The organism is Streptomyces sp. NPDC005402, assembly GCF_040606575.1.
Classification (GTDB): domain Bacteria; phylum Actinomycetota; class Actinomycetes; order Streptomycetales; family Streptomycetaceae; genus Streptomyces.
This window is the reverse complement of record NZ_JBEXFB010000014.1, coordinates 170,179-226,450: the sequence shown is the minus strand read 5'-3', so window position 1 is coordinate 226,450 and position 56,272 is coordinate 170,179. Positions and strand designations below refer to the sequence as shown.

Sequence of the window (56,272 nt, the reverse complement as noted above, 5' to 3'; positions counted from 1 at the left end):
CTGAACCGGGCGCCCCGATTGCCTACGCCATGCCGGAGCAGGTCGCCGAGGCGATCGTCCGGCTGGAGGAACGCAACCTCCAGGCGGACGAACAGCTCGCGGTCTCCCAGCACAGGATGATCGCGCTGCAAGAGGAGATCGTGGGGACGCAGAGGGAGATCCTGGAGACGCAGCGGGCCGCCCTCACCGCCCAGCAGACCATGGCCCTGGCCATGGAACGCATCGCGGACCGGCTCGACTCCCTGGTCCTCGAACGCCCGGCCCCCACCGTCGACTTGTCCACGCCACCGACGACGGAGTCCGTGCTGGCCGACTGGCGCCGTCGGTTGTCCGTGACGGAGGACGTCTGGACCGTGGCCGTCGTCATCGCGCCGGTTCTCGTCGAGGAGGGTGAGCTCCGGCGGCCGCTCGAATCGATCGCGGCTCGGACGGGACTGTCCGTGCACCGCGTCAACGAATGCCTGCGGCTGTTGCGCAAGCACGCCTGCATCCGCTCCCAGGGTGCGTCGGAGGACGGGGCTCCGGTATACGTGCTCAACCTGTCCTGACCCGACCCGGTGAATGGCTGAAGGGACGGCCGCAACGCAAACTTGCGGCCGTCCCTTCAGTGCTGAACAACTTGTCCGCTGCTCGCGGGTCACGCCCAGGTGATGAGTTTCTTCGGCTGTTCCAGGATCGCCGCCACGTCGGCCAGGACCTTGGAACCCAGCTCACCGTCGATCAGGCGGTGGTCGAAGCTGAGGGCCAGGGTGGTGACCTGGCGGGGCTTGACCTTGCCCTTGTGGACCCAGGGCTGGAGCTTGATCGCGCCGACGGCGAGGATCGCGGACTCGCCGGGCGGCAGGATGGGGGTGCCGGTGTCGACGCCGAAGACGCCGACGTTGGTGATGGTCACCGTGCCGCCCTGCATGGCGGCCGGCGAGGTGCGGCCCTCCTTCGCCGTGGCCACCAGCTCGCCCAGTGCCTCGGCCAGTTGCGGGAGCGTCTTCGCGTCGGCGTCCTTGATGTTCGGGACGATCAGGCCGCGCGGGGTGGCCGCCGCGATGCCCAGGTTGACGTAGTGCTTGAGGACGATCTCCTGGTTGGCCTCGTCCCAGGACGCGTTGACGCCCGGGTTGCGCTTGATCGCGACGAGGAGGGCCTTGGCGATCAGCAGGAGGGGGTTGACCCGCAGCCCCGCGAAGTCCTTGTCCTGCTTGAGCTCCTCGACGAGCTTCAGGGTGCGGGTCACGTCGACCGTCACGAACTCGGTGACATGCGGGGCGGTGAACGCCGAGCCGACCATCGCCTGGGCGGTGGCCTTGCGGACGCCCTTGACGGGGACACGGGTCTCACGGACCGCGTCGTAGGAGGCGGCGGGTGCCGCCGGGACTGCCGGGGCCTGGGTCACCGGGGCCTGCGTGACCGGGACCGGCGCCTCGGTCGGGGTGGCCGCCGCGTGCACGTCCTCGCGGGTGATGATGCCGTCCGGGCCGGAGGGGATCACCGTGGTCAGGTCGACGCCCAGGTCCTTGGCCAGCTTGCGTACCGGGGGCTTGGCCAGTGGACGGGACCGCTCGGCAGCGGCCGCCGGCGCGGTGGGGGCCGGGCCATGGCCGTTGAGTTCGGTCTGGATCGTCACCGAGGCCTGCTGGAGCGGCAGTTCGGGGCCCTTGCGGGGGCGGCGCTTGGTCGAGGAGACGGCCACGCCGTAGCCGACCAGGACCGGCTGACGGCCCTCCGGCTTCTTCTCAGGGGCGGCGTCGGCCACAGCGGTCCCGGACGCCTCGGCCGGTGTCTCCGCAGCCGCGGGCGCTCCGCCCGCCACGTCGATCGCGATGATCGACGTGCCGACGTCGACCGTGGTGCCCTCGGGGAAGTGCAGGTCGCGTACCACCCCGTCGTAGGGGATGGGCAGTTCGACGGCCGCCTTGGCCGTCTCCACCTCGCACACCACCTGCCCGTCGGTGACCGTGTCGCCGGGCTGGACATACCACTTGAGGATCTCCGCCTCGGTCAGGCCCTCGCCCACGTCCGGCATCTTGAACTCGCGTACGGACGCATCCGTCATCGTCGTCACGGCCTCTCCTCAGTACGCCAGCGAGCGGTCGACGGCGTCCAGTACCCGGTCCAGACCCGGCAGGTACTCGTCCTCCAGACGCGCCGGCGGATAGGGGGCGTGGTAGCCGCCCACCCGCAGCACCGGCGCCTCCAGGTGGTAGAAACACCGCTCGGTGATCCGGGCGGCGATCTCCGCGCCGGAGCCGAAGAACACCGGCGCCTCGTGCACCACCACCAGGCGGCGGGTCTTCTCCACCGAGGTCTGGATCGCGTCGAAGTCCAGCGGCGAGATGGACCGCAGGTCGAGAACCTCCAGCGACCTGCCCTCCTCGGCGGCCGCGTCAGCGACCTCCTGGCACAGCTTGACCATCGGACCGTAGGCGACCAGCGTCAGATCACTGCCCTCGCGGACCGTGCGCGCCTTGTGCAGCGGGCCGGGGATGGCTTCGGTGTCGACCTCACCCTTGTCCCAGTAGCGCCGCTTGGGCTCGAAGAAGATCACCGGGTCGTCGCTCTGGATGGCCTGCTGCATCATCCAGTACGCGTCCGACGGGTTCGACGGCGAGACCACCTTCAAGCCCGCCACATGCGCGAACAGCGACTCCGGGGACTCGGAGTGGTGCTCGACCGCGCCGATGCCGCCGCCGTAGGGGATCCGCACCACGACGGGCATCTTGACCTTGCCCAGTGAGCGGGCGTGCATCTTCGCCAGCTGGGTGACGATCTGGTCGTAGGCCGGGAACACGAACCCGTCGAACTGGATCTCCACCACCGGCCGGTAGCCGCGCAGCGCCAGGCCGATCGCGGTGCCCACGATGCCGGACTCCGCGAGCGGGGTGTCGACGACGCGGCTCTCGCCGAAGTCCTTCTGCAGGCCGTCGGTGACCCGGAAGACGCCGCCGAGCTTGCCGACGTCCTCGCCCATGACCAGGACCTTGGGGTCGGTGTCCAGGGCCCGCCGCAGCGACTCGTTGATCGCCTTGGCCAGCGCCATGTTCTTGCTTGTCACACTCTCCGCCGCCATGATCAGGCCCCTTCCCCATCCGCGAACGACGCCTGGTAGGCGGCGAAACCGGCCCGCTCCTCATCGACCAGCGCATGCCCGTCCGCATACGCGTGGTCGAACATCGCGAAGCGGTCCGGGTCCGGCATCGCACGGACCGCCTCACGCACTCGCCTGCCCAACGCCTCGGACTCGGTCTCCAGTTCCGCGAAGAATCCCTCGTCCGCGTGGTTTGAGGCCTCCAGGTACCGGCGCAGGCGCAGGATCGGGTCCTTCGCCTCCCACGCCTCGCGCTCCTCGTCGGCCCGGTACTTGCTCGGGTCGTCGGAGGTGGTGTGGGCGCCCATCCGGTAGGTGTACGCCTCGACGAGCGTCGGCCCCTCTCCCGCGCGGGCCCGCTCCAGCGCCCACTTGGTGACGGCCAGCGACGCGAGCACGTCGTTGCCGTCGACCCGTACGCCGGGGAAACCGAAGCCCTGCGCGCGCTGGTAGAGCGGTACGCGGGTCTGCTTCTCGGTCGGCTCGGAGATCGCCCACTGGTTGTTCTGGCAGAAGAACACCACCGGGGCGTTGTAGACCGCGGAGAAGGTGAACGATTCGGCCACGTCGCCCTGGCTGGAGGCACCGTCGCCGAAGTAGGCGATGACCGCGGAGTCGGCGCCGTCCTTGGCGATGCCCATCGCGTAGCCCGTGGCGTGCAGCGTCTGGGAGCCGATGACGATCGTGTAGAGGTGGAAGTTGTTGCCGTTCGGGTCCCAGCCGCCGTTGTTCACCCCGCGGAACATGCCGAGCAGGTTGGTCGGGTCGACCCCGCGGCACCAGGCCACGCCGTGCTCGCGGTAGGTGGGGAACACGTAGTCGTCGTCGCGCAGTGCCCGTCCCGATCCGATCTGGGCGGCCTCCTGGCCGAGCAGCGAGGCCCACAGGCCCAGTTCGCCCTGGCGCTGGAGGGAGGTGGCCTCGGCGTCGAAGCGGCGGGTGAGCACCATGTCGCGGTAGAGGCCGCGGAGCTCTTCGGGGGTGATGTCGGCGACGTACTTGTCGTACTCGGCGTTCTTGACGCGCTTGCCCTCGGGCGTCAGCAGCTGAACCAGTTCGGGCTTGGTGCTCGGGGACTTCCTCGTCCCGGCGCTGCGTCGCGGCTTGCGCGCGGCAGTGCTCTCCACGGTCACGTGTGCTCCTCCGTCGGTCCGGCCCCCGGGGTTGCCGGGTGTACCAGTGCGGCTCACCTGTTGCCGACACCCGTGCACGGGGTGGGTGCCACTCGGCCGGAACAGGCGTGACAGGTGCCCCGGCGAGCGCCCTGCAAGAATCACGTTACCCAGTGCTCCACATTTCTGTGAAACCCCCTTTGACCTGCGATTTTGCTTGGATTTCCAAGTAAATCGGAAAAGGGCCGAAGGGGTGCTGGTCACAGCCTTGCAGGAGGCCGGAGCAACGGCACGTTATCCCGTCCACCCAGGTCACCGGAAGACTTTCCGTGTTTGACTTGTGGATTGCACGAAAAAGGAGAAATCGGTTTTTCCCCTCGCCGACGCGTACGGCCGTCGGCGCGCCGGCGGCCGCGCGTCGCCGAGATCGAGCGCTTCGGAGACGTCCGTGACCGAAGGAGACCGATCGGGACTCACTGTGTCAGTCTGTGACTGCCCGTGACAACGCCCAGCTCACGGCCCTTGCTCGTGCCCTAGCATCTGGCGCGTGCCGCGCTCTCCCGTACCACCCCTCATGCCTCACGCGCCCCCACTGGGCGCCCTCCTCCGCCACTACGCCGCCGGGTCCGCCCTAGCCTGCGATCCCGTCGACCAAGGCCTCCTCAATCGCGGCTACCGGCTCCGCACGACCCGCGGCCGCTACTTCCTCAAGCACCACTTCGACCCCGAGACGGCCACCCCTGAGGCGATCGCCCGCCAGCATCGCGCCACCCAGCGCCTGGCCGCCCTCGGCGTTCCGGTCGCCCCGCCCTTCCCCGCCCACGACGGCCGCACGGTCGCGGTCGTCGGCGGCCACGCCTATGCCCTCCACCCCTGGATCGAGGGCCGCCACCGCCACGGCGCCCAGCTCACCGCCGAGCAGTGCGGCCGGCTCGGGGCGCTGCTGGGCGTGGTGCACGCGAGCCTGGAGCGGGTGATGCCGGTGCAGGGCTGCGAGCGGACCGAAAAGGGTGCGCGGGCAGGCGGGGGCGCACGCACCGACGCAAGCGCCCCGGACACCGCCCCGGACACGCCGGACCGTGGCGCCGCACCAACGCACCACACCCCGGCGCGAGCCGGCAGCGCCCGTTCGGGAAAGCCGCACGCCGGTCACCCGGCCGCCAGGAACGCCGGGACCGCGACCCCTGACGCGGACCCCGTCGACGCGGGTGCCGACCCCGCCACCACCTTCGCCCTCATCGACGACCTCCTCGCGCGCGTGCGCCGGCACCGGCCCGCCGACTCCTTCGACGAGCTGGCCCGGCACCGGCTCCTGGAGCGGCGTGCCCTGCTCGAACTGCACGTGGGACGGCGGCCTCCGCACGGCGGACCGGTGGGCTGGGTGCACGGGGACTTCCACCCCTTCAACCTGCTCTACCGGGGCGACGCCCCCGCCGCGATCGTCGACTGGGACCGGCTCGGTGTGAAGCCCCGCGCCGAGGAGGCCGTACGCGCCGCCGCGATCTTCTTCGTACGGCCCACGGGGACGCTCGACCTGCCGAAGGTGCGGGCCTACGCGCGCGCGTACCGGCGTACGGCGAAAGCCACGCCCTCGGAACTCGCGGCGGCCGTGCACCGCGTGTGGTGGGAGCGTCTCAACGATTTCTGGATGCTGCGCTGGCACTACGAGCGCGGCGACACCCGCGCGGACCCCCAGTTCCCGGCGGCCTCCGCGCTGGTGGTGTGGTGGACGCGGGAGTACGACGCGGTGTGCGACGCGTTCGTGGGCTGACGCGGGGCCCCGGAAACGGCACGCGCGCGTGGCCCCGGGGACGGGCGCCACGCGCGCGTGAAGCGCCGAGGTCGATCAGGAGTCGCCGCCGTCGCCGCCACCCGCGCCTTCGACGAGGCCGCCGCCGGTCGGGTCCGCCGAGTCCGTGGGCTCCGCCGAGTCCGTGGGCTCCGGCGAGTCGGACGGCTCGGTCGCCGTCTCGGACGGCTGCGTGGCCGAGGGCGAAGGCGTGTAGGAGGGCGTGTACGACGGCGTATAGGACGGCGTGTAGCCGGAGTCGCCCGAGGTGCCGCTGTCGTCCGTGGACGTGTCGGTCTCCTCGCTCGTCGTGTCGTCGCTCGGCGTCTCGCTGGGCGTCTTGTCGTCGGTGGTCTTCGAGGTGGTCGGCGACACGGAGCTGCCGGTGCCGCCACCGCTCCCGCCACCGCCGCCGCCGTTGAGTGCCAGGGCGACGCCCGCCGCGACGGCGATCACCGCGAGGACGGCGAGGATCCACAGCTTGCCGCGGCCGCTGCCCCGGTTGCCGTGGTTCTCGAAGCCGCCGTCGTCCCCGCCGCCGTAACCGGAGGGCAGGATCTGCTGCGGGATCTGGGTGGTGCCGGAGGGGGCGCCGGAGTGCGGCAGCACGCTGGTGCTCGCGAAGCCCGCGGCGGCCGCGCCGCGGCCGTCGTGCGCCGTGACCGGGCCGGTGTTCCAGGTGCCGGTGTGACCGCCCTGGTCGTACAGCATCTGCAGGCCGTACTGGACGAGCCCGCGCATCTCCTCGGCCGTCTGGAAGCGGTCGTCCGGCTCCTTGGCGAGCGAGCGCATGACCAGGCCGTCGAGCTCCGGCGGGACGGCGTCGGAGACCTGCGACGGAGGCGTCGGGATGTCCTGGACGTGCTGGTAGACGACGGACAGCGGGGTCTCGCCGGTGAACGGCGGCCGCAGCGCGAGGAGTTCGTAGAGGAGACAGCCCGTGGCGTACAGGTCGGAGCGGTGGTCGACGGCCTTGCCGAGGGCCTGCTCCGGGGAGAGGTACTGCGGGGTGCCCATGACCATGCCGGTCTGCGTCATCGTCGTGGACGCGCCGTGCAGGGCGCGGGCGATGCCGAAGTCCATCACCTTGACCGCGCCGTTGTGCGTGATGATCACGTTGGCGGGCTTGATGTCGCGGTGCACGATGCCGTGCTGGTGCGAGTAGGCGAGCGCCTCCAGGACACCGGAGACGATGATCAGGGCCTGCTCGGGCCCCGGCGCCTCGGCGTTGAGCAGCAGATCCCGGATCGTCCGTCCCTCGACGATCTCCATGACGATGTACGGCACCGACTGGCCGCCCACGAAGTCCTCGCCGGAGTCGTACACGGCGACGATCGCGTGGTGGTTGAGGCCGGCCACGGACTGGGCCTCGCGCGTGAAGCGGGCCTTGGAGGTCGGGTCCTCGGCGAGGTCGGCCCGGAGCAGCTTGACCGCCACGGTGCGGCCGAGCCGTACGTCCTCGGCCGCGAACACCTCGGCCATACCGCCCCGGCCGAGTCTGCGGGTCAGCCGATATCGGCCGTCCCCCACCAGTCCGCCGTTACCCCACAGCTCCGGCGCATCTGACATTCCGCCGCCAGTCGCCTCGGGGTCGGACGGGCCCTGAGCGCGCTGCTGCTGTGCCATCGGTCCTCGCCGTCGTTTCTGCCCGCGGTGCGCGCGGTGTTGTTACGGTCTCCGTCGGCCACGCTACAGCCTTCACGCAAGCCGCCGGTCCGGGATGAGCCCGGGGACCGGCCCGAGACGGACCGGCCATCAAACCTGTACTGCGTCTCGGCGTGCAAATCCTGTGTACCGGCGGTGCGGCGCCTGTAACGTCCGCGCGACCTTTCTTTCGCGTACGGTCACGGAACGGGCACCGCGTCCGACGGGCCGGCGCGGCAGGACTCCGTGGCCAAACTCACGAAGAGAACCCGAACGAGCGTTTCCCCCAGGTGACATGGCGCAGGTGGCACGGCACAGGCGACATGAAGGGCCCGGCAGCCTCGGCCGCCGGGCCCTTCTCGGTCGGGGAGTTACAGGTACGGTCCGCCCGTGCGACCGCCCGCGCGCGGGTCGCCGCCCTCCTCGTGACCGCCGACGCCCGGCGGGAGCGCGCGGCGCATCTGTTCCAGCTGGGCCCGCGCGGCCATCTGCTGGGCGAACAGGGTGGTCTGGATCCCGTGGAAGAGACCCTCCAGCCAGCCCACCAACTGGGCCTGCGCGATCCGCAGTTCCGCGTCGCTCGGGGTCGCGTCCTCGTTGAAGGGCAGGGAGAGCCGCTCCAGCTCCTCCACGAGCTCGGGGGCGAGCCCGTCCTCCAGCTCCTTCACCGAGCTGTGGTGGATCTCCTTGAGCCGGGCCCGGCTGGCCTCGTCGAGGGGAGCCGCGCGCACCTCTTCGAGCAGCTGCTTGATCATGCTGCCGATCCGCATGACCTTCGCGGGCTGCTCGACCATCTCCGTGACCGGGACCTCGCGGGAGTCGTCGTCACCCCCGCCGCCCAGTGCCATCCCGTCCTGGCCCACGACCAGGATCTGAGGGCTTTCCGGCGAACCTTCGTTCCTCGGCATCTCCATGCCGCCATTCTCTCGCACCCGTACACCTCACCACTGAGGTGCCCCCACTGTGGGCTGATCCACCGTCCCCGGAGCGGATCGCCTCCATCGCTTCACCCGTAATGCCGGTTTCGTCCCGCAATGCCAACCTTGTCCCGTGACTCCCTGGCTACGCGCGACGGTACTGGCGATCCTGGTGGGCGCGAGCGCGGCCACCCTGCCGCAGGCCGGCCGGGCATACGGCGCCGAGCCGCCGCCGCACCTCGCGGCAAGCGCGCCCGACCGACGGGCGGCACACGCCGTGCCCCCTGCTGGACCACTGCGCGGGACGGCGGGCACGCCGGCCTCCGCCACCCGGTCGCCGGGCTCGGTACCGGCCCACGAGACGCTGCCGGAGGCCGCACGGCCGTACCCCACCGGGCTCCCGCCGCACACCGCCCCGGGCAGGTCGGCCTCCCCCTCCCGCACCCTGTCGGGCCCTGTGCCGACTCGCGGTCCGCGGCACCCCGCCGCCCGGTCCGCCGTCCCCTCGGGGCCCTCGCGCGGTCACGGCCCGGAGCGCGCCTCACCCTCGGCCTCCCTCGCGCCCTCCCCCTCGGCCGCCACCCCCTCCCGTGCCGGAAGCCGCGCGGGTGAGGGGCGGGAGCGGCCGGGGCGGCGGGAGGACCCGGTGGCGGAGGACGCGGACAGCGACGGTACGGACTCCGGCGGGACCGACTCCGGTGACGATGACTTCACCGCCGTGCCGGAGCCGCCCCCGCAGAGCGCCGCGGCGCGACCGTCACACGTCGCGGCGCGGCCCGTGGCCGGGTCCAAGGTGTTCATCCTGCCGCTCGGCACCGGACTGGTGCTGGTCGGACTCGGGCTCGGACTCGGCCTGTTCGCGCTCCGGCTGCGCCGCGGGTAGGGCCCGTACCCGAACGCCTACTGCGTGACCAGCAGGACCTTGCCGATGTGGCCGCTCTCCTCGACGACCCGGTGCGCGGCGGCCGCGTCGCTCATCGGGAGCTCGCGGTCGACGACCGGACGGATGTGCCCGGCGTCCAGCAGGGGCCACACATGCTCGCGTACGGCCGCCACGATCGCCGTCTTCTCGGCCGGCGGCCGCGCCCGCAGCGAGGTCGCGCTGATCGCGGCCCGCTTGCCCAGCAGCGTGGCGATGTTGAGCTCGCCCTTGACGCCGCCCTGCATGCCGATGATCGCGAGCCGTCCGTTGACGGCCAGGGCGTTGACGTTGCGGTCGAGGTACTTCGCGCCCATGTTGTCGAGGATGACGTCGGCGCCCGCCCCCTCGGTGGCCTTCCTGACCTCCTCGACGAAGTCCTGTTCCCGGTAGTTGATCAGGACGTCCGCGCCGAGCTCGGCGCAGCGGTCCAGCTTCTCCGGCGTGCCCGCGGTCACCGCGACCTTGGCGCCGACGGCCTTGGCGAGCTGGATGGCCATCGTGCCGATGCCGCTGGAGCCCCCGTGCACCAGCAGGGTCTCGCCGGGGCGCAGGTGGGCGACCATGAAGACGTTCGACCAGACCGTGCAGACCACCTCGGGCAGCGCGGCCGCCCGCGTCAGATCGACGCCCTTGGGCACGGGCAGCAGCTGCCCGGCCGGCACTGCGACCTTCTCGGCGTATCCGCCGCCCGCGAGCAGCGCGCAGACCTCGTCGCCGACGGACCAGCCGGAGACCCCGGGGCCGATCGCCGCGATCCGCCCGGAGCACTCCAGGCCGGGGTAGGGGGAGGCGCCGGGCGGGGGGTTGTAGAAGCCCTGCCGTTGCAGGATGTCGGCGCGGTTGACGGCCCCGGCCACCACCTCGACCAGTACCTCGCCCTCGCCGGCCACGGCATCCGGCACCTCGCTCCAGACCAGCGCCTCGGGTCCACCGGGTTCGGGAATCGTGATCGCATACATGGGCCCGACGCTACTCCCCGCCCCGGAACCCCAGGTGGCGCCCGGTCCCGAAAAATCTTCGTGCACGACCGATGAATTCGCGCGACGGCAAAGGTCTCCCCATGCGTAGCCCAAGCACGCGGAAGGAACCCCGCCCATGAGCGAGCACACGTCCTCCCTGGCGATCGAGACCGCGGGCCTCGTGAAGACGTTCGGCGACACCAGGGCCGTCGACGGGGTCGACCTCGCCGTACCGGCCGGCACGGTCTACGGCCTCCTCGGCCCCAACGGCGCCGGCAAGACCACCACGGTGAGGATGCTCGCCACCCTCCTGCGCCCCGACGCCGGCGAGGCGCACGTCTTCGGCCACGACGTCGTCCGCGAGGCCGACGAGGTCCGCGGCCGGGTCAGCCTCACCGGCCAGTACGCCTCCGTCGACGAGGACCTCACCGGCGCCGAGAACCTGATCCTGCTGGGCCGTCTCCTCGGCCACCACAAGAAGGCGGCACGCGAGCGCGCCGGGCAGCTCCTGGAGGCATTCGGTCTCGCGGAGGCGGCCGCAAAGCAGGTCAAGCACTACTCCGGCGGCATGCGGCGCCGTATCGACATCGCCGCGTCCATCCTCAACACACCCGAACTGCTCTTCCTCGACGAGCCCACCACCGGCCTCGACCCGCGCAGCCGCAACCAGGTCTGGGACATCGTGCGCGCGGTCGTCGCCCAGGGCACCACCGTGCTGCTGACCACGCAGTATCTGGACGAGGCCGACCAGCTGGCCGCCCGCATCGCCGTCATCGACCACGGCCGGGTGATCGCCGAGGGCACCAAGGGCGAGCTGAAGGCCTCCGTGGGCGCCGGCACCGTACATCTGCGCCTGCGGGACGGCGGGCAGCGGCCCGAGGCGGCGGAGATCCTACGACGGTCCCTGGACGCGCGGGTGCAGCTGGAACCGGACTCGGTGGCGCTGACGGCCCGGCTCGCTTCGGCGGCCGGCGACACGGCCGCCGAACAGGCCTCCCGCGCCCTGGCGGAACTGGCCCGCACCGGCATCACGGTCGACAACTTCTCGCTCGGCCAGCCCAGCCTGGACGAGGTGTTCCTCGCCCTCACCGGACACGACACGCACGACGACCGCGACCACCGCGACTCCCACGACTCCGGCGACTCCGGCGACTCCGGCGACTCCGGCGACTCCGGCGACTCCGGCGACTCCGGCGACTCCGGCGACGACAAGGACGAGGTGGCGGCATGAGCACCACGACACAGACCGAGGCCCAGGACCTCGCCCCCGTCAGCGCCGAGTCGCTGGCCGCGCTTTTGGTCGCCGGGGAGCGGCCGCCGCGCCCGAGCGCGCTGTCGGCCTCGCTGACCTTCGGCTGGCGGGCGATCCTCAAGATCAAGCACGTGCCGGAGCAGCTCTTCGACGTCACCGCGTTCCCGATCATGATGGTGCTGATGTACACGTACCTGTTCGGGGGCGCCCTGGCCGGGTCCCCGGAGGAGTACATCCAGTTCCTGCTGCCGGGCATCCTGGTGATGTCGGTCGTGATGATCACGATGTACACCGGCGTCTCGGTCAACACCGACATCGCGAAGGGCGTCTTCGACCGCTTCCGCTCGCTGCCCATCTGGCGGCCGTCGACGATGGTCGGTTATCTGCTCGGCGACGCCCTGCGCTACACCATCGCGTCCGTCGTGATGCTCACCGTCGGCGTGATCCTCGGCTACCGCCCGGACGGCGGGGTCGTGGGAGTGGTCGCCGGGATCGCGCTGCTGGTCGTCTTCTCGTTCGCGTTCTCGTGGATCTGGACGATGTTCGGACTGCTGCTGCGGACCGAGAAGTCGGTGATGGGCGTCAGCATGATGGTGATCTTCCCGCTGACCTTCCTGTCCAACGTCTTCGTCGACCCGAGGACCATGCCGGGCTGGCTCCAGGCCTTCGTCAACAACAGCCCGATCACCCATCTGTCCTCGGCCGTGCGCGAGCTGATGGCAGGCGACTGGCCCGTCGACGAGATCGCCTGGTCGCTGGGGTGGGCCGGCCTGTTCGTCGCGGTCTTCGGACCGGTCACCATGCGGCTCTACAACCGCAAGTGATCACGTCGAAGGCATCGGGGGCAGCGGGCGGGCGTCGGGTGCCACCTGGCTGCCCGGCGACGCCCGCACGATCGTGATCAGCCGGTCCGTCAGCTCCAGCGTCCCGACGGCCGGATCGTCGTATCCGAGCACCCGGTGCCCGCGCAGCACGCTCACCACCAGGTCGTCCGTCTCCCGCGGCTTCCTGCCCACCTCGGCCTTTATGACGGGCCTTTCGATAATGTCGAGCCCGCTGCCCTGCTGGATGAGGTCCTCCATCACCATGCCGGCGGCGGGGCTCAGCACCGACAGACCGAGCAGCCGGCCGGCCGCGCTGGCGCTGGTGATGACCGCGTCCGCGCCGGACTGCTTGAGCAGTGGCGCGTTCTCCTCCTCGCGCACCGCGGCCACGATCTTGGCGGCCTTGTTGAGCTGCCGGGCCGTCAGCGTCACCAGGACGGCGGTGTCGTCGCGCTGGGTGGCGATGATGATCTTCCGGGCCCTGTGCACCTCGGCCCGCTTCAGCACCTCGCTGCGCGTGGCGTCCCCGATGACCCCCGCAAAGCCCTCGGCGGTCGCGGCGTCGATCACCTTGCTGCTGGGGTCGACCACGACGACCTGCTCCTTCTTCAGACCCGTCGCACACACGGTCTGGATCGCCGAACGGCCCTTGGTACCGAAGCCGACGACGACGGTGTGGTCGCGCAAGGTGGACCTCCAGCGGTTGAGTCGCCACTCCTCGCGGGTGCGCTCGGTGAGGACCTCCAGCGTGGTGCCGACCAGGATGATCAGAAACAGCACACGCAGGGGCGTGATGACGAAGATGTTGGTGAGCCGGGCGGCATCACTGACCGGGGTGATGTCGCCGTACCCGGTGGTGGAGAGGGTGACGGTCGCGTAGTACCAGGCGTCGAGGAAGTCGACGGACTGGTCCGAGTTGTCGTTGTAGCCCTCACGGTCGACGTAGACGATCAGCGCGGTCGCCGTGAGGACCAGCAGGGCCATCAGCACCCGCTTGGCGACCTGGCGGAAGGGGTGCTCCACGATCTTGCGCGGGAGCTTCACCTTGTGGGTCACGAGATGCTCGTCCGCCTGGCGGGCGATCGCGTCATGGCCCGGAAGTTTCACGTGAAACACACCCCGATTCCGGCGGACGCCCAGGGCAGATCGAGCAGTTCGGCCTCCTGCCCCGGCCGGGCGCCCCCGGGCGGTACGACGGCGAGGGCATCGGCGGCAGCGATCCCCCGCAGCATGGCCGGGCCGTTGTAGTGCAGCGGGACCGCGCTGTCACCGCGCAGGACGACCGGGACGAGCCGGGTGTCGTACGGGTGACCGTGGGCCTCGTTGCTCAGGGGCAGTGTGTACGGCTCCGGGGCCGGCCGGGCGGCCAGGGTGCGCAGCAGCGGTTCGGCGAGCGTGAGCAAGCCGGAGACGGCGGCGAGGGGGTTGCCCGGCAGGCCGACGAGGTGCTGGTTCTCCTTGGTGCGGGCCAGCAGCATGGGGTGGCCGGGCCTCACCTTGACCCCGTCGACCAGGAGTTCGGCGCCGATGCGGGCCAGGATCGGGTGGACGTGGTCGACAGGTCCTGCCGCGGTGCCGCCCGTCGTGACGATCACGTCGGCATCGGAGCCGGAGACCGCCTTGCGCAGGGCCTCGGCGGAGTCACCGAGCCGGCGTACGGCGGTGACCTCGGCGCCGAGCGCGCGCAGCCAGGGCGGAAGCATCGGCCCGAGCGCGTCCCGGATCAGGCCGTCCCGAGGAGTCCCCTCGGTGAGCAACTCGTCGCCGAGGACGAGGACTTCGACGCGGGGGCGGGGGACAGCGGTGAGGGTGTCGTATCCGGCGGCCGCGGCGAGGCCGAGGACGGCCGGGGTCACGAGGGTGCCGGGCGGCAGGAGCTGGTCACCGCTGCGGCACTCCTGTCCGCGCGGGCGGATGTCCTGGCCGTGCACGACCTCCCGGGTGGCGTGCAGCCGGCCCTTCTCGTCGGTCTGCCCGTGCTCGCTGCGCAGGACGGCGGTGGCGTCCGGGGGAACGCGCGCGCCGGTGGCGATTCGGGCCGCCTCCCCGTCGGTGAGGGGCGCGGACTCGGCGTGCCCGGCCAGCACACCCTCGTCCCGTACGACCCAGGGGCCAGGCCCCGCGACCGCCCAGCCGTCCATGGCCGAGGTGTCGAAGGAGGGGAGGTCGGTGAGGGCGTCGAGAGGGACGGCCAGGGTGAGGCCGAGGGCGTCCTCAAGTCGTACGGAGACGGGGGCGCGGCGGGCGCTGCGGGTGACCGCGCGGGCGGCCCGGGCGGCGGTGGCGCGGGCCTCCGGCCAGGGGGTCGCCCGGTGGTGTGCGTCCGGCCTGGCTGCCGGGCCGGAGCCCTGGGCCGGGGACGCCGGGGTGCGATGACCCCCGGTGGGCGCGCTGCCGTTGTCTTCTCTCACCAGGGCCAGCGAATCCTCGACGTCGAGATCGTCGGCGTCTTCGACGGGGCCGGTGGGGTCGCCGGTGCGCACGGACCGGGCCGTCATCCGGCGTCCGGGCGGGTGCCGGAGGTCCCGTCGGGCGCGGCCGTGGAGTCCCCGTCGGCCTCCTCCGCCCAGCGCACGGCCAGGGCAGCGGCCTTGCGGGACGCCTCGGCGACCGCCTCGGGGCCGCCGCCCGCCTGCGCGGCGGCATAGCCGACGAGGAAGGTGGTCAGCGGTGCCGCCGGCCTGGCCACGCCGTGCGCGGCGTCACGGGCCAGGTCGAGCAGCACGCCGGTGTCGACGTCGAGGTCGATACCCAGCTCGTCCTTGACTGCGGAAATCCATTCATCCAACACGTGCCCATGCTCCCTGATGCGTGCCCTGGCGGAGGCGATGTCGTCCCAGGTGTCGCAGTCGAAGGACGCGACGGGGCCGGGGACGCGGGTGAGGTCGAGGACGGCGGTCAGTCGGCGCAGCGGAAGGCCGGTGAGAGCGCCGTGCTCCTTGGTGAGTGCGGCGAGTTCAATGCGCAGCGAGGGCGTGCGGTACGCCGCCACGAGCGGCTGGTCGCGGCCGTCGGCGTCGGTGAGCAGCACGCCGTCGGCGCCGCCCGTGCGCAGGACGGTCACCAGCAGTCGCGCGGTGCTCTCCTGGAGGAAGGGCAGGTCGGCGGAGAGCACCAGGACATGCCGCGCCGTGATGTGCCGCAGACCGGCGTCCAGGGCGGCCAGCGGGCCACCGCCGGGCGGGTCCTCGCGGGCCCAGGTCACCGGCCGGGCAGTGGGGCGGGGGTCGGCGACGACGACGGTGGTGCCCGCGTCGGCGCAGGCGGCGAGGACCCGGTCGAGCAGCGCACGTCCGCCCACCCGCACGCCCGGCTTGTCCGCGCCGCCGAGCCGCCGGGCGGCGCCCCCCGCGAGCACGACCACGTCGTACAGGGGGTCGGCGCCCGGGACACGCGAGGGCTCGTACGAGGTCACCCCCTGAGTATGCGTGCCCCAGCGATCACAGGGAACGTGCGGCGCCGCCGGGATCGATCGTGGGGTGCGGGTGCCGACGGGCGATCGTGGTGTGCGGTGTCGACGGGCGATCTCGGTGTGCGGGTGCGGCGCCGCGGCCGTGGTGTGCCGGTGCGGCGCCGCGATCGCCGTGTGCGGGTGGTGCGCCGCGATCGCCGTGTGCGGGTGGTGCGGTCACAGGGTGCGCAGGAGGACCGCCGGCTGTTCCACGCAGTCCGCCACATACCGCAGGAAGCCGCCCGCGGTTCCGCCGTCGCACACCCGGTGGTCGAAGGTGAGCGAGAGCTGGACGACCTGGCGCACCGCCAGCTCACCCTCGTGCACCCATGGCTTGGGAATGATGCGGCCGACGCCGAGCATGGCCGCCTCGGGGTGGTTGATGATCGGCGTGGAGCCGTCGACCCCGAACACGCCGTAGTTGTTCAACGTGAAGGTGCCGCCCGTGAGTTCGGCGGGGGTGAGGGTGCCGGTGCGGGCCGCCTCGGTCAGCCGGGTGAACTCCGCGGACAGCGACTCGGCGTCCCGCGCGTGCGCGTCCTTCACGACCGGGACGACCAGTCCCCGCTCGGTCTGCGCGGCGAACCCCAGATGCACGGCGTCCAGCTGCACGATCTCCCTGGCCGCCGTGTCCACGGTGGAGTTGAGCTCGGGGAAGCGGGCGAGGGCGGCGGTGCAGATCCGGGCGAGCAGCGCGAGCAGGGAGATCTTGGTTCCGCCGGCCGCGTTCATCGCGGCACGCGCGCGCATGAGTTCCGTCGCGTCGGCGTCCACCCAGCAGGTGGCGTCGGGAATCTCGCTCCGGCTGCGGGACAGCTTGTCGGCGACCGCGCCCCGGACGCCCTTGAGGGGGATACGAGTTCCTGTGGCGGGTGTCGCCGGCGATGCCGGGACTGCCGGCGGGGTTTCCGGAGTGAGCTCAGGTGCCGGTGCCGGTGCCGGTGCCGGTGCCGGTGCCGGGCGCGCGGGTGAGGCGGCGGCACGCAGGGCGTACTCGACGTCGGCCCGCAGGATCAGTCCGTCGGGGCCGGAGCCGGTGAGTTCCCTGAGGTCGAGGCCGTTCTCGCGGGCGAGGCGGCGGACCAGCGGGGAGATCACGGGAACGGGCCCCTCGACCACCTCGGCAGGTGCCGACCGGCCGTTGACCGGCACCGGAACCTGCTGCTCCCGCCGCACCCTGCGCCTGCGCGCGGGTGCCTCCGAGGTGCCGTACCCGACAAGGACGTTCCCCGAGCCCTCGGTGTGCGCTTCGGGGTCGGAGGCCGGCGCCCCCACCGCCACCGTGATGAGCGGTGAGCCCACCGGCAGTTCACTGCCCTCCTCACCGAAGCGGGCCGTGACGACACCGGCGTAGGGGCAGGGGACGTCGACCATCGCCTTGGCCGTCTCGACCTCGACGACCGGCTGGTCGACCGCGACCACGTCGCCGACCTCCACCAGCCAGCGGACGATCTCCGCCTCGGTCAGGCCCTCGCCGAGATCCGGCAGCCTGAACTCCAGCACCTGCGCCATCAGCTCTCCGCCTCCCACTGAAGACGCCCGACGGCGTCCAGGATCCGGTCCACGCCGGGCAGGTGATGACGCTCCAGCATCGGCGGCGGATACGGGATGTCGAACCCGGCCACGCGCAGCACCGGCGCCTCCAGATGGTGGAAGCAGCGCTCCGTGACCCGGGCCGCGATCTCCCCGCCCGGTCCGCCGAACCCGCCCGACTCGTGCACGACGACCGCACGTCCGGTCCGCCGTACCGAGGCGGAGACCGTGTCGTCGTCGAACGGCACCAGTGAGCGCAGGTCGACGACTTCGAGGTCCCACCCCTCCTCCCGCGCGGCCTCGGCGGCTTCGAGGCACACGGGTACGGACGGCCCGTACGTGATGAGTGTGGCGCTCCGGCCGGGGCGCCGCACCACCGCGCGGCCTATCGGTTCAACGGTCTGCGGATCGTCCGGGTTCCAGGAGTCCTTCGACCAGTACAGCCGCTTGGGCTCCAGGACGACCACGGGGTCGTCGGACGCGATGGCGGCGCGCAGCAGTCCGTAGGCGTCGGCGACGGTCGCGGGCGTGATGACATGGAGCCCCGGAGTCGCCATGTAGTAGGCCTCGGAGGAGTCGCTGTGGTGCTCGACGCCGCCGATGCCGCCGCCGTAGGGGACACGGATGGTGATCGGGAGCGGCATCGCCCCGCGCGTGCGGTTGCGCATCTTCGCCACATGGCTGATCAGCTGTTCGAACGCCGGGTAGGCGAAGGCGTCGAACTGCATCTCCACGACCGGCCGCAGTCCGTACATCGCCATGCCGACGGCCGTGCCGAGGATGCCCGCCTCGGCGAGCGGGGTGTCCGTGCAGCGGTCCTCGCCGAACTCCTTGGCCAGTCCGTCGGTGATCCGGAAGACACCGCCGAGGGTGCCGACGTCCTCGCCCATGACGTGCACGGTGGGGTCGGCCGCCATCGCGTCGCGCAGCGCGCGCGTGAGGGCCTGCGCCATGGTGGCCGGCTTGAGGGCGACGGTGGTCATCGGTGCGTACCCCCGTGAGAGTCGTGCTCGGCTTCGAGCTCGGCGCGCAACTGGGCCTGCTGCTCGCGCAGTTGCGGGGTGGGCTCGGCGTAGACGTGGGCGAACAGGTCCATGGGGTCGAGGACCGGGTCCTGGTTCATGCGCTCGCGCAGGGAGGCGGCGAACTCCTCGGCGTCCTGGCGTACGGCCTCGATGCCGGCCTCGTCGATCAGGCCGCGCTCGGTCAGTTCGTGCTCCAGGAGGGCGATCGGGTCGTGTCCGCGCCAGGTCTCGACCTCGGCGTCGCCGCGGTAACGGGTCGCGTCGTCGGCGTTGGTGTGAGCGTCCACGCGGTAGGTGATCGCCTCCACCAGCGTGGGGCCGCCGCCCGCGCGAGCGTGGCGTACGGCGGCGCTGAGGACCTCGTGCACGGCGGCCGCGTCGTTGCCGTCGACCAGACGCCCGGGTATGCCGTAGCCGACGGCCTTGTGGGCCAGCGAGGGGGCCGCGGTCTGCTTGGCGAGCGGGACGGAGATCGCGAAGCCGTTGTTCTGGACCAGGAAGACGACCGGGGCCTGCCAGACGGCGGCGAAGTTCAGTGCTTCGTGGAAGTCGCCCTCGCTGGTGCCGCCGTCGCCGACCATGGCGAGGGCGACCACGTCGTCGCCCTTGAGACGGGCGGCGTGCGCGAGGCCGACGGCGTGCGGGAGCTGGGTGGCGAGGGGGGTGCACAGGGGGGCCACGCGGTGCTCGCGCGGGTCGTAGCCGGTGTGCCAGTCACCGCGCAGGAGGGTCAGCGCCTGGACGGGGTCCAGGCCGCGGGCGACGGCGGCGAGGGTGTCGCGGTAGCTGGGGAAGAGCCAGTCGCGGTCCTGGAGGGCCAGGGCGGCGGCGACCTCGCAGGCCTCCTGGCCGGTGCTGGAGGGGTACACGGCGAGGCGGCCCTGCTTGGTGAGGGCGGTGGCCTGCGTGTTGTAACGCCGGCCGCGCACCAGCTCGGCGTACAGCCGGCGCAGCAGGGCCGGGTCGGCCTGCGCGGCCGCTTCGGTGCCGAGGACGCGATGGGGTTCCGCGTCGGGCAGCAGGGGCGCGGGGTCCGTGCGGGGCTGCCAGGCGGGCGGCGGCGACGGCCGATACGCGCCACGCTGCTCCATGACCGTCATGACGGCACCTCCTCGTGGGAGCGGCTGGTGGCGCACCACGGATGTGAGGCGCCTCACCTACCGATTGTTCGGTCGTCGGCACATTTTGGCTACCGGCCCCCTCAGGCTGTGGACAAACGGTTCTCCACAGCCTCCAATGAACGCAGGACGTCCATGGCAGGGAGGCGGGGGGACATGGCACCTGAACAAATGGCCGAAGGCTCGGAGGGCGGCGCCCCCCTTCCACCCCCGCGTCCGCTCGACGCCGTCGATCAGGACATCCTCCAGATGCTCCAGGCGGACGGCCGCGCGTCGATAAGGTCGGTCGCCGAACGGGTGCACGTCTCGCGCGCCAACGCCTACGCGCGCATCAACCGTCTCGTCGAGGACGGCGTCATCCGTGGCTTCGGCGCCCGTGTCAACCACGAGCGCGCGGGCCAGGGCACCTCGGCGTACATCACCCTGAAGATCGTCCAGAACTCGTGGCGCACGGTCCGCGAACAGCTCAGACAGCTGCCCGGGGCTTCGCACATCGCGCTGGTGGGCGGTGATTTCGACGTGCTGCTTCTTGTGCACACCCCGGACAACAGATCCCTGCGCGAACTGGTCCTCACCCGCCTGCAGGCCATCCCGGAGGTCCTCAGCACGCGCACCCTCCTGGTCTTCGAGGAGGAGGACCTGGAGCCGCAGGGCTGAGTTCAGGACGCCTTGCGCAGGCCCCCGAAAATCAACTGGGCCACCGCGTCCGCCACTTCGCGTTCGTTCATGCCCCGGCCGTCCGGGCGGTACCACTCCACGATGGAGTTGATCATTCCGAAGACCAGGCGGGTCGCGAGGCGGACCTCCACGTCACCGCGTACGTCACCGTCCGCGGCCGCCGCCTTCAGGAGCTCGGCGACCCGGTGGTCGAAGTCGCGGCGGCGCTCCAGGGCCCACCGCTCGGTGTCCGTGTTGCCCCGCACCCGCAGCAGCAGGGTCACGTACGGCAGCTCGGCGATCAGCACCTCCACCATGCGCCGCACGACGTACTCCAGGCGGCCGGAGGCACGCCCCACGCGCGCGTGCTCCTCGTCGAGGATCCCGAAAAGGCCGTCCAGGGCCCGGCTGACGGCCCTGCGCAGGAGCTCCTCCTTGCCGGACACATGGTGGTAGATCGACGACTTGGAGATGCCCGCCGCCTTGGAGAGGTGCTCCATGGACGTGCCGTCGTAGCCGCGCTCGTTGAAGACCTGGACGGCGACGGACAGCAGCGTCTCCGGGGTGTACGTGTCGCGCTTGGCGGTCGTCATGAGGTGCTGCCCTCCCGCTTGTCGGAGGCGTACGCGTGCCGGTACAGCGCGAGCGAGGGCGCGTACCGGCCGGACGGGTCGCGCAGGTGCAGGTCGTCGAGGAGGGCGTAGGCCCAGTTGCGGCCGAGCCTGCGGCTCCACTCGAAGGGGCCGAGCGGGTAGTTCACCCCGAGCCGCATCGCGGTGTCGATGTCCTCCTTGGTGGCCACGCCCTTGGCGACGGCGTCGTGCGCCAGGTCGACGATCCGGGCGACCGTACGGGCGACGATCATGCCGGGCACGTCCCCGATGACGCTGACGTCCTTGCCGAGCGCCTGGAAGAGCCCGACGGCCTCGCCGAGCGTCTGCTGCGAGATGTCCTGGGAGGCGGACAGCGCGATGCGCGTGGCCCTGCGGTAGTCGAGCGCGAGGTCGAAGTACACGACGTCCCGGAACTCCACCGAGGTCTGCCCGTCGGCGAGCGCGAGCTGCCCGCCGCTCGGCAGGACCAGACGGGTGCCGTGGTCCTCCTCGTCGTCACGGACCTGGATGCCCGCCTCGCGGATCAGCGCGAGCAGTTCGGACGCGGGGCCCAGATCGCCCTCGGCGACGACGTACGCGGGCGGCTGGGCCCGCTCCGCGGTGTGCGGCTCGTCGCGCTCGGCGCCCTCGGTGTAGTCGTACCAGCCCTGCCCGCTCTTGCGGCCGAGCCGGCCCGACTCGACCAGGCGCTGCTGGGCCAGCGAGGGTGTGAAGCGCACGTCCTGGAAGAAGGCGCGCCACACGGAGTGCGTCACGGACTCGTTCACGTCCTGGCCGATCAGGTCGGTCAGTTCGAACGCGCCCATCTTGAATCCGCCGCACTCGCGCAGGACCGCGTCGATGGTGGCGGGCTCGGCGCCCTGGGCCTCGTAGACCGCGAACGCCTCGGCGTAGAAGGGCCGCGCGATGCGGTTGACGATGAAGCCCGGGGTGTCGGCGCAGGCGACCGGCGCCTTGCCCCACGCGCGTGCCGTCTCGTACGCGCGCGTGGCCGACGAGACGTCGGTGGCGAACCCGGAGACGACCTCGACCAGCGGCAGCAGCGGCGCGGGGTTGAAGAAGTGCAGACCCACGAAGCGCCCCGGGTGGCGCAGGGCACCGGCGATGGCGGTCACCGACAGGGAGGAGGTGTTGGTGGCGAGCAGACAGTCCTCGCCGACGACGTCCTCCAGCTCCCTGAAGAGCTGCTGCTTGACGTCCAGCCGCTCCAGGACGGCCTCGACGACCAGGGTGCAGTCCGCTAGGTCGGTGAGGTGCTCGGCGGCCACGAGGCGGGCGCGCGCGGCGTCCCGGTCGGCGGCCGTGAGCCGGTCCTTCTCGACGAGCCGGTCCAGCCGGGCGCCGATCGCGTCGGCGGCCTCCCGGGCACGGCCGGGGGCGGCGTCGTAGAGCCGCACGAGGTGCCCGGCGACCAGCGCGACCTGGGCGATGCCCTGGCCCATGGTGCCGGTGCCGACGACGGCAACGGGGCTGCTGAGGTCGAGTCCTGTCATGTGCGCGATCCTCCCGCACGGGGTTTTCCACAGATGCGGCGGACCCCCTTGTCCCGACCGATCGTTCGGTTACTCTAACTCTGACCGACTGTTCCTGCCCATATTTCTGCCCAGGTCATGAGCTCGACGAAGAGTTCGAAAGACGAGGAGTTGGTCCCGCATGGCCGCCGAACTTTCCGCCCACCAGCTGATCGCCGCGCACCGGCCCACCCTCGACCAGGCGCTCGAAGCGATCCGCACCCGCGCGTACTGGTCCCCGCACCCGGAGCACCCCAAGGCCTACGGCGAGCACGGCAGCCTGGACATGGCGGCCGGCAAGGCCGCCTTCGACGCCCTCCTGGGCACCCGCCTCGACCTCGGCCAGCCCGGCACGGACGGCTTCGTGGGCGGCGAGGTCTCGCCGTACGGCATCGAGCTGGGCGTCGAGTACCCGCACGCGGACGTGGACGTGCTGCTGCCCGCGATGAAGGCGGGCCAGAAGGCGTGGCGGGACGCGGGCGCGGAGATCCGCGCGGTGGTCTGTCTGGAGATCCTCAAGCGGATCAGCGACCGCACCCACGAGTTCGCGCACGCGGTCATGCACACCAGCGGCCAGGCGTTCATGATGGCGTTCCAGGCGGGCGGCCCGCACGCGCAGGACCGCGGCCTGGAGGCGGTGGCGTACGCGTACGTGGAGCAGGTCCGCACCCCCGACACCGCGGAGTGGACCAAGCCGCAGGGCAAGCGCGACCCGCTCGCGCTCACCAAGCAGTTCACGCCGGTCCCGCGCGGGATCGGCCTGGTCATCGGCTGCAACACCTTCCCGACGTGGAACGGCTATCCGGGCCTGTTCGCCTCCCTGGCCACCGGCAACGCGGTCCTGGTGAAGCCGCACCCGCGCGCGGTGCTGCCGCTGGCGCTCACGGTCCAGGTGGCGCGGGGCGTCCTGGGCGAGGCCGGCTTCGACCCGAACCTGGTGGCGCTCGCCGCCGAGCGCCCCGGTGAGGGCATCGCGAAGACGCTGGCCACGCGCCCCGAGATCCGGATCATCGACTACACCGGCTCGACGGAGTTCGGCGACTGGCTGGAGGCGAACGCCCGCCAGGCGCAGGTCTACACGGAGAAGGCCGGCGTCAACTCGGTGCTCGTGGAGTCGGCCGGCGACTACAAGGGGATGCTCTCCAACCTGGCCTTCTCCCTGTCCCTGTACAGCGGCCAGATGTGCACGACCCCGCAGAACCTGCTGATCCCCCGGGACGGCATCCGCACCGACGAGGGCCCCAAGACCTTCGACGAGGTGGTCTCCGACATCGCCCGCGCGGTCGACGGCCTCCTCGGTGACGACGCACGCGCGAACGCGCTGCTGGGCGCGATCGTCAACCCGGACGTGAAGGCGCGTCTGGAGGCCGCGGCGGGGCTGGGTGAAGTCGCCCTGGCCTCGCGGGAGATCGCCAATGCGGAGTTCCCGGGCGCGGTCGTGCGCACACCCGTCGTCGTCAAGCTGGACGGCGCCAAGCCGGACGACGAGGCCGCCTACATGAGTGAGTGCTTCGGGCCCGTGTCCTTCGCCGTCGCGGTCGACTCGGCGGCCGACGCGGTGGAGCTGCTGCGCCGCACGATCCGCGAGAAGGGCGCGATGACGGTCGGCGCGTACACCACCGACGAGGAGGTCGAGCAGGCCGTCCAGGAGGTCTGTCTGGAGGAGGCGGCACAGTTGTCGCTGAACCTCGTCGGCGGGGTGTACGTCAACCAGACGGCCGCGTTCTCCGACTTCCACGGCTCGGGGGGCAACCCGGCGGCCAACTCCGCGCTGTGCGACGGGGCGTTCGTCGCCAACCGGTTCCGGGTGGTCGAGGTGCGCCGGGAGGCCTAGGAGCCGCCGAGACTCCAGTGGTAGAGGGTCATCGCCACACTGGTCGCCAGGTTGTAGCTGGAGACCTGGGGGCGCATCGGAAGAGCGACCAGGTGGTCGGCACGCGCGCGCAGCTCGGGCGACAGCCCGCTGCGCTCCGAGCCGAAGGCCAGGACGGCGTCGTCCGGGAGCTTCACGCCCCGGATGTCGTCGCCCTCCGGGTCCAGGGCGAACACCGGGCCGGGCGGCAGCTCGGCGACCGTCAGGCGCTCCACCGCGGTCGCGAAGTGCAGGCCCGCCCCACCGCGGACGACGGTCGGATGCCAGGGGTCGAGCGTGCCCGTGGTGACCACACCGGTCGCCCCGAAACCCGCCGCCAGCCGGATCACGGCCCCGGCGTTGCCGAGGTTGCGCGGATTGTCGAGGACCACCACGGGGGCGGTACGGGGTGTCTGCGCCAGCTTCTCGAGATGGGCGGCCCGGGACGGCCGTACGGCCAGGGCCGCGACCGCCGTGGGATGCGGACGCGGCACGAGGGACGCGTACGCCGACTCCGGGACCTGTGCCAGCAGCGCGTCCAGGGTGTCGCGTACATCCGGCGCCAGCTCTTCGGCCAGGGCGAGCGCGGCGCCCCGGTCGACGGCGACCGCCACCGGGATTTCCGCCCCGAAGCGCACGGCGTGCTTGAGGGCGTGGAAGCCGTCGAGCAGCACGGAGGTGTCGGCGAGCCGGTGCCACAGGCTCACAGGATCGGGACCGGTCATGCGGGGAAGCCTACGTGGCGGTGATCGGGGTTCTCGGGGTCGCCGGGGTCGGGGGTGCCGGGGCCGGAGTTACCAGGACCAGGGTGGGGGTCACCGGGGCCGGCGAGGCTGCCGGGGCCGGGGTGCTCGGTCATCGCGGGCCCCGGCACCTTCGGCGCGCCTGTCCGGGGACCGCGTTCCCCCTCGAAGTCATGTCGTCCTGAGGGATTGCGTTCCCCGGACAGCCCCGCGCCCAGGCCGCCCCCGCCTCGCAACCGTGTCCACAGCCGTCCACGCGCGCGTGCGGACATCTCGCCGAGTCGCCGGAGGAACGACGTCGGCAGGAAGACCGAGTCGGCGGCGATCATCGCCAGCGAGAAGAACGGCAGTCCGAGGACGACCGCGATCACCGCGTGCTCGGTGATCATCGCGGCCAGCAGGACGTTCTTGACCCGCCGGTTGAACAGCGTGAACGGGAAGGCCACCTGCACGGCGACCGTCCCGTACGTCACCAGCATCACCATCACGCCGTTCGCCGACAGCAGGTCGGCCAGGGCGGGCCACGGCGAGAAGGACTCCAGGTGGAGGGGGTAGTAGACGGCGGTGCCGTCCTGCCAGCGGGATCCCTGGATCTTGTACCAGCCCGCCGTCGCGTAGATGAGACAGGCCTCGGCCATGATCACGAGCAGGGCGCCGTTGTGGACGATGTCGGCGACGACGTCGAGCATGATCCGCGACTGCCCGGACCGGGTGAACCGCCCGACCGCCCACCACAGCGCCTGCGCCAGCCACAGGGACCACAGGAGCGCCGGGACGAACGGGTCGCCGTTCAGCCTGTCCAGGAAGGCCGCCGACACCAGCACCAGCCCGAGGACACCCCACAGGGCCGGGCCGACGCGGTCCACGACGTGCTCTCCACGCGCGTGTGCCTCCCGCGTGCGCCGGGCCCGCCGCTCGTCCAGCGACCAGACCTGGCCGCAGCGCGTGAAGACGAGGTAGACGCACATCAGATGCAGGACGTTGTCGCCGCCGTCGCCCATGAAGATGCTGCGGTTCTGGAGCGAGAGCACGCCGACCATGAACAGCACGGACATCGCGCGGGTGCGCCAGCCGAGCAGCAGCAGCAGGCTCGACACAGCGGCGAGCACATAGACCGTCTCGAACCAGAACTGACCGTCCGACCACAGCAGGGCCGTGAACGCGCCGTTGATCGAGATCAGCTGGTCGGCGAGGTTCCAGCTCCACGGACCGTCCGGGCCGTACAACTCCTGGCGGTGCGGGAACTCGCGCAGCAGGAACAGCAGCCAGGTCGCGCTGAAACCGATACGGATCATCGCGGTCTGGTAGGGGCCGAGGGCGGCCCCGGTGACGCGGGCGATGCCGGTGGACACCGCCAGGGCGAATCGGTTCACCGGGCGCTCCCCTCGGTGTCGTCCGCCGTGACGGCCCACCAGGGCAGCTCGCGGTAGGCCGGCTGCACCGACACCCTCTCCTCGCTCCACTCGGGCGGGGGCACGTTGGAGGTCCTGGAACGGACCTGGACGCTCACGAGGACGTCGCCCCGCGCGGTCGCGTGGTCGCGCTCCAGACGCAGCACCACGATGCGGCGGAGATAGGTCTCGGACAGAGTGCCGCGCACGCCGACCGGGCGGTTGTCGGCGTCGTGCGTGGCGACGAAGAGGTCCCAGGAGCGGCGCAGCTCGTTCTGCTGCGTGTGGCTGGGCAGCGGATTGCCGTCGATGGCCCGGCCGTCCTGGGCGGACAGGTCGTACCAGCCCGTCGTACGGCTGCCACCGTCGGCGGTCCGTATCCGGGCCCGGACCTGCACCGCGATGTTCTGCTGGAGGGGGTTCGGCGCGAAGAGCTTCCAGTTCTGCTCGAACTCCGGGTAGACCCAGTCGTCGACCGCCCTGCCGTGCTGCTTGGTCATCGTGTTCGGCGGCGCGACGTGCAGGAACACCATCCCGATGTGCACACAGACGGCGACGGCCACGACGGCGAGCGCCAGGGCGACCCCGATCTGATAGCGGAGGGAGAGGGCGGCCACGCCGGTACGGGGGCCGGGATCGTGATGGGGAGCGGGATCGCGGTGGGGGGCGGTGCCGGGGGACGGGGCGGCCGGGCGTATCGCGGCGAGGTCGGCGGGGCGGGTATCGGTGGGGCGGGTGCGAGCGGCCTCGGCGTTCGCGTCGTGCGGGGCCGACCGCGCGTCGGCGGGCTCACGATCCGGCGCGGGGTCCGCCGCTTCCCGCGCCTCGGTGGACGCGTCCGGCTCACCTGGACGTCGCGGACCCTCCGGACCGCCGGGACCATCGGGCCCCTCCGGCCCCTCCGGCCGCTCCGGCTCAGGGGCACCGCCCGGCTCGCTCGCGGCGCCCGGTCCTCGCCGGGCGTCCGAGCCTCCGTCGTACGCGTCCATTCCGCCCCGTTCCCGATTCCGGTCCGTCCACCGCCACCCGGCGGAGGGGGCGGCGGCGCCCGGTGTCGGCGCCCGCACCCGCCTCGCCGCGGTGGCTCGCACGGCACGGTACTCAGGCCCGGCCGCCGCGCACAGCCCCTGCCGACCGGCCCCGCCGTGGCCGTTCTCACTCCGGTCCGGGTTTTCCACAGGCTGTCCGTGGGTTTTCCACAGCGGTTGACACCTTACGGCGCCCGGCACACCATGGAATCGCACGAACCGAACGATCGGTCGGGAGCAGGTTCCGGCGGAGCCCAGGTCGAGGGGGCCTCATGGCGACAGCAGCCGCGCATCAGATGGCGAGCACACAGGCGTACGGCGCTCAGGGCGCCGTCGGCGAGACCACCGCGTACCAGAGCGTCTTCGACGCCGCGGTGGCCGCCGACGAGCGGATCGAGCCGCGCGACTGGATGCCCGACGCCTACCGCGCGACCCTGGTCCGCCAGATCGCGCAGCACGCCCACTCCGAGATCATCGGCATGCAGCCGGAGGCGAACTGGATCACGCGCGCGCCCTCCCTGCGCCGCAAGGCCATCCTGATGGCCAAGGTCCAGGACGAGGCGGGGCACGGCCTCTACCTGTACAGCGCCGCGGAAACCCTCGGCACCGGCCGCGACGAGCTCCTCGACAAGCTCCACTCCGGCCGCCAGAAGTACTCCTCGATCTTCAACTACCCGACCCTGACCTGGGCGGACGTCGGCGCGATCGGATGGCTGGTGGACGGCGCCGCGATCACCAACCAGGTCCCGCTGTGCCGCTGCTCCTACGGTCCGTACGCGCGCGCGATGGTCCGTATCTGCAAGGAGGAGTCCTTCCACCAGCGCCAGGGCTACGAACTGCTGCTGGCCCTGAGCAACGGCACACCCGAGCAGCACGCGATGGCCCAGGACGCGGTGGACCGCTGGTGGTGGCCGTCCCTGATGATGTTCGGCCCGCCCGACGACGAGTCCGCGCACTCCGCGCAGTCGATGGCCTGGAAGATCAAGCGCCATTCCAACGACGAGCTGCGCCAGCGTTTCGTCGACATCTGCGTCCCCCAGGCCGAGTCCCTGGGCCTCACGCTCCCCGACCCGGACCTGCGGTGGAACGAGGAGCGGGGGCACCACGACTTCGGCCCGATCGACTGGACGGAGTTCCGGGAGGTCCTGAAGGGCAACGGCCCGTGCAACGAACAGCGCATCACCCAGCGCCGACGGGCGCACGACGAGGGCGCCTGGGTGCGGGAGGCGGCCGCGGCCTACGCGGCGAAGCACACGGCGGCACAGCACACCGGCGAGACAGGAGCGACGCGCGCATGACGAACACCGACTGGCCCCTGTGGGAGGTCTTCGTGCGCTCGCGCCGCGGCCTCTCCCACACCCACGCCGGCAGCCTGCACGCCCCGGACGCCGAGCTCGCCCTGCGCAACGCCCGCGACCTGTACACCCGGCGCGGCGAGGGCGTCTCCATCTGGGTCGTGCCCTCGTCCGCGATCACGGCCTCCTCGCCCGACGAGAAGGACCCGTTCTTCGAACCGGCCGCCGACAAGCCGTACCGGCACCCGACCTTCTACGAGATCCCGGAGGGGGTGAAGCACCTGTGACCGCGCCCGAGGCAACGGCTGCTCACGCGCCCGCCCCGATTCCCACGGCGGCCGCCCTGGCCCTGGGCGACGACGCCCTGGTGCTCTCGCACCGGCTCGGCGAGTGGGCGGGCCACGCCCCCGTCCTGGAGGAGGAGGTCGCCCTCGCCAACATCGCCCTCGACCTGCTCGGCCAGGCCCGGCTGCTGCTGTCCATGGCCGGCGACGAGGACGAACTGGCGTACCTGCGCGATGAGCGCGCCTTCCGCAACCTCCAGCTGGTGGAGCAGCCCAACGGCGACTTCGCCCACACCATCGTCCGCCAGCTCTACTTCTCCACCTACCAGCACCTGCTCTACGCCGAACTGGCAGCGGGCGGCGGCCCGTTCGCCCCGCTGGCCGCCAAAGCCGTCAAGGAGGTCGCCTACCACCGCGACCACGCCGAGCAGTGGACCCTGCGGCTCGGCGACGGCACCGAGGAGAGCCGCACCCGGACGCTGCGGGCGTGCGAGGCGCTGTGGCGGTTCACCGGCGAGATGTTCCAGCCGGTGGAGGGAGTCGATGTCGACCGGGAGCGCATGGAGACCGCCTGGCTCGCGTCCGTGGGGGACGTCCTGCGCCGGGCCACCCTGAGCGTCCCCGAAGGAGCGCGCACGGGCGCGTGGGCCGCCGGGGCGGGACGGCAGGGCCTGCACACCGAGTCCTTCGGGCGGATGCTCGCCGAGATGCAGCACCTGCACCGCAGTCACCCGGGGGCGTCATGGTGACGCTCACCCCGCTGGAGACCGAGCTGTTCGCGCTCGCCGGTTCGGTGCCCGACCCCGAACTGCCCGTGCTCACCCTGCGCGAGCTGGGCGTGCTGCGCGCGGTTCATGTCCGGGACGCGGACTCCGTCGAGGTCGAACTGACGCCCACGTACACCGGCTGCCCGGCGATCGAGGCTATGTCCGTGGACATAGAGCGGGTGCTGCACGAACACGGCGTGCAGGAGGTCACTGTCCGCACCGTGCTCGCGCCCGCCTGGTCGACCGACGACATCACGGCCGAAGGGCGCCGCAAACTGCGGGAGTTCGGCATAGCGCCACCCCGAGCCGTGGCGGCATCCGGGCCGGTCGCGGTCGGTCTCGGGCCGACGCGGACACTCGACGCCCCGGTCGAAGCCGTCCGCTGCCCGCACTGCGGTTCCGCGGACACCGAACTGCTCAGCCGGTTCTCCTCCACCGCCTGCAAGGCGCTGCGACGGTGCCTGGACTGCCGTGAACCGTTCGACCACTTCAAGGAGTTGTGATGGCCCGCTTCCACCCGCTCCCGGTGGCCGCGGTCGACCGGCCCACCGACGACTCCGTGGCCCTGACCCTCACCGTGCCGCCAGAGCTGCGCGAGGAGTTCCGGCACGCCGCGGGCCAGCATCTCGCCCTGCGCCGCACGGCCGACGGCAAGGAGATTCGCCGGACCTACTCGATCTGCTCCCCGGCACCCGACGGAGAGGGACCACGCGAGCTGCGGGTCGGGGTGCGGCTGGTGGAGGGCGGCGCCTTCTCGACCTACGCGCTCAAGGAGATCAACGTCGGTGACGAGCTGGAGGTGATGACGCCGGCGGGCCGGTTCACCCTCGACCCGGCGCCCGGTCTGTACGCGGCGATCGTCGGCGGTAGTGGCATCACCCCGGTGCTGTCGATCGTGGCCACGCTGCTGGCGCGCGAGCCTGCGGCCCGGTTCTGTCTGATCCGCAGCGACCGTACCTCCGCCTCGACGATGTTCCTGGAGGAGGTCGCCGACCTGAAGGACCGCCATCCCGAGCGGTTCCAGCTGGTCACGGTGCTCTCCCGGGAGGAGCAGCAGGCGGGGCTGCCGTCCGGGCGGCTCGACCGGGAGCGGCTGACCGGGCTGCTGCCGGCGCTGCTGCCGGTGGACCGGGTGGCGGGATGGTTCCTGTGCGGACCGTTCGGACTGGTGCAGGGTGCGGAGAAGGCCTTGCGGGAGCTGGGGGTCGCCCGTACCCGGATCCACGAGGAGATCTTCCATGTGGACGCGGCGGCCCCCGCTCCGAAGGTCCCCGCGCCCGCGCACAGCACGGTGACCGCCCGGCTCGACGGACGCGGCGGCAGCTGGCCCGTCCAGGACGGGGAGTCGCTGCTGGAGACGGTGCTGCGCAACCGATCCGACGCGCCCTACGCCTGCAAGGGCGGGGTGTGCGGGACCTGCCGGGCCTTCCTGGTCTCCGGCGAGGTGCGCATGGACCGCAACTTCGCGCTGGAGCCGGAGGAGACGCAGGCGGGCTATGTGCTGGCGTGCCAGTCGCATCCGGTGACGGAGAAGGTGGAGCTGGACTTCGACAGGTAGGCCGGCAGGAGCCCGTTCCCTTCTTCTAGAACCTGTTCTATCTTGACGGACCGTCAGATCAGCTGAGCCGAGCTGCCGACCCGTCGGAAGGACAGAAACCGTGGACTTCACCTTCAGCGAGGAGCAGCAGGCGGCGGCGGAAGCGGCGCGGGGGGTGTTCGCCGACGTCGCGCCGGACGCGGTGCCCTCTCCTGCGCTGACCACGGGTGCCGTGGCCGACGAGTTCGACCGCGCGCTGTGGGCCAGGCTCGCCGACGCGGACCTGCTGAGCCTGCTGCTGGCGCAGGAGTACGGCGGGGCCGGCCTGGACGCGGTCGCGCTGTGCCTGGTGCTGCGTGAGTCGGCGAAGGTGCTGGCGCGGGTGCCACTGCTGGAGAGCAGCGCGGCCATGGCGGCGGTACAGGCTTACGCCGGGCCGGAGTTGAAGGGCGATCTGCTGGAGCGGGCCGGGCGCGGGGAGGTCGTGCTGACCGTCGCCGCGAGCGGCCGCACCGGGCACGACCCCGCCGAACTCGCCGTCACCGCACGGCAGGAGGAGGGGGAGGGTGCCGACTGGATCCTGGACGGGGTGCAGACCGCGGTGCCGTGGGCGTACGACGCGGACTTCGTCGTCGTACCGGCGCACACGGCCGCGGGCCGGACCGTCCTCGCGCTGGTGGCCCGGGTCCGTGACGGGGTCGCGCTCGGCGAGCAGTTCTCCACCAGCGGGGAGCGGTTGGGCGAGCTGCGGCTGGAGTCGGTGCGCATCGCCGCGCGGGACGTGATCGACGTCGAGGGGGCGTGGGAGTGGCTGCGGGACCTGCTGACCACGGGAACCTGTGCGCTGGCGCTCGGGCTGGGTGAGCGGGTGCTGCGGATGAGCAGTGAATACACCAGCAAGCGGGAGCAGTTCGGGTTCCCGGTCGCCACCTTCCAGGCCGTCGCCGTGCAGGCCGCCGACCGTTATATCGACCTGCGCGCGATGGAGGTCACGCTGTGGCAGGCGGCGTGGCGGACCGCCACGGGAGCGCGGGGAGCGCTGCCGGTCGCGGGGGATGTCGCCGTGGCGAAGATCTGGGCATCGGAGGGGGTACGGCGGGTGGTGCAGACGGCACAGCATCTGCACGGCGGGTTCGGCGCCGACATCGACTACCCCCTGCACCGGTACCACGCGTGGGCCAAGCATCTGGAGCTGTCGCTCGGTCCGGCGGCGGCGCACGAGGAGGCGTTGGGGGATCTGCTGGCGGCGCATCCCCTGGGGTGAGGCGAAACCGCGGGGCCCTTGATCGGCGACTGAGAGGGTGACGGAACCGCGCCACCAGAAGGAGGCTGAGCATGATGGTGCTCGCCCTGTCCGGCATCCTCGTGCTCACCGTCGGGGGATGTGTCTGCGTCTGGTGGGCGGCCCGGGGCGGCCCGCGCTGGACGCGCGCGGTGTCCTCGGCGACCCTCGCGGCAGGCGATCTGGCCCGCCGCGCGAGCCGTTATGACCGGAACCCGAGCGCCGGAGACGACTGAGCACCCTCCGCCCGGGACGGCCCGGGAAACTGCCCGCGGCCGCCGGGGGCCTGGCGAAGCTAGAGCACGAAGCCCGGTCGGCCGTCGTCGGTCACCACGGGGCGGCCCGCCTCGGCCCACTGCTGCATGCCGCCGTCGACGTTCACGGCGTCGATGCCCTGCTGGGCCAGGTACATCGTGACCTGGGCGGAACGGCCGCCGGACCGGCAGATCACATTGACGCGGCCGTCCTGCGGGGCGGCCTCGGTCAGCTCGCCGTAGCGGGCCACGAACTCACTGATGGGGATGTGCAACGCCCCTTCGGCGTGGCCCGCCTGCCACTCGTCGTCCTCGCGGACGTCCAGCAGGAAATCGCCGTCCTTGAGGTCAGTGACCTGGACCGTGGGCACACCAGCACCGAAATTCATGGGGCCGACGCTACCTGACGCCCTGAGGACGCGGCCGGTCACGGTCACTCCTGCGCGAGCAGCTCCGTCAGCTCCGCCTCGCGCGCGGAGACGTCGGCCAGGAGCTTCTCGGCGATCTCCTCCAGGAGGCGGTCCGGGTCGTCCGGTGCCATCCGGAGCATCGAGCCGATCGCGCCCTCCTCCAGCTCCCGCGCGACCACCGACAGCAGTTCCTTGCGCCGGGAGAGCCATTCGAGGCGGGCGTAGAGCTCCTCGCTGGGGGTGGGGCCCTGCTCCGGCGGCTTGGGACCGGCGGCCCACTCCTCGGCCAGTTCCCGCAGGAGAGGCTCGTCGCCGCGTGAGTAGGCCGCGTTGACCCGGGTGATGAACTCCTCGCGCCGGGCCCGCTCGGTGTCGTCCTGGGCGAGGTCCGGGTGGGCCTTGCGGGCGAGCTCACGGTAGAGCTTGCGGGCCTCGTCGCTGGGACGCACCCGCTGCGGAGGCCGCACCGGCTGGTCGGTGAGCATCGAGGCGGCCTCAGGGAACAGGCCCTCCCCGTCCATCCAGCCGTGGAACAGCTCCTCGACGCCGGGCATCGGCAGCACGCGGGCGCGGGCCTCGTCCGCCTTGCGCAGATCCTCGGGGTCGCCGCTGCGGGCGGCCCGGATCTCCGCGATCTGCGCGTCCAGCTCGTCGAGGCGGGTGTACATGGGGCCGAGCTTCTGGTGGTGCAGGCGGGAGAAGTTCTCCACCTCGATGCGGAAGGTCTCCACCGCGATCTCGTACTCGATGAGCGCCTGCTCGGCGGCCCGCACGGCCTGCTCCAGCCGCGCGGTGCCTGCGGCGGCTGTGCCGTGGGGGTCGGCTTCCGGGGACGTCATCCGGACAGCCTAACCGGGTCGGCCCAAGGCAGGCGCCATCCGGGGTGCAGGGCCGGGTTGTCGGGTCGGCTCGTCGAGCGGGAAGGGGTGGTGTCGTGTCTGGTCGTCATGGCTGGTCGCGCCCACGCGGCGGAGCCGGAGACTGATACAGCCTCGCGCCCCTCGGGCGTCGGTGCGGCCCGACCGTCACGATGCCCCGGCCTCCTCACACACCCGTCTCCGCCGCCACCCTTCCCGCCCGGATTCCCGCCACCAGCTCCCCGTGGTCCGCCTCCGTGCGGTCGGCGTAGGTGACGGCGAAGGTGGCGATGGCCTCGTCGAGTTCGTCGTTCTTGCCGCAGTAGCCGGAGATGAGGCGGGGGTCGGCGCTGTGCGAGTGGGCGCGGGCCAGGAGGGCGCCGGTCATACGGCCGTAGTCGTCTATCTGGTCGGCGGAGAGGGCGGCCGGGTCGACGCTGCCCTTGCGGTTGCGGAACTGGCGGACCTGGAAGGGACGGCCCTCGACGGTCGTCCAGCCCAGCAGGATGTCGCTGACGACCTGCATCCGCTTCTGACCGAGGACCACCCGGCGGCCCTCGTGGTCGACCGACGGGGCGTCGAAGCCCGCGGTGACCAGGTGCGGCAGGAGGGCCGAGGGCCGGGCCTCCTTGACCTGCAGGACCAGCGGTTCGCCGCGGTGGTCGAGCAGCAGGACCACGTAGGAGCGTGTGCCCACGCTGCCCGTGCCGACGACGCGGAACGCCACGTCGTGCACCGCGTGGCGGGCCAGCAGCGGGAGGCGGTCCTCGGAGAGCGTGGTCAGGTAGTGCTCCAGGGACGCGGCCACTGCCGCGGCCTCCTCGTCGGGCACCCGGCGCAGCACCGGCGCGGCGTCCACGAAGCGCCGGCCGCCGTCCTCCGTCAGCTCCGTCGACCTCGCCGCGAAGCGCCCGCTGGTGTTGGCCCGCGCCTTCTCCGAGACCCGCTCCAGCGTGCCGACCAGGTCGTGGGCGTCGGTGTGGGAGACGAGTTCCTCGTCCGCAATCGCGTTCCACGCGTCCAGCACCGGGAGCTTGGCCATCAGCCGCATGGTGCGCCGGTACGCCCCCACGGCCCCGTGCGCCGCCGCGCGGCAGGTGTCCTCGTCGGCGCCGATCTCCCGGCCCGCGAGGACCAGGGAGGCGGCGAGCCGCTTGAGGTCCCACTCCCAGGGGCCGTACACCGTCTCGTCGAAGTCGTTCAGGTCGATGACCAGGTCGCCGCGGGCGTCGCCGTACAGGCCGAAGTTCGCCGCGTGCGCGTCGCCGCAGATCTGGGCGCGGATCCTGGTCATGGGGGTGCGGGCCAGGTCGTACGCCATGAGGCCCGCCGCGCCGCGCAGGAAGGCGAACGGCGTGGCGGCCATCCGGCCCACCCGGATCGGCGTGAGCTCGGGGATACGGCCCCGGCTCGACTCCTCGACCGCCTCGACCGCGCCGGGGCGGGAGATGTCGAGGTCGAGCGCCGCATGGGCACTGCGCGGGACGCTCTCCCGCAGGGCCTTGCCCTCCTTCTTGGGCGAGCCTTCGAGGGGCCACTGGGCGAAGCCGCGCACTCGGGGGCGCCGCCGGGCCGAGTCCGCGGTCGCTTCGGCCGACGCAGCCGAGACCGCCATCTCCCGCACCCCGGCCCCGTCGCCGGCCTGCGTCCCGACCTTCGCCTCCGCACCGGCATCGGTCACACCGACCGCCTCCCCCGTGACTCGCAAGAACATCAACTCGTGCAGACCGTACAACCACCGGCCGAAACACGTCAGACCCTGTGGACAACTCCACAGCTGTGGAAAACCCGGGTGAATGCCGCGGCCCTACGGCACGGCCCTACGCGCCCGTCGCCCCCCACAGCCTGGATCCGGTCCGCGCACCCCTCCCACCCCTCCCACCCCGGGCGTCCCTCACGCCCCCGGCGTCCCTCACGCCCGCAAATACGCAAGCACCGCCAGCACCCGCCGATGTGTCTCCTCCGCCGGAGGCAGGTCCAGCTTCGTCAGGATGCCGCCGATGTGCTTTCCGACCGCGGCCTCGGACACCACCAGTTCGCGCGCGATCGCCCCGTTGGACTTCCCCTCGGCGATCAGTGCGAGGACCTCACGCTCGCGCGGGGTGAGCCGCTCCAGTGGATCGCGGCGACGGCGCAACAACTGCCGTACGACTTCGGGGTCCACGACCGTGCCGCCGTCCGCGACCTCGCACAGGGCGTTGACGAACTGCTCGACCTGGCCGACCCGGTCCTTGAGCAGATAGCCGATGCCCGTGCCGTCTCCGGAGTCGAGGAGTTCGGAGGCGTACGTCCGCTGCACGTACTGGCTCAGGACCAGCACCGGCAGGCCGGGGCGCCCCTCCCGCAGGCGGACCGCCGCGTGCAGCCCCTCGTCCTGGAAGCCGGGCGGCATACGGACGTCCGTCACGACGATGTCGGGGCTGTGTTCCTCGACCGCGGCAAGCAGTTCCTCGGCGTCGCCGACGGCCCCCACGACCTCGTGGCCGCACCGGCCGAGCAGGCCGATGAGTCCCTCGCGCAGCAGCACGCTGTCCTCGGCGAGCACTACCCGGAGCGGTCGCCGTCCGCCGCCACCCCGTTCGTCCCGCACGCCTCGGCCAACTCGGTCACCTCGCAAGGGAACTCCACACGCAACAGGGTCGGACCGCCCGGCGGACTGGACAGGGAGAGTGTCCCATCCAGGACCGACACCCGGTCGGCGAGTCCGGTCAGCCCGCTGCCCGCCGAGGCGTCCGCGCCGCCGCGGCCGTCGTCCCGCACCTCCAGCAGCAGCCGTCCGCGGGAGTGGCCGCCGCGGACCTCGGCCCGGCCCGCGCCACTGTGCTTGGCGACGTTGGCGAGGGCCTCGCAGACCACGAAGTAGGCGGCCGCCTCGACCGCCTGATCCAGCCGCCCCGGTACCGAAAGGTCGACGTCGACCGGGACGACGGAGCGGTCCGCGGCGTCGGCGACGGCGGCGACCAGGCCGTAGTCCGCGAGGACCTTGGGGTGAATGCCCTGAATGAGCTCGCGCAGTTCGGCCAGGGCCCTGCCCGCCTCGTCGTGGGCCTTGGCGAGCTGGTCGGCGAGCGGTCCGGGCGGGGCGTCGAGACGGGCCAGGCCGAGGGTCATCGTCAGGGCGACCAGGCGCTGTTGGGCACCGTCGTGCAGATCACGTTCGATGCGCCTGCGCTCCGCCTCGAAGGCGTCCACCAACCGCAGTCGCGAACGGCTCAGTTCGACCACCCTGGCGTCCAGCTCGCCGTCGCGGGAGGCGATCAGCGACCGCGTCAGCCCGGCCCGGGCACCCGCCACGACCCCCAGCGCGTACAGACCCGCCGCCAGGAGCAGCAGCCCCAGTACGGCGACCCCGAGGGCCGTCGGCCACGTGGCGACCGTCCACTGCTTGAGCACCTTCGCCTCCTGGCCGTCTCCGGCCGTGGCCATCAGCAGCGGAGTGGCGGCCATGGATACCGGAAAGAGCAGAGCGACGGTGACCGCGAGGGCGTCGACCGGCCAGAGCAGGCCGGCGAAGAGCAGGGTGTACCCGAGTTCACGCCAGGTCGCCTGTTCCTTCAGCCGCGTCGTCAGCCAGGCCCACCGGCCGGTGGCGGCGGGCGCCCGGTGCGGATCGGGTACGGGATCCGCGTCGACCAGGCGCAGGCGCTGCCGTTCCACCCGGCCGACCACGACGCCGGACAGCGCCAGCATGACGAGCAGCGGCAGTCCGACGAGTACGACGGTGAGTGCCCCGCCGACCACCGCCAGCGTCACGATCCCCACCAGCGCGACCACGCCCGCCACCGCACCGCTCAGCAGATAACCGACCGAGCGCCAGGGCCACGCCGACACCAGGAAACCCCGCCGGGACATGGCCTGCCACACATTCCGAGGATGCATGCGGATCACCGTAGAAGCGCGGCGCGGGGCCGGGCCATGGGCCAGGACGGAGGAGTGGGGGTATGGCCGGCCCTACCCCAGGTCTCGGTCCCGCCGCACTGCGCCCGAGCACCTGCGAACGGTTTCGTGGAGCCACCGAAGACACCGGCCGAGACCACATCGGCCGAAACGACACCGGACGGGACGACACGGTCCGACCGGAGGAGTGGGGGGCCCATGACGACCGACGCCATCAGCCTGCGATCCGTCACCAGGACATATGGCAGGACGCACAGCAGGGCCAGCAGACGTGCCTCACCCGACGACACCACCGTGACCGCGCTCCACGACGTCACCCTCGCCTTCCCCCGCAGCACCTTCACCGCCGTCATGGGCCCCTCCGGCTCCGGCAAGTCGACTTTGCTGCAGTGCGCCGCGGGCCTGGACCGGCCGACCTCGGGCTCGGTCACCCTGCGCGGCACCGAGCTCACGACGCTCAGCGAGACCAAGCTGACCCTGCTGCGGCGTGAGCGCGTCGGGTTCGTCTTCCAGGCGTTCAACCTGCTGCCCTCACTGACCGCCGAGCAGAACGTCGCCCTGCCGCTCAGGCTGTCCGGCCGACGCGTTCCGAGGGTGCGGATCCGTGAGGTGCTCCAGCAGGTCGGCCTCGCCGAGCGCGCCCGGCATCGGCCGACCGAGCTGTCCGGCGGCCAGCAGCAGCGCGTCGCACTGGCCCGTGCCCTGGTCACCCGCCCCGAGGTCCTCTTCGGCGACGAACCGACCGGCGCCCTGGACTCACAGACCGGCCGCGAGGTACTGACCCTGCTGCGGACCATGGTCGACCGCGAAGGCCAGACGGTCGTCATGGTCACCCACGACCCCGTGGCCGCGTCCTATGCCGACCGCGTGGTCTTCCTCGTCGACGGCCGGGTCAACGGCGAGCTCGTCGGAGCCGGTCCGAACCACATCGCCACACACCTGGCCGAACTGGAGGCCACCCCACCACCCCAGCCGACCACCCTTCGCACCCCACCGCCCCGGCCGACCACCCCTCCCACAGCCCCGGCTCCGCCCACCACCCCTCCCACACCCCGCCCCGCGTTCACCACCACTCCCCGCCCGGAGGGCCAGTCGTGCTGACCATCGCCCTCCACACCCTCCGCACCCGCTGGTCCACCTTCCTGGGCACCTTCATCGCCCTCTCCCTCGGCGTCGCCCTGCTAGCCGTGATGGGCCTGACCCTCGCCTCCTCGCTGAACGCGCCGGAGAGACAGCCCGAGCGGTTCGCCACCGCACCAGTCGTCGTCCAGGGCCAGACCACCCTGACCGTGCCGACCACGATCGGCGCCCATGTTTCACGTGAAACACGCACGCTCGCCCACCCCCGTGCGGTGCCCGAGACCACCGTGGCCAAGTTGCAAAGGCTCGGCACGGTCACCCCGGACCGCTCCTTCCCGGTACGCGCCGAGGGCGGCCCCCGCGATCTCGTCGGCCACCCCTGGTCCATCGCCGCCTTCGCCCCGTACGAGATCACCGAAGGCCGCGCACCCCGCACCGCGGACGAAGTGGTCGTCACCGGTGACTGGGTCCATCCCGGCAACCGACTGCGCACCGACCACGGCACCGTACGAGTCGTAGGCACCGTCCCCTCCCGAAGCTTCGAGACCGCCGTCTTCTACACCGACGCCCGCACCGCCGAGTTGTCCCCGAAGAGCACGCGACTCGTGGTGAAGGCAGACGCGCGAGACGTACGAGAAGCAGTAAAAGGCGAGTCCGTCGACGTCCTCACCGGCAGCGCCCGCCGTCTCGCCGACCCCGACCCGGACCGCGACCAGGAGGCGCTCACCGCGATGAACGCCCTGTTCGGCACCGCCGGCGGAGTCACCGCCTTCGTGTCGGTGTTCGTCGTGGCGTCCACCTTCGCCTTCGCGGTCGCACAGCGGCGCCGCGAGTTCGGCCTGCTGCGCACCGCGGGAGCCACTCCCGGCCAGATCCGCCGGACGGTGTGCACGGAAGCACTGCTGGTCGGCGTCCTCGCCTCGGCCACCGGCTGCGTGCTCGGCGCCTACGCTGCCCCGCACCTCGCCGACCGGGTGGTCGACGTCGGCCTCGCACCGAGTTGGTTCACCATCGGCGACTCCAAGTGGCCGTACCACATGGCCTTCTGGACGGGCCTGCTCGTCGCGCTGTCCGGTGTGATCGCCGCTTCCTGGCGGGCGGGCCGCACCGGGGCCGCCCAAGCGCTGCGCGAGGCCTCCGTGGATACCAGGACGCTGACATGGGGCCGCCTGCTGTTCGGGGCCGGCCTGCTGCTGACCGCCGCGGTCACACCGGCTCTGGCCCTGGTCACCGACCCGGGTGAGTTGCTGCACCGCAAGACCTACGTCAGCCGTCCGCTGCTGCTGATCACCGCGGTCGCGCTGCTCGCGCCGGTCCTGGTGCGTCCGCTGACCCGGCTGCTCGCCTGGCTGCCGGCCCAACTGCCGGGCGCGGGCGGCATGCTGGTGCGGGAGAACGCCGCCGCGCAAGTCCGCCGTACGGCAGCCGTGGCGGCGCCCGTCCTCGTCACGGTCGCCCTCACGGGCTCGCTGCTGGGCGCGACCGCCACACTGAACGAGGCCAGGGCCAGCGAGGTACGCGAGCGGCTAACGGCCGACTTCGTTGTCGTCCCCACCGGCCACTTCGGCCCAGCCGAGGGCGAACGCCCTGCCGACGAACCCGGCTTCGACACTCGGACACTTCAGCGGCTCCGCACGATCCCCGGCACCACAGCCTCCGCGACCTCGTCGAGCACCGTCTTCGTCCTGGAGGACGGCGTGGCCCTCATCAAATCCGAGGCGCGCGCCGCCGAGGCCGCACCGCTCGCCGCGACCGCCGATCTCCCCCTGGCCGCCGGGAAGGTGAGCGACCTCGACGACGGGTCGATCATCGTCAACGAGGAGTGGGAACGGCACACCGTCGGGCAGAACGTGGACGTGTGGCTCGGCGACGGCACCCGGAAGTCGCTGCGGATCGCCGCGGTGATGACGACCGGCACCGGCGACAACGGTGTCTACGTCACCCCGGCCAACGCCCCCGGCTCCCCTGTCGACCGCGTGGACGTCACCCTCGCCGCCGGTGCCGACCCCGCTGTGGTGGCAGGTGCTCTGCGCGAGGCGGGCGGACACGTCCTGACCAGGGACGAGTGGCTGCGGGCGAGTCACCCCGGGACCGACCGGACCACCCGGTACGGCCTGGTGCTGGTCCTCGGCATCGCCCTGCTCTACACCGGGATCTCCCTGGCCAACACGATGGTCATGGCCACCTCGGACCGGATGCGCGACCTGGCCGTGCTCCGCCTCGCCGGGGCCACCCGCCGGCAAGTGTTGCGGCTGGTCGGCGCCGAGGCGCTGACAGTCGTGGCGGTGGGCGGCGTGCTCGGGCTTCTGGTCACCGGGTTGAACCTGGCCGGGATGCAGGGTGCGCTGGCCCTGCTGTCAGTGCACGCGCGGATGCGAGTCCCCTGGCCGGAGCTCGGCGCGGTCACCGGAGTCTGCGCGGTCCTCGCCGTGGTGTTCTCCGTCGCCCCGGCCGCCTGGGCCATGCGTCGCGGAGCCCTGGAACCGGCCGCCACGAGGGAGTGAGAGAGACCTCACAGCGTGAGCCGTGCCACCACCGTGCCCGCGCACCTGCCACCGTCCCGGCCCCCGCGCAGGGGCAACAAGAAGCCCCTCAGGTCCAGGACCTGAGGGGCTTCCAGTGGTGGTGCGCGAGGGGGGAGTTGAACCCCCACGCCCTTTCGGGCACTGGAACCTGAATCCAGCGCGTCTGCCTATTCCGCCACCCGCGCATTGGGTGTGTCCTCGGGCCCCTCGCCTTGCGGTCCGGCGCCTTCCGACACGCAGAACATTAGCACGCTGAAGAGGGTGGGTTCACATCCCATATCCGGGGGCAGCCGCCCACCAGCGGCTTCGGAAGCGGCCCCCGCACCGGGGTGCCACCGGCCACGTTTCACCCCGCGTCGGCGCACGTATCAACTTGTGCTGGTTCACGTATCAACCTCGTACCGGTAGCACCCGTCTCCCCAGGACAGGTAGGGGTCCACAGTCAGGTGCGGGACACTGGTCTGCGGCCGCCTCTACGATCCTTGACAGAGGAGTTCGACAGCGGAGTTCGAAGTGGAGCTCCACAGGGAACTTTCGGAGGCGTCGACACCCGTCGACCGTGCCGACAGGGGGAACCAGCCGATTCACCGGCGCGTGGATACGATCAGTGAGCAGTACCAGGTAAGCAGCAGCCGGCGCAGTACCCAGGACGGCAAGGACGGAGGAGGTGCCTCATGGGAGTCCTGAAGAAGTTCGAGCAGCGTCTCGAAGGTCTGGTCAACGGCACCTTCGCCAAGGTGTTCAAGTCCGAGGTCCAGCCCGTGGAGATCGCGGGAGCGCTCCAGCGGGAGTGCGACAACAACGCGACCATCTGGAACCGCGACCGCACGGTCGTACCCAATGACTTCATCGTGGAGCTGAGCACGCCGGACTTCGAGCGGCTCAGCCCCTACTCGGGCCAGCTCGGCGACGAACTCGCCGGCATGGTGAGCGACTACGCCAAGCAGCAGCGCTACACCTTCATGGGCCCGATCAAGGTCAACCTGGAGAAGGCGGACGACCTCGACACCGGTCTGTACCGGGTGCGCAGCCGTACGCTCGCTTCCTCCACCAACCAGCAGGCTCCCGGAACCGCGGCCCCGGCCGGCCGGCCCGGCGCACCGGCACCCGGCGCGGGAGCCGGCTACGGCTACCCGCCGGCCGCTCCGGCGGGCGCCCCGCCCATGCCGGCCGCCCCGCCTCCCGGCCGTGGCGCCCCCGGCGGCTACGGCTATCCGCAGCCGGCCCAGGCCCAGCGCCCAGGCGCCGGCGGCCCGGTCGGCGCGCCCGCGCCGGGCTCCCGTACCCGCCACTGGATCGAGATCAACGGCACCCGCCATCAGATCTCCCGCGCCACGCTGGTGCTGGGCCGCAGCACCGAAGCCGACGTGCGGATCGACGACCCCGGCGTCTCGCGCCGGCACTGTGAGATCCGGACCGGAACGCCCTCGACGATCCAGGATCTCGGGTCCACCAACGGCATCGTGGTGGACGGGCAGCACACCACCCGCGCTACGCTCCGCGACGGCTCGCGGATCGTCGTGGGCAGTACCACCATCATTTACCGGCAAGCCGAAGGGTGAAGCGGGGGCAATGTCAGAGCTGACCCTGACGGTCATGCGGCTGGGTTTCCTGGCCGTACTGTGGCTGTTCGTGATCGTGGCCGTGCAGGTCATCCGCAGCGACCTGTTCGGTACGCGCGTCACCCAGCGCGGCTCGCGCCGGGAAGCCGGCCGGGCCCAGCAGGCCCAGCGGCAGGCGCCCCCGCAGCAGCGCCAGCAACCGGCGGCCGGCGGCCGCCAGCGCCGTAACGCCCCCACCAAGCTCGTCGTGTCCGAGGGAACCCTCACCGGCACCACCGTCGCGCTCCAGGGGCAGACCATCTCGCTGGGCCGGGCGCACGACAGCACCATCGTGCTGGACGACGACTACGCCTCCAGCCGCCATGCCAGGATCTACCCGGACCGTGACGGCCAGTGGATCGTCGAGGACCTGGGCTCCACCAACGGCACGTATCTCGACCGAACGCGGCTGACGACCCCGACACCGATTCCGCTGGGCGCGCCGATCCGCATCGGCAAGACCGTCATCGAGCTGCGGAAGTAGTGCTACATCATGAATAGGCGCGAGCGGAGCGAGCACGCGGCGTGGGCCCCCACCCCGGGCCCCGGCGCGCTCCCGACCGGAGGGTGGGCACCGTGCGGATGTACCCGGAGCCGACGGGCGAGGTGCGCATGAGTCTGTCACTGCGCTTCGCCGCCGGATCGCACAAAGGCATGATCCGGGAGGGCAACGAGGACTCCGGATACGCCGGGCCCCGCCTGCTCGCCATCGCCGACGGCATGGGCGGCGCCGCCGCCGGCGAGGTCGCCTCCTCCGAGGCCATCTCCACCATCGTCGCCCTCGACGACGACGTCCCCGGCTCCGACGTCCTCACCTCCCTCGGCGTGGCCGTCCAGCGCGCCAACGACCAGCTGCGCTCCATGGTCGAGGACGACCCCCAGCTCGAAGGCATGGGCACCACCCTGACCGCCCTGCTGTGGACGGGCCAGCGCCTGGGCCTCGTGCACGTCGGCGACTCACGCGCCTACCTGCTGCGCGACGGCGTCCTCACCCAGATCACCCAGGACCACACCTGGGTGCAACGCCTGGTCGACGAGGGCCGCATCACCGAGGAAGAGGCCACCACCCACCCCCAACGCTCCCTGCTGATGCGGGCGTTGGGCAGCGGAGAACACGTCGAGCCCGACCTCTCCATCCGCGAGGTCCGCGCCGGCGACCGCTACCTGATCTGCTCCGACGGCCTCTCCGGCGTCGTCTCGCACCAGACGCTCGAGGACACCCTCGCCAGCTACCAGGGCCCCCAGGAGACCGTGCAGGAGCTCATCCAGCTCGCGCTGCGCGGCGGCGGCCCCGACAACATCACGGTCATCATCGCCGACGTCCTCGACCTGGACACCGGGGACACCCTCGCCGGGCAGCTCTCCGACACCCCGGTCGTGGTCGGCGCGGTCGCCGAGAACCAGGGCCACCTGCACGACCCCGGCATCATGCAGACCCCCGCGGGCCGCGCCTCCGGACTCGGCCGCCAGGGCCACGGGCAGGGCGGAGGCGGCGAGTACGGCTCCTCCGACACCACCGGCTACACCCCCGCGGGCAGCTTCGGCGACTACTCCGACGACGACTTCGTCAAGCCCCGCACGGGCCGCAAGTGGCTGAAGAGATCGTTCTACTCGGTCCTCGCGCTCGCCGTCATCGGCGGTGGCCTCTACGGCGGCTGGCGCTGGACGCAGACCCAGTACTACGTCGGCGTCAACGGCGAGCACGTGGCGCTGTACCGGGGCATCAGCCAGGACCTGGCGTGGGTCTCGCTCTCGAAGGTGTCCAAGGACCACCCCGAGATCGAACTCAAGTACCTGCCGCCCTACCAGCAGAAGTCGGTCGAGGGCACCATCGCCGAGGGCGGCCTGAAGACGGCCCAGAAGAAGATCGACGAACTGGGGGTCCAGGCCTCCGCGTGCAAGAAGCAGGCCGAGGCGCAGGCCACGGAGGGCAAGAAGAACTCCAAGACGGGCGAGGGCCAGGCCGGCGGCACCACGGGAACCACGCAGTCCTCCCTCGCGTCCAAGGCCACACCGACCCCGACGAGCACGTCCTCCCCGTCCCCGAGCGCTTCCGCATCCCCGACGCCCACTCCCACCCCCGGCCCCACCCTCTCGGACGAGGAGAAGCAGGTCGTCGGGAACTGCGGTACGCAGTAGGCAAGCCGTGAGAGGCCCTGTCACACGATGAGCAGCAGTACTTCGAACACGTCGACGCACCACACGTCCACGATCGGCGCGATCGGCGCACCGAGCCGCCGCAACACCGAGCTGGCGCTGCTGGTGTTCGCCGTCCTCATCCCGGTCTTCGCCTACGCCAACGTGGGCCTCGCCATCGACGACCAGGTCCCCGCCGGGCTGCTGAGCTACGGCCTGGGCCTCGGCCTGCTGGCCGGCGTCGCCCACCTCGTCGTCCGCAAGTTCGCGCCCTACGCGGACCCGCTGATGCTGCCGCTGGCCACCCTGCTCAACGGCCTCGGCCTCGTCGCGATCTGGCGGCTGGACCAGTCCAAACTGCTCCAGCAGCTCCACGTCGCCGGCGGCAAGGCCACCAACCAGCTCATCTACACGGCGATGGGCATCGCCCTGTTCGCCGTCGTCCTGGTCTTCCTCAAGGACCACCGGGTCCTGCAGCGCTACACCTACATCTCCATGGTCGGCGCCCTGGTCCTGCTGCTCCTCCCGCTGGTCCCCGGCCTCGGCGCCAACATCACCTACGGCGCCAAGATCTGGATCCAGGTCGGCAGCTTCACCATCCAGCCCGGAGAGTTCGCCAAGATCGTCCTGGCGATCTTCTTCGCCGGCTACCTCATGGTCAAACGGGACGCGCTCGCCCTCGCCAGCCGCCGCTTCATGGGCCTGTACCTGCCGCGCGGCCGCGACCTCGGACCGATCATCGTCGTCTGGATGATGTCGATCCTCATCCTGGTGTTCGAGACCGACCTCGGTACCTCGCTGCTGTTCTTCGGAATGTTCATCATCATGCTGTACGTCGCCACCGAGCGGACCAGCTGGATCGTCTTCGGTCTGCTGATGTCCGCGGCCGGCGCCGTCGGCGTGGCCAGCTTCGAGCCGCACGTCCAGACCCGTGTCCAGGCCTGGCTCGACCCGATGCGCGAGTACACGCTGAGCCGCAACCCGAACGGCGACGGCATGGTCCACTCCGAACAGGCCATGCAGGCACTGTGGGCCTTCGGCTCCGGCGGCACCCTCGGCACCGGCTGGGGACAGGGCCACTCCGAGCTGATCCGCTTCGCCGCCAACTCCGACTTCATCCTCGCCACCTTCGGCGAGGAACTGGGCCTGGCCGGCCTCATGGCGATCCTGCTGATCTACGGGCTGATCGTGGAACGCGGCGTCCGCACCGCCCTCGCCGCCCGCGACCCCTTCGGCAAGCTCCTCGCCATCGGCCTGTCCGGCGCCTTCGCGCTCCAGGTCTTCGTGGTGGCCGGCGGTGTGATGGGCCTGATCCCCCTGACCGGTATGACGATGCCCTTCCTCGCGTACGGCGGTTCCTCCGTCATCGCCAACTGGGCCCTGATCGGCATCCTGATCAGAATCAGCGACACCGCACGCCGCCCGGCGCCCGCTCCCGCCCCCAGCCCCGACGCCGAGATGACCCAGGTGGTCCGCCCGTCATGAACAAGCCCCTGCGCCGGATCGCGATCTTCTGCGGCCTCCTGGTCCTGGCCCTGCTCATCCGCGACAACTGGCTCCAGTACGTCAAGGCGGACAGCCTCCGGGAGGACCCGGACAACCGCCGCGTGCTCATCGCGCGGTATGCCACGCCCCGCGGCGACATCATCGTCGACGGCAAGGCCATCACCGGGCACGCCGAGACCACGTCGGGCGACTTCAAGTACAAGCGCACCTACAAGGACGGCGCGATGTGGGCGCCGGTCACCGGCTTCGTCTCGCAGGCCTACGGCGCCACCCAGCTGGAGTCCATCGAGGACGGCATCCTCACCGGCACCGACGACCGGCTCTTCTTCCGCAACACCCTCGACATGCTCACCGGCAAGCCGAAGGAGGGCGGCAACGTCGTCACCACCCTCAACGCCGCCGCACAGAAGGCCGCCTACGACGGCCTGAAGAAGCAGGGCGGCAAGGGCGCGGTCGCCGCCATCGAGCCCTCCACGGGCAAGATCCTGGCGCTGGCCTCGTACCCGTCGTACGACCCCTCCACGATCGCCGGCGGCAGCGACTCCGACGCCGAGGCCTGGAAGAAGATCGACAAGAAGAACAACCCCGACGACCCCTCGCTCAACCGGGCGCTGCGCGAGGTCTACCCGCCCGGCTCGACCTTCAAGGTCGTCACCGCGGCCGCAGCCCTCGAGAACGGCCTGTACAAGTCGGCCGACGAGAAGACCGACTCGCCGCTGCCGTGGACCATGCCGGGCACCACGACCCCGCTGAAGAACGAGGGCAACATCCCCTGCAAGAACGCCACCATGCGGGTCGCCCTCCAGTACTCCTGCAACACCGTCTTCGGCAAGATCGGCTCCGACCTCGACAACGAGAAGATGCTCGAAGAGGCCAAGAAGTTCGGCTTCACCGAGGAGCAGTTCACGCCGGTCCGCTCCAGCGCGTCGGTCTTCTCCGACGACATGAACAAGTCGCAGACCGCGCTGTCCTCGATCGGCCAGTACAACACCGCCGCGACCCCCCTCCAGATGGCCATGGTCGCCTCCGCCGTCGCCAACAACGGCACCCTGATGAAGCCGTACATGGTCGACTCCCTCCAGGCCCCCAACGTGGACACCCTCGAGAAGACCGAACCGGAGAAGCTGAGCGAACCGCTGTCCCCGGAGAACGCCCAGATCCTCCAGTCGATGATGGAGACCGTCGTCCAGAAGGGCACCGGCACCACCGCGCAGATCGACGGCGTCACCGTCGGCGGCAAGACCGGTACCGCACAGCACGGCGAGAACAACAGCAAGAACCCGTACGCCTGGTTCATCTCGTACGCCAAGGTCGGCGACAGCGCACCGGTCGCCGTCGCCGTGGTCGTCCAGGACGACAACGCGGTCCGCGAGAACATCTCCGGCAGCGGTCTCGCGGCGCCCATCGCCAAGAGCGTCATGGAGGCGGTCATCGACTCCAAGAAGTGACCCCGCTCACGTCACCTCCACATCGGTGCACGTTGCGATACCGGTCCTGTATCGGGTGACGCACTTGGCCAGGTCACACAAAGCTAGCCGGGTACGGTAGGCCCGGAGTGCAGCCTCCGACCGCACACACGTGCCGGTCGGGACCGACGGAGAGGGCTGGTAGGAAGCTATGGAAGAGCCGCGTCGCCTCGGCGGCCGGTACGAGCTGGGCCAGGTGCTCGGCCGTGGTGGCATGGCAGAGGTATACCTCGCCATGGACACGCGCCTCGGCCGCACCGTGGCGGTGAAGACGCTGCGCGCGGACCTCGCGCGCGACCCGTCCTTCCAGGCCCGGTTCCGCCGGGAGGCCCAGTCGGCCGCCTCGCTCAACCATCCCGCGATCGTGGCGGTCTACGACACGGGCGAGGACTACATCGACGGGGTCTCGATCCCGTACATCGTCATGGAGTACGTCGACGGCTCCACGCTCCGCGAACTCCTGCACAGCGGGCGCAAGCTGCTGCCGGAGCGCTCCCTGGAGATGACCATCGGGATCCTCCAGGCCCTGGAGTACTCCCACCGCAGCGGCATCGTCCACCGCGACATCAAGCCCGCCAACGTCATGCTCACGCGCAACGGCCAGGTCAAGGTCATGGACTTCGGCATCGCCCGCGCCATGGGCGACTCCGGCATGACCATGACCCAGACCTCCGCGGTCATCGGCACCGCCCAGTACCTCTCCCCGGAGCAGGCCAAGGGCGAACAGGTCGACGCGAGATCGGACCTCTACTCCACCGGCTGCCTCCTCTACGAGCTGCTGACGGTCCGGCCGCCCTTCGTCGGCGACTCCCCGGTGGCCGTCGCGTACCAGCACGTACGCGAGGAGGCGCAGCCCCCGTCGGTCTTCGACCCCGAGATCACCCCCGAGATGGACGCCATCGTCCTGCGGGCCCTGGTCAAGGACCCCAACTACCGCTACCAGTCCGCCGACGACATGCGCGCCGACATCGAGGCCTGCCTCGACGGCCAGCCGGTCGCGGCCACCTCGGCCATGGGCTCGGTGGGCTACGGCGGCTACCCGGACGACCAGCCGACCACGGCCCTGCGCTCCGACGCCGGCGCCACCACCATGCTGCCGCCGATGAGCCCGGACGACAGCGGTTACGGCTACGACGACCGCCCCGACCGACGCCGCCAGAAGAAGTCGAACACCTCGACGATCCTGCTGGTCGTAGCGGGCATCCTGGTGCTCGTCGGCGCGATCCTCATCGGAAAATGGATCTTCAGCGGCGGCGGTGCGGCCAACGACACGGTGCCCGTACCGAACCTGGTCAGTCAGTCACAGGCCGACGCGGAGAAACTGCTGACCAACAGTGATCTCAAGCTGGGTACCGTCACCAAGAAGCCCTGCGAGGACCAAAGTACGGGCAAGGTCTGTGAGCAGGACCCAGCCCAAGGAACCAAGGCCGACAAGAACTCCACCGTGAACCTGGTTGTCTCCACGGGCGCACCGAAGGTGGCCGTACCAAACGTGATCGACAAGGATGTCGACGCGGCCACGAAGCTGCTTGAAGACAAGGGCTTCGAGGTGAAGACAACCACGACCGAGTCTTCCCAAGACCCGGGCACGGTTCTCAGCCAGAACCCCGACCCTGGGACTGAGCTGGAGAAGGACTCAACGGTGACACTCGAGATCGCCAAGGCCGAGGCGAAGTCCACGGTCCCGGACGTCGTCGATCGCTCCTGTGACGACGCCAAGGCACAGATGCAGGCCAACAACCTCGTCGGCAACTGCACCGAGGTCGAGACCGACGACACCAACAAGATCGGCAAGGTCATCTCGACCGCGCCGCAGGCCGGCACCCAGGTCGACAAGAACTCGTCGGTCAACATCCAGATCGGCAAGCCGAAGGACAAGACCGAGGTCCCGAACGTCGTCCAGCGAACTGTGAAGGACGCCCGAGCCGCGTTGCAACAGGCAGGATTCACCAACATTCAGTTCAGCAATGGCAGTTCGCCGGACGACAACGCCATAGTTTTCGCACAGGACCCCCCCGGCGGCACGGAAGTGGATGATCCCGGAAGCACAACGATCACACTCACAGCTGTGAACGCCGGTAACAATGGCGGCAATAACGGCGGAAACAACGGAGGTATTTTCGGTTAGCAAGAGACCCCTTTGACGAACTCACTCGTCTGAGGAGCTCAAAGGTTTTGAGGCCTGGGAATGCATAGACGCGCCCAGGCCTCAAGCATTGCCGCCCATCACGCAGTGGCGAGCCTCACACCTCAGTAAATAGATAATGTCCGATATGGCAAGATCGACAAACTTGTCGTGTCCAATTCAATGTGTTCAAATTGGAGGTGACCACGCTTTAACCCTAAGCAAGGGGGAACATCATGCAGTCCCGTATGACGGGCAGGTCTCAGACCCGCCGTAGAGTCGCGTCCGTCGCCCTGTGTGTGACGACAGTGGCAACTGCGGTTGCCGCCGCAGCACCGGCTCAGGCAGCTGGCGACGTAGTCATCAAGCTGAGCTGCACCGACGCACGTAAGACTTTCAAGGTGAACGCAACCCTTGAAGGAAGCGGTGCACCTACGGCAAAGTACGACGTCGGCTTCAGGATCACCGACTATATCGACGACACTCGAGCCCCAAAGCTCAGGCTCATGACCGCCAACAAAGACGGCTCGCGGACTGAATATCCCTGGAACGTCGGCGCTCAGGGGCGAAGCGTGATCAGTGAGTGGAGCAGCACTCTTCAGCAGCCCAAGGGCATAAAGGTCGTATTTCTTGAGGGCACTGTAAATTCCTCGGACTGGGCACAGTTCCAGTGCAGCGATTACGCCCCGAAGTCTTAGGTTCGAGCTTTCTTCACCAACGGGCTCCGGTGCTCTCTGCCGGAGCCCGTTGGCGTTTCGGTAAATCATCCACCCGCACGTCGATCGTGTCTTCATATGTACCTACTCGTTGATCGGGTGGGGCTGGGTCTCACACCCTCGTCCTGACCAAAGGGCTACACCCACCCACGGAAGGCAGAACATGATCAACGACTCGGCCCTGCTGGAATCCAGGAGCCTGCGCGACGGCGTGCTGGACCGCACGGACGTACTCGACAGGGTCAAGGCACTGTCGCTGCTCCCGGACGGGATGCATGTGACCACGGCGATGGTGGCCGCGTATTTCGAGGTCGGTCTCGAAGCTGTCAAGTCGCTCGTCAAGGACCACCGGACGGAGCTGGAGACCAATGGGTACCGTTCCCTCACGGGTGAGGAACTGAGGTCCTTCAAGAACCTCAGTGGGATCCAATCGCGCACGGCGTCTCTCGCCCTCTTCTCCCGCCGAGCCGTCCTCAACGTCGCCATGCTGCTCCGCGACAGCGAAGTAGCACGTCAGGTGCGTGTGTACCTCCTGGACATGGAGTACCTGGCGCGTACGCGGCCTGTGGATAACTCAATCCACAGGGACACCGTCTCCCTCGACGACCGCATCGACCAACGCATCACCCACATCCTCGGTAAGACCGTCGTACCGATGTTCAACGCCCTGATCGAAACATCGGGTGAGCACCGCAAGGAGTTGGTCGCCCTGCGGGCAGGAGTCCAGCGCATCGAGCGACGCCTCCACCAGCACCACACCCGCCTCAAACGACTCGAAGGCGTACGAGACGACCGACCCACCGTCGGAGTCATGGCCGCCATGGACGCCATGAACGGCCGCACGTTCGAACACCACATCGCCAAGCTGCTGCGCCGCGACGGATGCACCGACGTGACCGTTCAGGGCGGCCACGGAGACCGGGGTATCGACATCAGCGGACTCACAGCCGATGGACGACGCCTCGTCGTCCAGTGCAAGCGGTTCGCGCCCTACCTCAACATCACCAGCCCCGACATGCAGAAGTTCGTCGGAGCGGCCAAGGTTCTGCACACCGCGGAGGTGGCTCTCTTCGTGGCCACTTGCCCGTTCACCTCGGAGGCCCTAAGCATCGCCGCCGAGACCGGGATCACCGTCGTACACCGTGGGCTGCTGGAGCAGTGGAGCGCCGGGGAACCCCTGGACGTCCTGGAGTAGGCACGGGCTGACGCAAAGAGGCCCGAAGCCGCAAGAGAAAGTTGCGGCTTCGGGCCTCCGTCATCCTAGGTCAGTTCCTTCGGCGGTGTCCGCTCGCTGTCCACCTTCTCCGTGCGGACCAACTCCCCCCACACCACATACCGGTACCGCGACGTGTACACCGGCGTGCACGTCGTCAGCGTGATGTAGTGGCCGGCCTTCTTCTTGCCGGACTCCTGGGGGATCTGGCCGAGGACCTTGACGTTGTACTTCGAGGTCTCGGGAAGGACCGCGAAGACCTTGTAGACGAACCACTCGTCCTTGGTCTCGAAGACGATCGGATCGCCCTTCGCCACCTTGTCGATGTTGTGGAACTTCGCGCCGTGGCCGTCGCGGTGGGCGGCGAGGGAGAAGTTGCCCTTCTTGCCGCTGGTGGGGAGCGTGGCCTTGACCGGGTCGGTGTAGTAGCCGGCGACACCGTCGTTGAGGATCTTCGTCGAGGTGCCCTTCTCGACCAGGACCTCACCGTTCTTCATCGCGGGGACGTGCAGGAAGCCGATCCCGTTCTTGGTGTCCAGCGCCCCGGGACCGGTGTCCCGGTTCTGCATCCAGTTGTCGCGCACCTTGTCGGCTTCCTTGTGCGCCGCGCGGTCGGCGACGACATTCGTCCACCACAGCGAGTAGGCGACGAACAGGCCGAGCACCAGGCCCGCCGTGATGAGGAGTTCACCGAAGACGCTGACCGCCATGGCGATCCGGCCGGTGCCACGGCGGCGCGACGCGGGCGCGCCGGTGTTCTGCTCTTGATCGGTGGTCGCTGCCACTAGTCATCTGCCCTTACTGGACGAGCGCATCCGGCTTGCCCTTGCTGCGCGGCCGTTCCTCGACCATCTTGCCCCAGACGATCAACCGGTACTTGCTGGTGAACTCCGGCGTGCAGGTGGTGAGGGTGATGTAGCGGCCGGCCGTGGTGAACCCGGACCCCTTGGGGATGGCGTCGATGACGCTCGTGTTGCTCGGAGCCGTCACCGGCAGCGTCGACGTCATCTTGTAGACGTAGTACTCGTCCTGCGTCTCGACGACGATCGCGTCACCCGGGGAGAGCTTGTTGATGTAACGGAAGGGCTCACCGTGCGTGTTGCGATGCCCGGCGAGCGCGAAGTTGCCGGTCTTCGCGTCGGGCATCGCCGTCTTCAGCGCGCCCTCGCTGTAGTGCCCGACCATGCCCTTGTCGAGGACCTTCTTGTTGCTGACGCCCTCCGCTATCGGCACCACCACGTCCAGCTTGGGGATGTGCAGCAGAGCGAAGCCCTGGCCCGGCTCGAAGGTGCCCGGAGCGCCCTTCCCGCTCGCCCAGTCGTTCTGGAGGCTGCTCGCCTCCTTGTCCGCCTGTGCGTGCGCCCGGACGTTGGTCCACCACAACTGGTAGCTGACGAACAGCAGCATCAGCACACCGGTGGTGATGAACACCTCGCCGATCGCCCGGCTCGCGACGACGGCCGCGCCGGGTTTGCGCGCCTTCGCCGCCCTGCGGGCCTCGACACGCGAGAGCGGCTTGCCGTCCGGCGACTCCTGCTCCGACTGCGCTTCGGGGGCGGCCGGGCCGCCATGACGCCCGTGACGGCCCTTGGCGGCCTTCCTGCGGGCCGCACGGCCACCCTGTGGGGATCCAGTGGCAGATGTGACGGAAGAGGCCGCAGAAGCGGATACGGAGGGCGGCGGTGGATCGGGGATCCGCAGCGCCACCGTCTCGTCGTCCGCCGGAGGCACATACGGCGCCGACGCCCCGCCGAACGACTCCTCGGTGTACGGCTCCTCCACCTGCGGCTCCTCGGCGTAGGAAGCACCGCCGAAGGACTCCCCGGCATAGGCATCGCCGCCGTAGGACTCGTACGACGCGTCGCCGTACAAGTCCTCGCGCTCGGGGCGCAGGGCCGTCACGCCGTGGCCCTGCCCACCACCGGGGCGAGCCCCGCCGACCTCGCCACCGCACCCTGGTCCCCGCACTCCACCAGCCAGTTGGCCAGCATCAGGTGGCCGTGTTCCGTCAGCACCGACTCGGGGTGGAACTGCACACCCTCGACCGGGAGTTCACGATGCCGGAGCCCCATGACGATCCCGTCGTGCGTCCGCGCGGTGACCTCCAGCTCGGCCGGAACCGTCGCCGGCTCGGCGGCCAACGAGTGATAGCGGGTCGCCGTGAAGGGAGAGGGCAACCCGGCGAAGACCCCGCGGCCCTCGTGCTCCACCAGCGACGTCTTGCCGTGCAGCAGCTCGGGGGCACGGTCCACGACACCGCCGTACGCCACCTGCATCGACTGCATGCCCAGGCAGACACCGAAAACCGGCACCCCGGTCGCGGCACAGTGGCGCACCATCTCGATGCACACCCCGGCCTCCTCCGGCGTACCAGGACCGGGCGAGAGCAGGACGCCGTCGAAGCCGTCCTGGGCATGCGCCGTCGACACCTCGTCGTTGCGCAGCACCTCGCACTCCGCACCCAGCTGGTACAGGTACTGGACCAGGTTGAAAACGAAGCTGTCGTAGTTGTCGACGACGAGAATGCGCGCGCTCACTGGTTGTCCACCGTCACATCGTTGAAGGGCAGCAGCGGTTCCGCCCACGGAAAGACGTACTGGAACAGGACGTAGACCACAGCAAACGCCAGCACGAGCGAGAGCAACGCCTTCACCCACGCGTTCCCCGGCAGATGCCGCCAGATCCAGCCGTACATGCCGTCCCTTCCGTCGCACCACGGCACCACACACACGCCGTACCGCACCAGACTAACGGCGCAGGGCAACCGGCTTGCCGTCCTCCACAGGCTGTGTGGAGTCCAGGTGTGCCCAGACGATCAGCCGGTGACTGTGTCCCCACTCCGGATCGCACGTGGTCAGCGTGAGATAGCGGCCAGGCCGCCTGTACCCCGACTTACGTGGCACAGGATCGATCACCTCAATGTCGGTGGGCACGGTTTTGTAAGGCCCTTTGTCGATCCGATACGTGAACCATGTCGATCCGTCGGTCAGGACGACCGCATCGCCGCGCCGCAGCCTCGGAAAGTCCTTGAAGGGATCGCCGTAGGTGCGCCGGTGACCGGCGACCGAGAAGTTGCCCTGCTGCCCGAGCCGCGCGGTGTTCGCGTAGTGCCCGAGGCCCTTCTTCAGGGTGCCGACCCCGGTGCCTTCGAGCACGGGCTTGTTCCACGTGAAACCAAGCCGAGGGATGTACATGATCGCGAAGGGCTTCCCGCTACGGTACGGCGCCGGCGCGGCGACGGACGGGGACGACGAGGCGGACGCACCGGCCGCCGCCTCGGGCTGCCGCACGCTCTCCTTCGCCCACTGGTTCTGCAACTGGTCGATCTGGTCGTCCATGACGGTGTCGGCCTTCACACCGGTCCAGAACAGCACATAGGCGACGAACAACACGATCAGAGCACCGGCGGTGATGCACAGCTCGCTGACGGTCCGGACGACGACACGCACCGGCGGCTCCAGGGGCTCACATCGTGCTCACTCCACGGGCTTGGCGTACTGCAGATCCACTGTGCCCGAGTAGCCGGGAAGAGTCACCGTGCCGTCGTCGGCGACATTCCAGCCGAGACCGTAGACGTTGACGTAGACCATGTAGTTCTGGATCGCCTTGGAGTCCGCGAGCGCCTGCTTCAGCTTGCCGGGGTCACCGACCGCCTGGATCTTGTACGGCGGCGAGTAGACGCGACCCTGGAGGATCAGGGTGTTGCCGACGCAGCGCACCGCACTGGTGGAGATCAGCCGCTGGTCCATGATCTTGATGCCCTGGGCGCCGCCCTTCCACAGGGCGTTGACCACCGCCTGCAGGTCCTGCTGGTGGATGACCAGGTAGTCGGGCTGCGGCTCGGGATAGCCGGGAAGCTTGGCGGTGGCGTTCGGCGGGGCGTCGTCGAGCGTGACC

At 70.7% G+C, this 56,272-nt stretch carries 52 protein-coding genes and 1 tRNA gene (2 of these 53 running past the window's edge); 24 read left to right on the top strand and 29 right to left on the bottom strand.

The window, feature by feature from the left end; all coding sequences use genetic code 11:
• Positions 1 to 548 carry the 3' portion of a Bro-N domain-containing protein gene (locus ABZT02_RS26990; protein WP_356021615.1) on the top strand. The gene continues 430 nt to the left of window position 1, outside the view, so only the last 548 of its 978 coding nucleotides appear in the window; its start codon lies off the left edge, out of view; the stop codon is at positions 546 to 548.
• Positions 549 to 637: 89 nt separating this feature from the next.
• Here the strand turns inward: ABZT02_RS26990 and ABZT02_RS26985 are convergent, their stop codons facing one another.
• From ABZT02_RS26985 to pdhA (ABZT02_RS26975), 3 genes are read right to left on the bottom strand one after another with little or no spacing between them, the layout of a single operon-like run.
• Positions 638 to 2,059 (bottom strand): dihydrolipoamide acetyltransferase family protein, encoded by a 1,422-nt coding sequence (locus ABZT02_RS26985; RefSeq protein WP_356021613.1) that lies wholly within the window; start codon positions 2,057 to 2,059, stop codon positions 638 to 640.
• Between the two features lie 9 nt (positions 2,060 to 2,068).
• Positions 2,069 to 3,064, bottom strand: a complete 996-nt coding sequence (locus ABZT02_RS26980) for an alpha-ketoacid dehydrogenase subunit beta (protein ID WP_356021611.1) — start codon at positions 3,062 to 3,064, stop codon at positions 2,069 to 2,071.
• 2 nt (positions 3,065 to 3,066) lie between these two features.
• A complete protein-coding gene (gene pdhA, locus ABZT02_RS26975; protein ID WP_356021609.1) occupies positions 3,067 to 4,215 on the bottom strand; it encodes a pyruvate dehydrogenase (acetyl-transferring) E1 component subunit alpha in 1,149 nt (382 codons plus the stop codon).
• A 553-nt stretch (positions 4,216 to 4,768) separates the two neighbouring features.
• Here pdhA (ABZT02_RS26975) and ABZT02_RS26970 point away from each other — a divergent pair.
• Positions 4,769 to 5,965, top strand: a complete 1,197-nt coding sequence (locus tag ABZT02_RS26970; protein ID WP_356021607.1) for a phosphotransferase — start codon at positions 4,769 to 4,771, stop codon at positions 5,963 to 5,965.
• A 75-nt stretch (positions 5,966 to 6,040) separates the two neighbouring features.
• On the opposite strand, the gene ABZT02_RS26965 is transcribed toward ABZT02_RS26970, so the two are convergent.
• Together ABZT02_RS26965 and ABZT02_RS26960 are read right to left on the bottom strand one after the other, a co-directional pair.
• The gene (locus ABZT02_RS26965; protein WP_356021605.1) at positions 6,041 to 7,609 is read right to left on the bottom strand and encodes a protein kinase; all 1,569 of its coding nucleotides are present in this window, start codon (positions 7,607 to 7,609) and stop codon (positions 6,041 to 6,043) included.
• Between the two features lie 389 nt (positions 7,610 to 7,998).
• Positions 7,999 to 8,541: a bacterial proteasome activator family protein gene (locus tag ABZT02_RS26960; protein WP_356021603.1), complete on the bottom strand. Its 543-nt coding sequence runs from the start codon at positions 8,539 to 8,541 to the stop codon at positions 7,999 to 8,001.
• A gap of 136 nt (positions 8,542 to 8,677) precedes the next feature.
• On the opposite strand from ABZT02_RS26960, the gene ABZT02_RS26955 reads away from it, so the two are divergent.
• Positions 8,678 to 9,427 carry a hypothetical protein gene (locus ABZT02_RS26955; protein WP_356021601.1) on the top strand — a complete coding sequence of 250 codons (750 nt, stop codon included), beginning with the start codon at positions 8,678 to 8,680 and terminating at the stop codon, positions 9,425 to 9,427.
• A gap of 17 nt (positions 9,428 to 9,444) precedes the next feature.
• On the opposite strand, the gene ABZT02_RS26950 is transcribed toward ABZT02_RS26955, so the two are convergent.
• Complete coding sequence (locus ABZT02_RS26950; RefSeq protein ID WP_356021599.1) at positions 9,445 to 10,425, bottom strand: NAD(P)H-quinone oxidoreductase; 981 nt, start codon at positions 10,423 to 10,425, stop codon at positions 9,445 to 9,447.
• A 136-nt stretch (positions 10,426 to 10,561) separates the two neighbouring features.
• Here ABZT02_RS26950 and ABZT02_RS26945 point away from each other — a divergent pair, with 136 nt between their 5' ends.
• Positions 10,562 to 11,656 carry an ATP-binding cassette domain-containing protein gene (locus ABZT02_RS26945; RefSeq protein WP_356021596.1) on the top strand — a complete coding sequence of 365 codons (1,095 nt, stop codon included), beginning with the start codon at positions 10,562 to 10,564 and terminating at the stop codon, positions 11,654 to 11,656.
• Positions 11,653 to 12,501 carry an ABC transporter permease gene (locus tag ABZT02_RS26940; RefSeq protein ID WP_356021594.1) on the top strand — a complete coding sequence of 283 codons (849 nt, stop codon included), beginning with the start codon at positions 11,653 to 11,655 and terminating at the stop codon, positions 12,499 to 12,501. Before ABZT02_RS26945 ends, ABZT02_RS26940 begins: the two co-directional genes overlap by 4 nt.
• Here ABZT02_RS26940 and ABZT02_RS26935 read toward each other — a convergent pair whose 3' ends face one another.
• The 6 genes from ABZT02_RS26935 to pdhA (ABZT02_RS26910) form a co-directional block, all read right to left on the bottom strand.
• A complete protein-coding gene (locus tag ABZT02_RS26935; protein ID WP_356021591.1) occupies positions 12,502 to 13,617 on the bottom strand; it encodes a potassium channel family protein in 1,116 nt (371 codons plus the stop codon).
• A complete protein-coding gene (locus ABZT02_RS26930; protein ID WP_356021589.1) occupies positions 13,605 to 14,999 on the bottom strand; it encodes a molybdopterin molybdotransferase MoeA in 1,395 nt (464 codons plus the stop codon). The genes ABZT02_RS26935 and ABZT02_RS26930 overlap by 13 nt, the downstream gene beginning before the upstream one ends.
• Positions 14,996 to 15,916: an NTP transferase domain-containing protein gene (locus ABZT02_RS26925; RefSeq protein WP_356021587.1), complete on the bottom strand. Its 921-nt coding sequence runs from the start codon at positions 15,914 to 15,916 to the stop codon at positions 14,996 to 14,998. Before ABZT02_RS26925 ends, ABZT02_RS26930 begins: the two co-directional genes overlap by 4 nt.
• 213 nt (positions 15,917 to 16,129) lie before the next feature.
• The gene (locus tag ABZT02_RS26920) at positions 16,130 to 17,464 is read right to left on the bottom strand and encodes a dihydrolipoamide acetyltransferase family protein (protein ID WP_356021585.1); all 1,335 of its coding nucleotides are present in this window, start codon (positions 17,462 to 17,464) and stop codon (positions 16,130 to 16,132) included.
• A complete protein-coding gene (locus ABZT02_RS26915) occupies positions 17,464 to 18,468 on the bottom strand; it encodes an alpha-ketoacid dehydrogenase subunit beta (protein WP_356021583.1) in 1,005 nt (334 codons plus the stop codon). Before ABZT02_RS26915 ends, ABZT02_RS26920 begins: the two co-directional genes overlap by 1 nt.
• Positions 18,465 to 19,610 (bottom strand): pyruvate dehydrogenase (acetyl-transferring) E1 component subunit alpha, encoded by a 1,146-nt coding sequence (pdhA, locus tag ABZT02_RS26910; protein WP_356021581.1) that lies wholly within the window; start codon positions 19,608 to 19,610, stop codon positions 18,465 to 18,467. The genes ABZT02_RS26915 and pdhA (ABZT02_RS26910) overlap by 4 nt, the downstream gene beginning before the upstream one ends.
• A 189-nt stretch (positions 19,611 to 19,799) precedes the next feature.
• Here pdhA (ABZT02_RS26910) and ABZT02_RS26905 point away from each other — a divergent pair, with 189 nt between their 5' ends.
• On the top strand, positions 19,800 to 20,285 hold the full coding sequence (locus ABZT02_RS26905) for an Lrp/AsnC family transcriptional regulator (protein WP_356021679.1): 486 nt from the start codon (positions 19,800 to 19,802) through the stop codon (positions 20,283 to 20,285).
• A 2-nt stretch (positions 20,286 to 20,287) separates the two neighbouring features.
• On the opposite strand, the gene ABZT02_RS26900 is transcribed toward ABZT02_RS26905, so the two are convergent.
• The gene (locus ABZT02_RS26900; RefSeq protein WP_356021579.1) at positions 20,288 to 20,878 is read right to left on the bottom strand and encodes a TetR/AcrR family transcriptional regulator; all 591 of its coding nucleotides are present in this window, start codon (positions 20,876 to 20,878) and stop codon (positions 20,288 to 20,290) included.
• Positions 20,875 to 22,392, bottom strand: coding sequence for a 3-hydroxyacyl-CoA dehydrogenase (locus ABZT02_RS26895; protein ID WP_356021577.1), 1,518 nt, complete (start codon positions 22,390 to 22,392; stop codon positions 20,875 to 20,877). The genes ABZT02_RS26900 and ABZT02_RS26895 overlap by 4 nt, the downstream gene beginning before the upstream one ends.
• Before the next feature lie 160 nt (positions 22,393 to 22,552).
• Here ABZT02_RS26895 and paaN point away from each other — a divergent pair, with 160 nt between their 5' ends.
• Entirely contained in the window at positions 22,553 to 24,244 is a 1,692-nt protein-coding gene (paaN, locus tag ABZT02_RS26890) for a phenylacetic acid degradation protein PaaN (protein WP_356021575.1), read from the top strand.
• Here the strand turns inward: paaN and ABZT02_RS26885 are convergent.
• Genes ABZT02_RS26885 through ABZT02_RS26875 form a run of 3 tightly spaced genes read right to left on the bottom strand, consistent with a single transcriptional unit; the run spans position 24,241 to position 27,385 of the window.
• Entirely contained in the window at positions 24,241 to 24,987 is a 747-nt protein-coding gene (locus ABZT02_RS26885) for a TrmH family RNA methyltransferase (RefSeq protein ID WP_356021573.1), read from the bottom strand. The genes paaN and ABZT02_RS26885 overlap by 4 nt on opposite strands.
• Complete coding sequence (locus tag ABZT02_RS26880) at positions 24,984 to 26,378, bottom strand: HTTM domain-containing protein (protein ID WP_356021571.1); 1,395 nt, start codon at positions 26,376 to 26,378, stop codon at positions 24,984 to 24,986. The genes ABZT02_RS26885 and ABZT02_RS26880 overlap by 4 nt, the downstream gene beginning before the upstream one ends.
• Entirely contained in the window at positions 26,375 to 27,385 is a 1,011-nt protein-coding gene (locus ABZT02_RS26875; protein ID WP_356021569.1) for a DUF5819 family protein, read from the bottom strand. The genes ABZT02_RS26880 and ABZT02_RS26875 overlap by 4 nt, the downstream gene beginning before the upstream one ends.
• Positions 27,386 to 27,696: 311 nt before the next feature.
• On the opposite strand from ABZT02_RS26875, the gene paaA reads away from it, so the two are divergent.
• The 7 genes from paaA to ABZT02_RS26840 all read left to right on the top strand — a co-directional run bounded on the left by paaA (position 27,697) and on the right by ABZT02_RS26840 (position 32,825).
• Entirely contained in the window at positions 27,697 to 28,722 is a 1,026-nt protein-coding gene (gene paaA, locus ABZT02_RS26870; protein WP_356021567.1) for a 1,2-phenylacetyl-CoA epoxidase subunit PaaA, read from the top strand.
• Complete coding sequence (paaB, locus tag ABZT02_RS26865) at positions 28,719 to 29,006, top strand: 1,2-phenylacetyl-CoA epoxidase subunit PaaB (RefSeq protein WP_073944895.1); 288 nt, start codon at positions 28,719 to 28,721, stop codon at positions 29,004 to 29,006. Before paaA ends, paaB begins: the two co-directional genes overlap by 4 nt.
• A complete protein-coding gene (gene paaC, locus ABZT02_RS26860; protein ID WP_356021564.1) occupies positions 29,003 to 29,752 on the top strand; it encodes a 1,2-phenylacetyl-CoA epoxidase subunit PaaC in 750 nt (249 codons plus the stop codon). Before paaB ends, paaC begins: the two co-directional genes overlap by 4 nt.
• Positions 29,746 to 30,273, top strand: coding sequence for a 1,2-phenylacetyl-CoA epoxidase subunit PaaD (gene paaD / locus ABZT02_RS26855; RefSeq protein ID WP_356021562.1), 528 nt, complete (start codon positions 29,746 to 29,748; stop codon positions 30,271 to 30,273). The genes paaC and paaD overlap by 7 nt, the downstream gene beginning before the upstream one ends.
• Positions 30,273 to 31,328, top strand: a complete 1,056-nt coding sequence (locus ABZT02_RS26850; RefSeq protein ID WP_356021560.1) for a 2Fe-2S iron-sulfur cluster-binding protein — start codon at positions 30,273 to 30,275, stop codon at positions 31,326 to 31,328. Before paaD ends, ABZT02_RS26850 begins: the two co-directional genes overlap by 1 nt.
• Before the next feature lie 100 nt (positions 31,329 to 31,428).
• Positions 31,429 to 32,571, top strand: coding sequence for an acyl-CoA dehydrogenase family protein (locus ABZT02_RS26845; RefSeq protein WP_356021558.1), 1,143 nt, complete (start codon positions 31,429 to 31,431; stop codon positions 32,569 to 32,571).
• A 71-nt stretch (positions 32,572 to 32,642) separates the two neighbouring features.
• Positions 32,643 to 32,825 (top strand): hypothetical protein, encoded by a 183-nt coding sequence (locus ABZT02_RS26840; RefSeq protein WP_356021556.1) that lies wholly within the window; start codon positions 32,643 to 32,645, stop codon positions 32,823 to 32,825.
• A 59-nt stretch (positions 32,826 to 32,884) separates the two neighbouring features.
• On the opposite strand, the gene ABZT02_RS26835 is transcribed toward ABZT02_RS26840, so the two are convergent.
• The 5 genes from ABZT02_RS26835 to ABZT02_RS26815 all read right to left on the bottom strand — a co-directional run bounded on the left by ABZT02_RS26835 (position 32,885) and on the right by ABZT02_RS26815 (position 37,962).
• Positions 32,885 to 33,214 carry a rhodanese-like domain-containing protein gene (locus ABZT02_RS26835; protein WP_356021677.1) on the bottom strand — a complete coding sequence of 110 codons (330 nt, stop codon included), beginning with the start codon at positions 33,212 to 33,214 and terminating at the stop codon, positions 32,885 to 32,887.
• Positions 33,215 to 33,276: 62 nt separating this feature from the next.
• Positions 33,277 to 34,092, bottom strand: a complete 816-nt coding sequence (locus tag ABZT02_RS26830) for a J domain-containing protein (protein WP_356021554.1) — start codon at positions 34,090 to 34,092, stop codon at positions 33,277 to 33,279.
• Between the two features lie 205 nt (positions 34,093 to 34,297).
• Positions 34,298 to 35,725: a DUF2252 domain-containing protein gene (locus ABZT02_RS26825; RefSeq protein WP_356021675.1), complete on the bottom strand. Its 1,428-nt coding sequence runs from the start codon at positions 35,723 to 35,725 to the stop codon at positions 34,298 to 34,300.
• A gap of 297 nt (positions 35,726 to 36,022) precedes the next feature.
• Positions 36,023 to 36,655, bottom strand: a complete 633-nt coding sequence (locus ABZT02_RS26820; RefSeq protein WP_356021552.1) for a response regulator transcription factor — start codon at positions 36,653 to 36,655, stop codon at positions 36,023 to 36,025.
• A complete protein-coding gene (locus ABZT02_RS26815) occupies positions 36,655 to 37,962 on the bottom strand; it encodes a sensor domain-containing protein (protein ID WP_356021673.1) in 1,308 nt (435 codons plus the stop codon). The genes ABZT02_RS26820 and ABZT02_RS26815 overlap by 1 nt, the downstream gene beginning before the upstream one ends.
• 243 nt (positions 37,963 to 38,205) lie before the next feature.
• On the opposite strand from ABZT02_RS26815, the gene ABZT02_RS26810 reads away from it, so the two are divergent.
• Complete coding sequence (locus ABZT02_RS26810) at positions 38,206 to 39,108, top strand: ABC transporter ATP-binding protein (RefSeq protein WP_356021550.1); 903 nt, start codon at positions 38,206 to 38,208, stop codon at positions 39,106 to 39,108.
• Positions 39,102 to 41,591 carry an FtsX-like permease family protein gene (locus ABZT02_RS26805; protein WP_356021548.1) on the top strand — a complete coding sequence of 830 codons (2,490 nt, stop codon included), beginning with the start codon at positions 39,102 to 39,104 and terminating at the stop codon, positions 41,589 to 41,591. Before ABZT02_RS26810 ends, ABZT02_RS26805 begins: the two co-directional genes overlap by 7 nt.
• Before the next feature lie 119 nt (positions 41,592 to 41,710).
• Here the strand turns inward: ABZT02_RS26805 and ABZT02_RS26800 are convergent.
• Positions 41,711 to 41,797 (bottom strand) — tRNA-Leu (locus ABZT02_RS26800).
• A gap of 489 nt (positions 41,798 to 42,286) precedes the next feature.
• Here ABZT02_RS26800 and ABZT02_RS26795 point away from each other — a divergent pair.
• The 8 genes from ABZT02_RS26795 (at position 42,287) to ABZT02_RS26760 (ending at position 52,357) form a co-directional block, all read left to right on the top strand.
• Entirely contained in the window at positions 42,287 to 43,174 is an 888-nt protein-coding gene (locus tag ABZT02_RS26795) for a DUF3662 and FHA domain-containing protein (protein ID WP_356021546.1), read from the top strand.
• Between the two features lie 10 nt (positions 43,175 to 43,184).
• Positions 43,185 to 43,697, top strand: a complete 513-nt coding sequence (locus ABZT02_RS26790; RefSeq protein ID WP_356021544.1) for an FHA domain-containing protein — start codon at positions 43,185 to 43,187, stop codon at positions 43,695 to 43,697.
• Between the two features lie 98 nt (positions 43,698 to 43,795).
• Positions 43,796 to 45,352 (top strand): Stp1/IreP family PP2C-type Ser/Thr phosphatase, encoded by a 1,557-nt coding sequence (locus ABZT02_RS26785; RefSeq protein WP_356021671.1) that lies wholly within the window; start codon positions 43,796 to 43,798, stop codon positions 45,350 to 45,352.
• A 27-nt stretch (positions 45,353 to 45,379) separates the two neighbouring features.
• Entirely contained in the window at positions 45,380 to 46,834 is a 1,455-nt protein-coding gene (locus ABZT02_RS26780) for an FtsW/RodA/SpoVE family cell cycle protein (RefSeq protein WP_356021542.1), read from the top strand.
• Entirely contained in the window at positions 46,831 to 48,303 is a 1,473-nt protein-coding gene (locus ABZT02_RS26775; RefSeq protein WP_356021540.1) for a penicillin-binding protein 2, read from the top strand. The genes ABZT02_RS26780 and ABZT02_RS26775 overlap by 4 nt, the downstream gene beginning before the upstream one ends.
• Positions 48,304 to 48,472: 169 nt before the next feature.
• Complete coding sequence (pknB, locus tag ABZT02_RS26770; RefSeq protein WP_356021538.1) at positions 48,473 to 50,449, top strand: Stk1 family PASTA domain-containing Ser/Thr kinase; 1,977 nt, start codon at positions 48,473 to 48,475, stop codon at positions 50,447 to 50,449.
• A 233-nt stretch (positions 50,450 to 50,682) separates the two neighbouring features.
• A complete protein-coding gene (locus ABZT02_RS26765; RefSeq protein ID WP_356021536.1) occupies positions 50,683 to 51,144 on the top strand; it encodes a hypothetical protein in 462 nt (153 codons plus the stop codon).
• A 181-nt stretch (positions 51,145 to 51,325) separates the two neighbouring features.
• Positions 51,326 to 52,357 (top strand): restriction endonuclease, encoded by a 1,032-nt coding sequence (locus ABZT02_RS26760; protein ID WP_356021534.1) that lies wholly within the window; start codon positions 51,326 to 51,328, stop codon positions 52,355 to 52,357.
• Positions 52,358 to 52,422: 65 nt separating this feature from the next.
• Here ABZT02_RS26760 and ABZT02_RS26755 read toward each other — a convergent pair whose 3' ends face one another.
• The 6 genes in view from ABZT02_RS26755 to ABZT02_RS26730 are tightly spaced (at most 52 nt apart) and all read right to left on the bottom strand, a layout consistent with a single transcriptional unit that may run on beyond the window.
• Positions 52,423 to 53,160, bottom strand: a complete 738-nt coding sequence (locus ABZT02_RS26755) for a class E sortase (RefSeq protein ID WP_356021532.1) — start codon at positions 53,158 to 53,160, stop codon at positions 52,423 to 52,425.
• Between the two features lie 13 nt (positions 53,161 to 53,173).
• Entirely contained in the window at positions 53,174 to 54,277 is a 1,104-nt protein-coding gene (locus tag ABZT02_RS26750) for a class E sortase (protein WP_356021530.1), read from the bottom strand.
• Positions 54,274 to 54,912 carry an aminodeoxychorismate/anthranilate synthase component II gene (locus tag ABZT02_RS26745; protein WP_356021528.1) on the bottom strand — a complete coding sequence of 213 codons (639 nt, stop codon included), beginning with the start codon at positions 54,910 to 54,912 and terminating at the stop codon, positions 54,274 to 54,276. Before ABZT02_RS26745 ends, ABZT02_RS26750 begins: the two co-directional genes overlap by 4 nt.
• Entirely contained in the window at positions 54,909 to 55,070 is a 162-nt protein-coding gene (locus ABZT02_RS26740; protein ID WP_356021526.1) for a hypothetical protein, read from the bottom strand. The genes ABZT02_RS26745 and ABZT02_RS26740 overlap by 4 nt, the downstream gene beginning before the upstream one ends.
• Before the next feature lie 52 nt (positions 55,071 to 55,122).
• The gene (locus ABZT02_RS26735; RefSeq protein ID WP_356021524.1) at positions 55,123 to 55,824 is read right to left on the bottom strand and encodes a class E sortase; all 702 of its coding nucleotides are present in this window, start codon (positions 55,822 to 55,824) and stop codon (positions 55,123 to 55,125) included.
• 27 nt (positions 55,825 to 55,851) lie between these two features.
• Positions 55,852 to 56,272 carry the 3' portion of a DUF881 domain-containing protein gene (locus ABZT02_RS26730; RefSeq protein WP_356021522.1) on the bottom strand. The gene runs 359 nt beyond the window's last position, so the window shows 421 of its 780 coding nt (coding positions 360-780); its start codon lies beyond the right edge, outside the window; it ends in the stop codon at positions 55,852 to 55,854.

Bases quoted from the DNA above. Each gene is read 5' to 3' on its own strand.
- ABZT02_RS26905 (WP_356021679.1), top strand. From the start codon at position 19,800: ATGGCCGAAGGCTCGGAGGGCGGCGCCCCCCTTCCACCCCCGCGTCCG.
- ABZT02_RS26795 (WP_356021546.1), top strand. From the start codon at position 42,287: ATGGGAGTCCTGAAGAAGTTCGAGCAGCGTCTCGAAGGTCTGGTCAAC.
- paaD (WP_356021562.1), top strand. From the start codon at position 29,746: ATGGTGACGCTCACCCCGCTGGAGACCGAGCTGTTCGCGCTCGCCGGT.
- ABZT02_RS26830 (WP_356021554.1), bottom strand. From the start codon at position 34,092: ATGACGTCCCCGGAAGCCGACCCCCACGGCACAGCCGCCGCAGGCACC.
- ABZT02_RS26945 (WP_356021596.1), top strand. From the start codon at position 10,562: ATGAGCGAGCACACGTCCTCCCTGGCGATCGAGACCGCGGGCCTCGTG.
- paaB (WP_073944895.1), top strand. From the start codon at position 28,719: ATGACGAACACCGACTGGCCCCTGTGGGAGGTCTTCGTGCGCTCGCGC.
- ABZT02_RS26840 (WP_356021556.1), top strand. From the start codon at position 32,643: ATGATGGTGCTCGCCCTGTCCGGCATCCTCGTGCTCACCGTCGGGGGA.
- ABZT02_RS26740 (WP_356021526.1), bottom strand. From the start codon at position 55,070: ATGTACGGCTGGATCTGGCGGCATCTGCCGGGGAACGCGTGGGTGAAG.
- ABZT02_RS26790 (WP_356021544.1), top strand. From the start codon at position 43,185: ATGTCAGAGCTGACCCTGACGGTCATGCGGCTGGGTTTCCTGGCCGTA.
- ABZT02_RS26950 (WP_356021599.1), bottom strand. From the start codon at position 10,425: ATGTATGCGATCACGATTCCCGAACCCGGTGGACCCGAGGCGCTGGTC.
- ABZT02_RS26810 (WP_356021550.1), top strand. From the start codon at position 38,206: ATGACGACCGACGCCATCAGCCTGCGATCCGTCACCAGGACATATGGC.
- ABZT02_RS26850 (WP_356021560.1), top strand. From the start codon at position 30,273: ATGGCCCGCTTCCACCCGCTCCCGGTGGCCGCGGTCGACCGGCCCACC.
- ABZT02_RS26940 (WP_356021594.1), top strand. From the start codon at position 11,653: ATGAGCACCACGACACAGACCGAGGCCCAGGACCTCGCCCCCGTCAGC.
- ABZT02_RS26895 (WP_356021577.1), bottom strand. From the start codon at position 22,392: ATGACAGGACTCGACCTCAGCAGCCCCGTTGCCGTCGTCGGCACCGGC.
- ABZT02_RS26875 (WP_356021569.1), bottom strand. From the start codon at position 27,385: ATGGACGCGTACGACGGAGGCTCGGACGCCCGGCGAGGACCGGGCGCC.
- pknB (WP_356021538.1), top strand. From the start codon at position 48,473: ATGGAAGAGCCGCGTCGCCTCGGCGGCCGGTACGAGCTGGGCCAGGTG.
- ABZT02_RS26960 (WP_356021603.1), bottom strand. From the start codon at position 8,541: ATGGAGATGCCGAGGAACGAAGGTTCGCCGGAAAGCCCTCAGATCCTG.
- ABZT02_RS26930 (WP_356021589.1), bottom strand. From the start codon at position 14,999: ATGACGGCCCGGTCCGTGCGCACCGGCGACCCCACCGGCCCCGTCGAA.
- ABZT02_RS26775 (WP_356021540.1), top strand. From the start codon at position 46,831: ATGAACAAGCCCCTGCGCCGGATCGCGATCTTCTGCGGCCTCCTGGTC.
- ABZT02_RS26900 (WP_356021579.1), bottom strand. From the start codon at position 20,878: ATGACGACCGCCAAGCGCGACACGTACACCCCGGAGACGCTGCTGTCC.
- ABZT02_RS26970 (WP_356021607.1), top strand. From the start codon at position 4,769: ATGCCTCACGCGCCCCCACTGGGCGCCCTCCTCCGCCACTACGCCGCC.
- pdhA (WP_356021581.1), bottom strand. From the start codon at position 19,610: ATGACGGTCATGGAGCAGCGTGGCGCGTATCGGCCGTCGCCGCCGCCC.
- ABZT02_RS26780 (WP_356021542.1), top strand. From the start codon at position 45,380: ATGAGCAGCAGTACTTCGAACACGTCGACGCACCACACGTCCACGATC.
- ABZT02_RS26920 (WP_356021585.1), bottom strand. From the start codon at position 17,464: ATGGCGCAGGTGCTGGAGTTCAGGCTGCCGGATCTCGGCGAGGGCCTG.
- ABZT02_RS26980 (WP_356021611.1), bottom strand. From the start codon at position 3,064: ATGGCGGCGGAGAGTGTGACAAGCAAGAACATGGCGCTGGCCAAGGCG.
- ABZT02_RS26965 (WP_356021605.1), bottom strand. From the start codon at position 7,609: ATGGCACAGCAGCAGCGCGCTCAGGGCCCGTCCGACCCCGAGGCGACT.
- ABZT02_RS26825 (WP_356021675.1), bottom strand. From the start codon at position 35,725: ATGGCGGTCTCGGCTGCGTCGGCCGAAGCGACCGCGGACTCGGCCCGG.
- ABZT02_RS26765 (WP_356021536.1), top strand. From the start codon at position 50,683: ATGCAGTCCCGTATGACGGGCAGGTCTCAGACCCGCCGTAGAGTCGCG.
- ABZT02_RS26815 (WP_356021673.1), bottom strand. From the start codon at position 37,962: ATGTCCCGGCGGGGTTTCCTGGTGTCGGCGTGGCCCTGGCGCTCGGTC.
- ABZT02_RS26885 (WP_356021573.1), bottom strand. From the start codon at position 24,987: ATGACCGGTCCCGATCCTGTGAGCCTGTGGCACCGGCTCGCCGACACC.
- paaA (WP_356021567.1), top strand. From the start codon at position 27,697: ATGGCGACAGCAGCCGCGCATCAGATGGCGAGCACACAGGCGTACGGC.
- ABZT02_RS26760 (WP_356021534.1), top strand. From the start codon at position 51,326: ATGATCAACGACTCGGCCCTGCTGGAATCCAGGAGCCTGCGCGACGGC.
- ABZT02_RS26915 (WP_356021583.1), bottom strand. From the start codon at position 18,468: ATGACCACCGTCGCCCTCAAGCCGGCCACCATGGCGCAGGCCCTCACG.
- paaN (WP_356021575.1), top strand. From the start codon at position 22,553: ATGGCCGCCGAACTTTCCGCCCACCAGCTGATCGCCGCGCACCGGCCC.
- ABZT02_RS26785 (WP_356021671.1), top strand. From the start codon at position 43,796: ATGTACCCGGAGCCGACGGGCGAGGTGCGCATGAGTCTGTCACTGCGC.